This window comes from Streptomyces gobitricini (assembly GCF_039532985.1).
In the GTDB taxonomy this organism is placed as follows: Bacteria; Actinomycetota; Actinomycetes; order Streptomycetales; family Streptomycetaceae; genus Streptomyces; species Streptomyces gobitricini.
Window position 1 is genome coordinate 90,297 of record NZ_BAAASR010000014.1, and the last position, 56,098, is coordinate 146,394.

The following is a 56,098-nucleotide window of genomic DNA, read 5'->3' on the forward strand; positions in this document are numbered from 1 at the left end:
CCTCCTGGCCTCCTGCCCCCGGCGTACGGCTACCGCCGGGGCACCCGCTCGCCGCTCGCCGCGTCCACGACGCGCCGGTCGCCCAGCGGCTGGTCGAGCGTCACCGTCCCGGTCAGCTCCTTGGCGATCAGGATGCAGACCCGGCCCGGCTCGATCGGCGTCTCGACCACCTTCAGCCTCACCTGCGTACCGCTCTCCTCCGCCTCGACGGTGTACTTGCTGCACACCCCGCCCCAGAACCGGGCCGTGAGGATCTTGCCGTCCATGCTGTACGACTCGACCTGCCGCGGCGCCTTCCCGGTCCCCGGGGTGTCCGGGGCCTCCGATGCCGCCGGCGGCGGGGCGGGCGTCAGGTGCTCCGGCGCCACCGCCGGATAGGTGATCGTGAACGGCCGCGCGTCGCCCTGCGGGGCCACCTCGAACAGCCACGACGGTACGAGCGCGGGGCGCCCCGCGGTGTAGTGCGCCGCCAGCCCGAAGACCGCCTTGGAGATCGTCACCGTCTCCTTCGGGGCCGGGCTCCCACCCGGGCCCCCGCCCGGCTCGCACGGCGCGGCCGGCTTCGTCCCGGAGTCCTCCAGCGGTGCGGGCGTGGCGCACCCGCCGATGTTCCCGATGCCGGCCCCGCCGTCACCCGACCCGGCGTTCAGCAGCTTCAGCGCCTCCGCCGCGCCGATCACCGGGTACTCGTGGCTCTCCGCCGGCGCCTTCAGCCGTCCGCTGCCGCCGGTGAGCGAGCCGTCGGCGCCCACCTGGACGCCGGTCGACCACCCGTACGTCGGCAGCCCGCCCACGACCGGGTCCGCGTTCACCACCCGTACCGCGCCCATCACCTGCGTGGCGTCGAGTTCGGCCTTCTGCTGGCCCAGCGCCTCCAGGACCGGGGCCGCCGCCTTCTTCGCGGCGGCCTCGTCCACCGGCTGCCCGCTCATGCCGTCCGGGGGCGTCGCACTCGTGGAGGGGCACTCCTTGCCCTTCAGGCAGTTGTCACCGGCCGGCGCCGTCCCGAACGTCCACATGCCCGGCGCCTGCCGGTCCACCTGCAGCGTCGCACCCGAGCCGTCCTTGTCCGGCCCCACCTTCCACGCCGAACCCGCCGCCCTCGGCGTACCGTCGAGGCCCAGCGCCGCGGCCAGCCGCGCCACCTCGTCGGCGCCGACCGAGCCCTCCGGCCGGTACACGTGCGCCGAGCCGGGGCCCTCGGGCAACGGCCCGGCGGCCCGGTAGACCACCCCGTTCGGGTCCGGCTCGCCGGGGGCGACACCCGGGCCGCCCGGCCCCCGACCGCCCTCGGTGTGCCCGTCCAGCGCCAGCGGCGGCGGCGGCTGCGTACCGCCCGCGGCGGGGGCACCGCCCCGTCGGTCGCCACCGTCCGACGCGACCGTGGCGAAGTACGCACCGCCGCCCCCGGCGAGCAGCACCGCCACCGCCACCGAGGCGACGGCCAGCGGTGAACGCCTCCGGCGAGGGTTGTCCTGTGTCGGCTCCGTGGCCGGCTCCGGCTCCGTACTGCTCACCGCAATGCTCCTTCGTACGCAGTGGCCCCTTGACGGGAGACATCGGTGTGACGGAACGGGGGAGCGTGCGGTTCCCTCAGACGCCGTACTCCGGCGTGGCGTCGATCAGCCGGACGGAGGCGGGCGGGACGACCACCCCGTGGATCCGGGACGGTGACACGGGAGCGGGCGCGCTCTCGGCCGGGACCACCCAGTGCGGAACCATGCGCGCGCTGTCCCCGCGCAGTTCGGCCAGGCCCGGATCGGACTCGTGATGCTCACGCGTGACGATGAACTTCGGCATAAGCGCACCGTACGCACGTCGGTGCCGACCGAAAAAGACCTACTAATGGGTAGTTTCCGCATATGGGGGGCGCCGCCGACCCGGTAGCGTGAACTGTCAACTCCCCCTCCCCGCAGGAGCGCCCAGCCGTGCGTATCGCAGTCACCGGCTCCATCGCCACCGACCACCTCATGACCTTCCCCGGCCGATTCGCCGACCAGCTGGTCGCCGATCAGCTGCACACGGTCTCCCTCTCCTTCCTGGTCGACAACCTCGACGTCCGCAGGGGAGGGGTGGCGGCCAACATCTGCTTCGGAATGGGCCAGCTCGGCACCCGTCCCATCCTGGTCGGTGCGGCGGGCTCGGACTTCGACGAGTACCGGGCGTGGCTGGACCGGCACGGGGTGGACACCGGCTCCGTGAGGATCTCCGAGGTCCTGCACACCGCGCGCTTCGTCTGCACCACCGACGCCGACCACAACCAGATCGGCTCCTTCTACACCGGCGCGATGAGCGAGGCCCGCCTGATCGAGCTCAAGGCCGTCGCCGACCGGGTCGGCGGCCTCGACCTGGTGTCCATCGGCGCCGACGACCCGGAGGCGATGCTCCGCCACACCGAGGAGTGCCGGACCCGGGGCATCCCGTTCGCCGCCGACTTCTCGCAGCAGATCGCCCGCATGGACGGCGACGAGATCCGTACGCTCCTCGAAGGCGCGACGTACCTGTTCTCCAACGAGTACGAGAAGGGGCTCATCGAGTCGAAGACCGGCTGGACCGACGAGGAGATCCTCGCCAGGGTCGGCCACCGCGTGACCACCCTCGGCTCGCGGGGTGTCCGGATCGAGAAGGCCGGCGAGCCGGTGATCGAGGTGGGCTGCCCGGAGGAGCAGGCGAAGGTCGACCCGACCGGTGTCGGCGACGCCTTCCGGGCCGGTTTCCTCTCCGGCCTGTCCTGGGGCGTCGGCCTGGAGCGCGCCGCCCAGGTCGGCTGCATGCTGGCCACGCTGGTCATCGAGACGCTCGGCACCCAGGAGTACACCCTGAGCCGCGCCCACTTCATGGACCGCTTCACCAAGGCGTACGGGCACGAGGCCGCCGCCGAGGTCCGGACGCACCTGCCGTAACCGGGCCCCGCCCGGAAGGGCTCCGTCCCGGCCCCCGTTGTGAGCAGTCGTCCCGCGGGGCGATGGGGGTCCCCCCTGCTCGAGCGAAGCCGAGGGGCTGGGGGAGGGCGGGCACAACGGGACTGGGCGGTGCCCTCTCCCGGTGCCCCCAGGGCGGTGCCCCTCCGGGCTCACCTCCTCGAGGCCGACGGCCCTGAGCACCGGAAAGGGAGCCCACCCCTTGCCGCCGGCCTCTGCGGGGCGACCCTGCACGGCCCCACCCCGGCCGGACGCCGGCTGCGGGACAGCGGCCCGCCCGTCAGGACAGGCGGCGGACCGCGTACGCGGTGCCGTGCTCCGCCGGGCGCTCGCCCACGTACTCCTGGCCGCGCATCGCGCACCACGCCGGGATGTCCAGCCGGGCCGCCTCGTCGTCGGAGAGGACCGTCACGGTGCCGCCGACCGGGACCTCCCCGAACACCTTGGCCAGCTCGATCACCGGGATCGGGCACCGCCTGCCGAGCGCGTCCACCACCAGCGACTCACCGCCCCCGGTCACCGGCCCGGACACCGGCGCGCCGAACCGCTCCCGGATCCCCGCCACCACGCCCGGCAGCACCTCCAGGAACCGCTCCACGTCCGCCTCCTCCGTACCGAACGGCAGCGACACGCGTACGTTCCCCTCCGACAGCACGCCCATCGCGCGGAGCACATGGCTGGGCGTCAGCGTCGAACTCGTGCAGGACGAACCGGAGGAAACGGAGAAACCGGCCCGGTCCAGCTCGTACAGCAGCGCCTCCCCGTCGACGTAGAGACACGAGAAGGTCACCAGGTGGGGGAGGCGCCGCACCGGGTCGCCGACCACCTCCACGTCCGGCACCAGCTCGGGAACCCGCGTCCGGATCCGCGCGACCAGCTCCCGCAGCCGCGCGGCCTCCGGGACCGCCTCCGCGCGCACCGCGCGCAGCGAGGCCGCCGCCGCCACGATCCCCGGGATGTTCTCGAACCCGGCCGAGCGCCCCGACTCCCGTTCGTCCGCGGGGCCCTGGGGCGCGAACCGCACGCCCTTGCGCACCACGAGCAGCCCGACACCGGCGGGACCACCCCACTTGTGGGCACTCGCCGTGAGAAGCGACCAGTCGCCCTCCACCGGGCCCCACGCCAGCGACTGCGCGGCGTCCACCAGCAGCGGCACCCCCGCCTCCCGGCACGCTTCCGTCACCTCGACCACCGGCTGCTCGGTGCCCACCTCGTGATTGGCCGACTGGAGGCAGGCGAGCGCCGTGCCGTCCCGCAGGGCGGCGGCGTACGCGTCCGGCGTCACCCGCCCGCCCCCGTCCACGGGCACCTCGGTCACCGTCCCGCCGTCCGCCTCGTGCGCGGCCGCCGACTGGAGCACGGAGGAGTGCTCCACCGCCGACACGACCAGGTGCCGCCCGGCCCGCCGGCGTCCGGCGAGCGCCCCGGCAATCCCCGCGTGCACCGCCCGCGTCCCCGAAGGAGTGAACACGAGCTCGTCGGGGCGGCACCCCACGGCCTCCGCGGCGGCCTCCCGCGCCGCGTCCAGCAGCAGCCGGGCGCGCCGTCCCTCCCGGTACGGACGGGCGGGATCGGCCCACCCCTCGTCCAGCGCGGCCTGCAGGGCCTGGCGGGCGACCGGGTGGAGCGGGGCGGCGGAAGCGGAATCGAAGTAGGGCACCCGGCCACGCTAACTCCGGGGGGCCCTCCCGCGGGTGCCGGCCGGGGCGGAGCCCGCTCCCAGCCCGCGAGGAACGGGCCCGGGCCACCCCTTCGGGGTGCCCTGCGGCGCGTTGGGCACCCTCCCCGCGCGACCCCAAATAGCGTCCAGTAGGGTTTGGTCCGCATAAACATCCAAACCCCTGCCCGCGTCAGGGCCGGCGACCGACCAGCGAGACGGCCGCAGCCGACCGCGCGGGCGAGACTCTCGGGAAGGCGCTACGTGAGTCCCAACGGCTCCGACCGCTCGTCGCGGCGCCCGATGCGGCGGAAGCTGCCGCAGGTGCTGACTGCGGGCCTGATCCTGGCTACCGCCACCGGTTGCTCGTACAACTGGGAGGATTTCCCCCGCCTTGGTATGCCCACCCCGGTGACGGAGGAGGCCCCGCGGATCCTCTCCCTCTGGCAGGGCTCGTGGGCGGCTGCGCTCGCCACGGGCGTGCTGGTCTGGGGCCTGATCCTGTGGAGCGTCATCTTCCACCGGCGTAGCCGCACCAAGGTCGAGGTTCCTCCGCAGACCCGGTACAACATGCCCATCGAGGCGCTGTACACGGTGACCCCGCTCATCATCGTCTCGGTGCTCTTCTACTTCACCGCGCGCGACGAGTCGAAGCTCCTCGCCCTCTCCGACAAGCCGACCCACACCATCGGTGTGGTCGGCTACCAGTGGAGCTGGGGCTTCAACTACATCGAGAACGTCGACGGCAAGGCCGACACGGGCGCCACGCCCGCCAAGGAACTGGCCGTCATCCCCGACAAGTACCAGAAGCAGTTCCCCCAGGGGGCCGAAGGCGTATACGACTACGGCATCCCGGGCACGCGGAACCCGCAGAACGGCAACCCGGGTCCGACCCTGTGGCTGCCGAAGGGAGAGAAGGTCCGGTTCATCCTGACCTCGCGTGACGTCATCCACTCGTTCTGGGTCGTCCCCTTCCTGTTCAAGCAGGACGTCTTCCCCGGTCACAACGTGAACGTCTTCGAGGTGACCGCGACGAAGGAGGGCACCTTCAAGGGCAAGTGCGCCGAGCTCTGCGGCGTCGATCACTCCCGGATGCTCTTCAACGTCAAGGTCGTCTCCCCGGAGCGCTACCAGCAGCACCTGAAGGAGCTGGCCGAGAAGGGGCAGACGGGCTACATCCCGGCGGGCATGGAGATCACCGACTCGGCCAGGAACTCGGAGAGCAACCAACTGTGAGCATCCTCAACGAACCTCAGGGTGCCGCCACGGCAGCCGACGGCTCGCGTGAGCCGTACGAGAACGAGCTGCCCGTCCGGCGCAGTCACCCCGGCGGTGTGGTCGTGAAGTGGCTGACCACCACCGACCACAAGACCATCGGCACGCTGTACCTGGTCACGTCGTTCGCCTTCTTCTGCATCGGCGGTCTGCTGGCGCTCTTCATGCGCGCCGAGCTGGCCCGCCCGGGTACGCAGATCATGTCGAACGAGCAGTTCAACCAGGCGTTCACGATGCACGGCACGATCATGCTGCTGATGTTCGCGACGCCGCTGTTCGCCGGATTCGCCAACTGGATCATGCCGCTGCAGATCGGTGCGCCCGACGTGGCGTTCCCGCGGCTGAACATGTTCGCGTACTGGCTGTACCTCTTCGGCTCGCTCATCGCGGTGGCCGGCTTCCTCACCCCGCAGGGCGCGGCCGACTTCGGCTGGTTCGCGTACACGCCGCTGTCGGACGCGGTCCGGTCACCGGGCGTCGGCGCCGACATGTGGATCATGGGTCTGGCCTTCTCCGGCTTCGGCACCATCCTCGGCTCGGTCAACTTCATCACCACGATCATCTGCATGCGCGCACCCGGCATGACGATGTTCCGTATGCCGATCTTCACCTGGAACGTGCTGCTGACCGGTGTGCTGGTCCTGCTCGCCTTCCCGGTGCTGGCGGCGGCGCTCTTCGCGCTGGAGGCCGACCGCAAGTTCGGCGCCCACATCTTCGACCCCGCCAACGGCGGCGCGTTGCTGTGGCAGCACCTCTTCTGGTTCTTCGGTCACCCCGAGGTGTACATCATCGCCCTGCCGTTCTTCGGCATCGTCTCGGAGATCATCCCGGTCTTCAGCCGCAAGCCGATGTTCGGTTACATCGGTCTGGTGGCCGCGACCATCGCGATCGCCGGTCTGTCCGTGACGGTGTGGGCGCACCACATGTACGTCACAGGCGGTGTGCTGCTGCCGTTCTTCTCCTTCATGACCTTCCTGATCGCGGTACCGACCGGTGTGAAGTTCTTCAACTGGATCGGCACCATGTGGAAGGGCTCGCTGTCCTTCGAGACCCCGATGCTCTGGACGATCGGCTTCCTGGTCACCTTCACCTTCGGTGGTCTGACCGGTGTCATCCTGGCCTCGCCCCCGATGGACTTCCACGTCTCCGACTCGTACTTCGTCGTCGCGCACTTCCACTACGTCGTCTTCGGCACCGTGGTCTTCGCGATGTTCGCCGGATTCCACTTCTGGTGGCCGAAGTTCACGGGCAAGATGCTGGACGAGCGCCTCGGCAAGATCACGTTCTGGACGCTGTTCATCGGCTTCCACGGCACGTTCCTGGTGCAGCACTGGCTCGGAGCCGAGGGCATGCCGCGCCGTTACGCGGACTACCTCGCCGCCGACGGCTTCACCCTGCTGAACACGATCTCCACGATCGCCTCGTTCCTGCTGGGCATGTCGATCCTGCCGTTCTTCTACAACGTCTGGAAGACCGCCAAGTACGGCAAGAAGGTCGCGGTCGACGACCCGTGGGGCTACGGCCGTTCGCTGGAGTGGGCGACCTCCTGCCCGCCGCCGCGGCACAACTTCCTCACGCTGCCGCGCATCCGCTCGGAATCCCCGGCCTTCGACCTGCATCACCCTGAGATCGCCGCTGTCGGCCAGCTCGAGAACCACGGGCAGAAGGACACCGCGCTGTTCGGTGGCAAGGAGGTCGGCAAGTGAAGATCCAGGGCAAGATGTTCATCTGGCTGAGCATCTTCATCCTCGCCATGGCGATCCTCTATGGCGTGTGGTCGAAGGAGCCGGCCGGTACGACGGCGCTCTTCCTGGCCTTCGGCCTGGCGATCATGATCGGCTACTACCTGGCCTTCACGGCCCGGCGAGTGGACGCCATGGCCCAGGACGACAAGGAGGCCGACGTCGCGGACGAAGCCGGTGAGGTCGGCTTCTTCTCCCCGCACAGCTGGCAGCCGCTCTCGCTGGCGATCGGTGGTGCCTTCGCCTTCCTGGCCGTCGCGCTGGGCTGGTGGCTCCTGTACTTCTCCCTCCCGCTGATCCTGATCGGCGTCTGGGGATGGGTCTTCGAGTACTACCGGGGCGAGAACCAGAACCAGTAGGTCCCAGGAGCGCGGGCAGCGCTCCGCCGAGGGGCCCGGCGACCTCCGTACGGAGGCCGCCGGGCCCCTCTTTTGGAGTCATCCCGCGTGCCGCTCCGGTCGCACCTTCCTACGGTGTGGTTATGAGCAACACGCCCCGCATGCGCATCGCCACAAGCTGCATCCTCTTGGCCGCCGTCACCGGCGCGAGCGCGACCGCGTGCGGTGGCCCGGACGGCCACCCCCTGTCCTCGGAGCCGTACGACGCGGCCCGCCAGGTCACCTTCAACGCCCCGTCCGGCACCGCCAAGGCGGCCCTCGACAAGCCGCTCGAAGTCACCGCCAAGGGCAAGGACGGCCGTATCACGGACGTCACGGCCGTCGACACGGCCGGGCACTACCTCGCGGGCGAGCTGGCCGCCGACGGCAGCCGCTGGCGCTCCACGGCCCCTCTGGTGGCCGGTGCGCGCTACACCGTCAGGGTGGCCACGGAGGACCGCAAGGGCGCTCCAGGCGCCCGTACGCTCACCTTCGAGACGGCGCCCGCCAAGAAGGTGCTGAACGTCGAGTTCGGCCCTGAGGCGGGCAAGTACGGCGTCGGACAGCCCATCACCGCGGAACTCAGCGCCCCGGTCACCACCAAGGAGGGCCGCGCCGCCGTCGAGCGGTCCCTGAAGGTGCGCTCCACGCCCGCGGTCACGGGCTCGTGGTACTGGGTCGACGACAAGAAGCTGCACTATCGCCCGAAGGAGTACTGGCCCGTCGGCGCGTCCGTCACCGTCACGGGTAACCTCGCGGGCGTCAAGCTCGCGGGCGACCTCTACGGCGGCTCCGCCGGATCCCTGAACCTGAGCATCGGCGACCGCGTGGAGGCGATCACCGACGCGGCCGGTCACCACATGACCGTCAAACGCAACGGAAAAGTGATCAACACCATTCCGGTGACCACCGGAAAACCGGGCTTCTCCACCCGTAACGGGATCAAGGTGGTGCTTGGCAAGGAGTACTTCGTCCGGATGCGCAGCACCACCGTCGGTATCGCGGCGGGCAGCAGCGAGTCCTACGACCTCCCGGTCTACTACGCCACCCGGGTGACCTGGAGCGGTGAGTACGTCCACGCCGCCCCCTGGTCCACCGGCTCACAGGGGTACGCCAACGTCAGCCACGGCTGCGTTGGCATGTCCACCAGCAACGCCGCCTGGTTCTACGAGAACGTCCGCCCCGGCGACCTCGTGCAGGTCATCAACAGCCAGGGCAAGGAGATGGACCACTTCGGCAACGGCTTCGGCGACTGGAACCTGTCCTGGGACAAGTGGCAGGCCGGCAGCGCCGCCCGCGCCGACGCCCCCCGCACCGAGCACGTCCGCCTCCGGCCCGGGCTCTAGGCCCCGGACGTCACGCCTCCACGGCGAGCCGGCTGCGCAGCAGGGCCGCCAGGGAGTCCGCGAGCTCCACCGGGTCGACCGGAAGGGTCACTGCGGCGTCCGCGCGGCTCCAGGTGGCCAGCCAGGCGTCCTGGGGGCGGCCGATGAGCACCAGCACGGGCGGGCAGCGGAAGACCTCGTCCTTGATCTGGCGGCACACCCCCATGCCGCCCGCCGGCGTCGCCTCGCCGTCCAGTACGCAGACGTCGACGCCGCCGCCGTCCAGATGGTCCAGTACGGCCGGGAGCGTCGCGCACTCGATGTACTCGACCGGCGGAACGTCGGCCGCGGGCCTGCGCCCGGCCGCCAGCCGCACCTGCTCGCGGGTGTTGGCGTTGTCGCTGTAGACCAGGACGGTGGCGCTCGACTGCATTGTTCCTCCGAGTACGTCGGCGGCAAGGGCAGGAAGGCAGGTACCGATGCGCCGGATGCTACCCCTCCCCACCACCCGTCGACACCGGTTCGGACACTCCTTCGACGCCCCTTCCGATGGGCCGTTCGGGCTGGACGGAGCGCACCAACACACCGAACGGCACCCCCCGGAGTGAGGGCGGGATAAGCGACCGACATAATGTCGGTCGTGGCGACAGCAACGACAGTAGAAACCGGGCACGCGCACCCGTCGGTCAATCGGCCGAACCTCACCAGCGTCGGAACCATCATCTGGTTGAGTTCCGAGCTGATGTTCTTCGCGGCCCTCTTCGCGATGTACTTCACCCTGCGATCGGTGACGGGTGCCGAGTTCTGGGCAGAGAAAGCCGACACGCTGAACTTCCCGTTCGCGGCGACGAACACCACGATCCTGGTGCTCTCCTCGCTCACCTGCCAGCTCGGCGTGTTCGCCGCCGAGCGGGGTGACGTGAAGAAGCTCCGCACGTGGTTCGTGATCACGTTCGTGATGGGTGCGATCTTCATCGGAGGCCAGGTCTTCGAGTACACCGAGCTGGTGAAGCACGAGGGCCTCTCGCTCTCGTCGGACCCGTACGGCTCCGTGTTCTACCTGACGACCGGCTTCCACGGCCTGCACGTGACGGGCGGTCTCATCGCCTTCCTGCTGGTCCTCGGCCGTACCTACGCGGCCAAGAGATTCACCCACGAGCAGGCAACCGCCGCCATCGTCGTGTCCTACTACTGGCACTTCGTCGATGTCGTCTGGATCGGCCTCTTCGCCACGATCTACATGATCAAGTAGTCGGGCCCGTACCTCAGGTACGCCCGGCACATCCAGCAAGCACCGACGCAGAAGATCCTGACACCGGGGTAATCCGTGAAAAAGCTCTCCGCACGACGACGCCATCCGCTGGCGGCGGTCGTCGTCCTACTCTTCGCGCTGGCGGCCACTGGGGGGCTGTACGCCGCGTTCGCGCCCGCGGGCAAGGCGCAGGCAGACGAAACCGCCCAGTCCCTCGCCATCGAGGAGGGCAAGAAGCTCTACACCGTCGGCTGCGCCAGCTGCCACGGAACCGGCGGTCAGGGAACCACTGACGGCCCGAGCCTGGTCGGCGTCGGCTCCGCCGCCGTGGACTTCCAGGTCGGCACCGGCCGCATGCCGGCGCAGCAGCCCGGCGCCCAGGTGCCCGAGAAGCCGGTCGTCTACTCGCAGGCCGAGATCGACCAGCTGGCCGCGTACATCGCGTCCCTCGGCGCCGGTCCGATCACGCCGACCGAGAAGCAGTACAGCCCGGAAGGCGCGAACATCGCCCGTGGTGGCGACCTGTTCCGCAACAACTGCGCCCAGTGCCACAACTTCACCGGCGAGGGCGGTGCCCTGACGCACGGCAAGTTCGCCCCCAGCCTCGAAGGCGTGAGCGAGAAGCACATCTACGAGGCCATGCAGACCGGCCCGCAGAACATGCCGTCCTTCCCCGACACCACGATGCCGGAGAAGGAGAAGAAGGACATCATCGCGTACATCAAGACCGTGAACGGTGAGGAGACGCCGAGCCCCGGCGGCTTCGCGCTGGGCGGTCTGGGCCCGGTCAGCGAGGGCCTGTTCGGATGGATCTTCGGTCTGGGTTCCCTGATCGCTGTCGCCGTCTGGGTCGCGGCCCACACCGCTAAGGCCAAGAAGTCATGAGTAGCCAAGAGATTTCAGAAGCAGAGGGCCTGCCGAACGAGCAGGACGCCAAGCACGGCACGGCGATCGAGGAGAACCCGTTCGCCGACCCGGGGCTGCCGCCCCACAGGCCGCGCATCCAGGACATCGACGAGCGGGCCGCCAAGCGCTCCGAGCGCACGGTCGCCCTGTTGTTCACCCTGTCGATGCTGGCCACGATCGGCTTCATCGCCTCCTTCGTGATCTTCCCGGTCGACAAGATCGTCTACGTCTGGCCGCTGGGCCACGTCAGCGCGACCAACCTGTCGCTGGGTCTGACGCTGGGCATCGCGCTCTTCTGCATCGGCGCGGGCGCGGTCCACTGGGCCCGCACCCTGATGTCCGACGAGGAGATGGCCGACGACCGGCACGCCATCGAGGCGACGCCCGACGTCAAGGCCAAGGTCATGGCGGACTTCGGTGACGGTGCGCGGGAGTCCGCGATCGGTCGCCGCCCGCTGATCCGCAACACCATGTTCGGCGCGCTGGCCATGGTGCCGCTCTCCGGCGTGGTGCTGCTGCGCGAGCTGGGTCCGCTGCCCGAGAAGAAGCTCTTCCACACCGGATGGAGCAGGGGCAAGCAGCTCATCAACATGAACACCAACGAGCCGCTGCGTCCCGAGGACGTCGCGGTGGGCTCGCTCACCTTCGCCAAGCCCGAGGGCCTGGAGGAGAGCGACCACGACTTCAACAACAAGATCGCCAAGGATGCCCTGATGATCGTCCGGATCCAGCCGGAGGACATCAAGGACAAGCGCGAGTTGGAGTGGTCGCACGAGGGGATCGTCGCCTTCTCGAAGATCTGCACCCACGTGGGCTGCCCGATCTCCCTGTACGAGCAGCAGACCCACCACGTCCTCTGCCCGTGCCACCAGTCCACCTTCGACCTCTCCGACGGCGCCCGCGTCATCTTCGGCCCGGCCGGCCACGCCCTCCCGCAGCTGCGGATCGGCGTGAACGACGAGGGCTTCCTCGAAGCGCTCGGTGACTTCGCCGAGCCCGTCGGCCCTGCATTCTGGGAGCGCGGATGAGTACCACGACCGCAAGCGACGCCAAGCGCAAGGCGCCCGCCGGCGAGCGGGTCGCCGACTGGGCCGACGGCCGGCTGGGGATCTACGGCCTCGCCAAGGCCAACATGCGCAAGATCTTCCCGGACCACTGGTCCTTCATGCTGGGTGAGATCTGCCTCTACACCTTCCTGATCATCATCCTCACGGGTGTGTATCTGACGCTGTTCTTCCACCCGAGCATGAACGAGATCGAGTACCACGGCTCGTACGTGCCGATGCAGGGCATCCGGATGACCGAGGCGTACGCCTCGACCCTGGACATCAGCTTCGACGTCCGCGGTGGTCTGCTCATCCGGCAGATCCACCACTGGGCGGCGCTGATCTTCATCGCCGGCATGTTCGTGCACATGATGCGCGTCTTCTTCACCGGCGCGTTCCGCAAGCCGCGTGAGGTCAACTGGCTGTTCGGCTTCCTGCTGTTCGTCCTCGGCATGTTCACCGGCTTCACCGGTTACTCGCTCCCCGACGACCTGCTCTCCGGCACCGGTGTCCGCTTCACCCAGGGCGCGATCCTGGCCACGCCGATCGTCGGCACGTACATCTCGATGTTCCTGTTCGGCGGCGAGTTCCCCGGCCACGACATGGTCGCCCGGTTCTACTCGATCCACATCCTGCTGCTGCCGGGCATCATGCTCGGCCTCGTGGTGGCGCACCTGATCCTGGTCTTCTACCACAAGCACACGCAGTTCCCCGGCCCCGGCCGGACGAACAAGAACGTCGTCGGCATGCCGCTGCTGCCGGTCTACATGGCCAAGGCCGGAGGCTTCTTCTTCCTGGTCTTCGGTGTCATCGCGATCATCGCGGCCCTGTTCACCATCAACCCGGTGTGGGCCCTCGGCCCGTACCGTCCGGACCAGGTGTCCACCGGCGCCCAGCCCGACTGGTACATGGGCTTCGCCGAGGGCCTGATCCGTGTGATGCCGGGCTGGGAGATCACCCTGTGGGGCCACACGCTGGTCCTGGGCGTGTTCATCCCGCTGGTCGTCTTCGGCCTGATGCTCGGCGCGATCGCGGTCTACCCGTTCATCGAGTCGTGGATCACCGGCGACAAGCGCGAACACCACCTGCTGGACCGGCCGCGCAACGCGCCGACCCGTACGGCTCTGGGTGTCGCCTGGGTCACCGCCTACATGATCATGCTGGTCGGTGGTGGCAACGACATCTTCGCCACCCACTTCCACCTGTCGATCAACGCGATCACGTGGTTCGTCCGGATCTTCTTCTTCCTCGGCCCGGTCATCGCGTTCATCGTCACCAAGCGGATCTGCCTCGGCCTCCAGCGCCGGGACAAGGACAAGGTGCTGCACGGACGTGAGTCCGGCATCATCAAGCGCCTGCCGCACGGCGAGTTCGTCGAGATCCACGAGCCGCTCAGCCAGGCCCAGCTGCACGCGCTCACCGCGCACGAGCAGTACCAGCCGGCCGAGATCGGCCCGACGGTCGACGAGAACGGTGTCGAGCGCAAGCCGTCGCGCGGTCAGAAGCTCCGCGCGAAGCTCAGCAAGGGCTACTTCGGGGAGGGGAACCAGGTTCCCAAGGCCTCCGTCGACGAGTACAAGGAGATCACCAGCGGCCACGGCCACCACTGATCGCCTGACACTCACCGCCTGACCCGAGGGTCGCCACGGCATCGAGCCCCGTCCATTCGCTGGACGGGGCTCTTTGCCGTGCCCGGGGATGGATAGGGTGGTGGTCATCCCTGTACGCCCCGTACGCCCCGCGCGCAGACACCAGGAGCGACCATGAGCGCAGTGAGCCCCGCTGGGGGAGGTGCCCCCAGCGAAGCGAGGGGGAGCGACACCGCGGCGGGCCGCTCGTGGCCCGGCGTCCTGAACGCCCTGCTGGAAGGGCGCGACCAGAGTGCCGACGACACGGCGTGGGCGATGGACCGCATCATGCGGGGAGCGGCCACCGACGCCCAGATCGCCGGCTTCGCGGTCGCCCTTCGCGCCAAGGGCGAGACGGTCGAGGAGATCACCGGCCTGGTCCGCGCCATGTACGCGCACGCCAACCTCATCGACGTGCCCGGCCCGTCCGTCGACCTCGTCGGCACCGGCGGTGACGGCGCCAAGACCGTCAACATCTCCACCATGGCCGCGATCGTGGTCGCCGGTACCGGCGCCAAGGTCGTCAAGCACGGCAACCGCGCCGCCTCCTCCGCCTCCGGTTCCTCGGACGTGCTGGAGAAGCTGGGCGTCAATCTGGACCTGACGCCCCGGCGGGTCGCCGAGGTCGCCGAGGAGGCCGGTATCACGTTCTGCTTCGCCGTGAAGTTCCACCCGGCGCTGCGGCACGTGGCGGCGGCCCGCAAGGAACTCGGCATCCGCACGACGTTCAACTTCCTCGGCCCGCTCACCAACCCGGCGCGGGTCAATGCCCAGGCGACCGGCGTCGCCGACGCCCGGATGGCCCCCATCATGGCCGGGGTGCTCGCCGAGCGAGGCTCCTCCGCGCTGGTGTTCCGCGGCGACGACGGGCTGGACGAGCTGACCACCACGGCGACCTCGAAGGTGTGGGTCGTCCGGGACGGCGCGGTGCGCGAGGAGACGTTCGACCCGAGGGACGTGGGCATCGACCTCGTACCCGTCGAGGCCCTGCGCGGCGCGGACGCCTCGTACAACGCGGACGTGGCCAGGCGGCTGCTGGCCGGCGAGACCGGTCCCGTACGGGACGCGGTGCTGCTCAACGCGGCGGCGGCGCTGGTCGCGCTGGAGCCGTCGGACGCCCCGCTGGCCGAGCGGATCCGGGCGGGCATCGCCCGGGCGGCCGAATCGGTCGACTCCGGTGCGGCGCGCGCGACGCTGGACCGCTGGGTGGCGGCGAGCAACGCGTAACGCCTCTCCGGCGCCTGATCACCCGTACGACGGCGCCCGTCGCGAGGCGGGCCGCCGCCGGGACCGGCCGGCCGGTGCGGGCCGCGACGCGGCGCCGGCCGTGCGCCCCTGGGCGGGGGTGCGGGCGGCGACCCGGCGCCCGGCGTGGGTGGCACCGGCGCGGTTGGCTCCGGCGCGGGTGGCACCGGGCGGACCGGCCGTCCTCCGGGGTGTCCCGTCATCCGGACACGGGTTGCGCGCGGGCGATCACGTGGCTTAACTTCTCGGCAGGTCATGAGTGACAGCGACTACGGCCCCGGCCCGCTGTCCGGCAACCCTCCGTCCGTGGCGGGGTGCCCCGGGTGAAGACCAGGCCGCGGGCGGCGAAGTCCGCGGCAAGCGCGGACCCCTGCACACCCTGGGGTCCTGGTCCTCAAGGGAGCGGTCTCGTGAGCAAGCGAATGCGATAGGGCGTATCCGCCCCTTCCTCGGTACCCCCTTTCCCCTCCGCCGCGCCGCACCCCTGTGCGCCGACGCGGTGAGTTCGCCTGCCCTGTACGGGAGTTCGCCATGTCTGTCATCACCGTTGCCGCCGGCCAGTCCGTTTGTTCCCCGCTGCCCGTTCTGGGGCGGGATGTCACCGTGCCGCTCGTCACCGGCGGCGAGGTCACCTACGCGGCGCTCGACTACGCCGCGAGCGCGCCGGCCCTCCAGCGGGTGTGGGACGACGTGGCCGCGTACGCGCCGTACTACGGCAGCGTGCACCGGGGCGCCGGGTATCTGTCACAGCTCTCCACCGACCTGTTCGAGAACAGCCGCGCCGCGGTGGCCGAGTTCCTCGACTGCCGGGAGGGTGACCAGGTCGTCTTCACCCGGTCGACCACCGACTCGCTGAACCTGCTGGCGACCGCGCTGCCCGCCGGCTGCCAGGTCTTCGTCTTCGAGACCGAGCACCACGCGTCGCTGCTGCCCTGGCAGGACGCCCGGGTCACCTACCTCGACGCGCCCCGCACACCCGGGCAGGCGGTCGAGGCCCTGGAGCGGGCCCTCGCGGACCGCGACCCCTATGGCCCCGCGCTGGTGTGCGTCACCGGCGCCTCCAACGTGACCGGCGAACTGTGGCCGGTGCGGGAACTGGCCGCCGCCGCGCACGCCCACGGCGCCCGCATCGTCCTGGACGCCGCGCAACTGGCGCCACACCACCCGGTCTCCGTACGCGACCTGGACGTCGACTGGGTGGCGTTCTCCGGGCACAAGCTGTACGCCCCGTTCGGCTCCGGCGTCCTCGCCGGGCGGGCCGACTGGCTGCGTGACGCCGCGCCGTACCTGGCCGGCGGCGGCGCGTCCCGTAAGGTCGCGCGGCGCGCCGACGGCGGGGTGGACGTCGAGTGGCACACCACCGCCGCCCGCCACGAGGCCGGTTCGCCGAACGTCATCGGCGCGTACGCCATCGCCTCCGCCTGCAAGGCGCTCACCGAAGCCGGGTTCGACGGCCTGGTCGCCCGCGAGCGGCACCTCATCGGCACCGTGCGCGCGGGACTCGCCGAGGTGCCCGAGGTCCGGGTGCTGTCGCTCTTCGGCGACGAGGCCCCGCGCGTCGGCGTCATCTCCTTCGTCGTCCGCGGCTGGAACAGCTCGCACTTCGCGGCGGCCCTTTCGGCCGAGTACGGCATCGGCGTCCGCGACGGGCTGTTCTGCGCCCACCCGCTGGTGCGCACCCTGCTGGGCGGCGACCCGCAGGACGCCGGCGAGTGCGGCGCGCCGGACGGCGGCACTACGTCCCTCAACGCCATCCGGGTCAGCTTCGGGGCGGGGACGCCGGACGAGCACGTCGACCGGTTCGTCCGGGCCGTGAAGGAGCTCGTACGGGACGGGGCGCGCTGGAACTACCGTACGGAGGACGGGCGTTGTGTGCCCGACCGCGGCTAGCACCCGTCCGCGGCGCACGGCCGGGTCGGCCAACGGCCCGCCGCGGCGCGGCTGATGTCACTCCGGGGCGTGTGAGCGCACGGCGGAGGAGGGAGCCATGGCGGAGCCGTGCCGGCCGACGACGACGCCACCGGGGGCGGCCCCTCTGGGGGAGCGCGTACCGGGGCACGCCGGCCCGGCCGGGCCCCGCGGGCGGGCCCTGAGCCGGGTGCCCACCAGGACGGTGCGCAGCGCCCGCTCCGCGGCGTCCGCCAGCAGCCCGGCGGCACGGTCCAGCGCCTCCGGCAGCGGCAGGGGGCCGGGCGCGATCGACTCGTAGGCGTCGAGCCCCGCCTCCCCGGCGCCCTCGCCCAGGGTGCCCGCCAGCGCCAGCACCGGCACGCCCGCCTCCCGGGCACGCCGCGCCACCTCACCCGGCACCTTGCCCCGCACGGTCTGGGCGTCCAGGGCGCCCTCGCCGGTGATCACCAGGTCGGCGCGGCCCAGCCGGGCGCCCAGGTCCAGCCCGTCGAGGAGCACCTCGAAGCGCGGGAGCAGCCGGCCCCCCACCGCGGCGAGCCCCGCGCCCAGCCCGCCCGACGCCCCGGTGCCCGGCGCCGTCCGCAGGTCGACGCCCGGGGCGAACGCCCCCGTCAGCGCGTCCGCCCAGTGCTCCAGGGCCGCCGACAGCTCCTCGCACTGCGCCGGTGCCGCCCCCTTCTGCGGGCCGAACACCCGGGCCACGCCCCGTTCCCCGCACAGCACGTTGTACGGGTTGCACGCCACCAGCAGCTCGGCGTCCGCCAGCCGCGGGTCGATCCCCCGCGTATCGACGGCCGCGAGCCGGGTCAGCGACGAGCCGCCGTGGGGGAGTTCGGCCCCCGAGGCGTCGAGGAGCCGGACGCCCAGCGCCTGGAGGGCGCCCGCGCCGCCGTCCGAGGTGCCCGAGTCGCCGCACCCGACCAGGACGCGCCGGGCGCCCGCGTCGAGGGCCGCGCGGATCAGCTCGCCGACGCCGTAGGTGGTCGTGGCGCCGGGATCGCGGCGGCCCGGCGGTACCAGGGCGAGCCCGGCGACGGCGGCCATCTCCACGACCGCCGAACCGTCCCCGAGGAGCGCGAAACGACTCTCCACCGGATCGCCCAGCGGGCCGGTCGCGGTGTACGGGACGAGCCGGCCGCCCGTCGCGGCGGCCAGCGCCTCCGCCGTGCCCTCACCTCCGTCGACCAGCGGGATCAGGTCCAGCTCGGCGTCCGGCAGGACCCGCAGCACTCCCTCGGCGATGGCCTCGGCGGCCTCCCGCGCCGACAGGGACTCCTTGAAGCCGCTCGGGGCGACGGCGACGCGATAGCTCATCGGGGGGACTCCAGGAGGACGGGCACGCCGAACAGCGGCCAGACGGTCAGGGCGAAGAGCAGGACCAGGCCCGCCGTGAGCGGGGCGAGCACCGCCGAAAGCCGCAACAGGTCGCGCGGGGTGTAGGTGGGCACCCCGTCGGGGACGTCGGAGAAGAGCGCGACGGGCTTCGCCGACGCGGGCAGTGTGTGGCAGAACCCGGCCGCGGCGGTCGAGGCGAGCGCGGCGGCGACCGGGTTGACCCCCGCCGCGGACGCCGCCACGACCACCAGCGGGACGAGTACCGAGGAGCGGGCCGAGCGGGACTGGAGGACCAGGTGCGCCGCCGTGCTGACGACCACGACGACGGTGAGGAACAGCCACGGCGGCGCGTCCACCGGCAGGCCCGCCACCAGCCACCCCGCCGCGCCCGAGTCGGCGAGCGCCACGCCCATCGCCATCGTCGCCGCCATGAACAGCAGCAGCGGCCACGGCACGGTCCGCAGACCGTCCTTGAGCCGTACCGTCCCCAGCGCCGGTGACGCGGCCACCACCGCGCCGATCAGCGCCACCACGGCCGGGGACACCCGGTGCAGCGGCTCACTGCACCACAGCACCACCACCGTGGCCAGCAGCAGCGCACAGCGCGACTCGGCGAGGGAGAGCGGTCCCGTGACGGGGGTGGGGGAGTGCGCCGCGATGGCGGCCGGGGTGACGCGCACCGGGGTACGCCGGTCCTCGCGCGAGGTGGTGGTGAGCAGGACGGCCTCGGCGGCCAGGTGGGACGACACGACCGCGAGCGGCATGCCGAGCAGCAGCCACTCCACGAACCCCAGCCGCTGCCCGGTGTGTTCCCACAGCACGCCGACGGTGATCAGATGGGCCCCGGCGCCGATCAGCGTGGCGACGGCGGACAGCAGCACCACCGTGGGGAACAGCAGCGCCAGCATGACCACCAGCCGCCTCCGGTCCACCAGCACCTTGGCCAGGGTGAGGAACACGGGCAGCGCGAGCGCGGCCCGCCCCGAGGTCGCCGGGACGGCGAACGAGGTGACGACGAGCGCGGTCGTGGACAGGTGGACCAGCTGGCGGACCGTACGGGCGCCGCTGACCAGGAAGGCCGCCGCCCGCCCCGCCAGGCCCGTCCGGGTGACCGCGGCGGCCAGGACGAAGGCGCAGATCAGCAGCCAGATGGTCTCGTCGCCGAGGGTGGCGAAGAGGGTCTCGCTGCTGATCACGCCCGTCGCGGTGAGCGCGAGCCCGGCGCCCAGCGCGATGTACGTGTCGTCGGCGGGGGTCGCGATCCAGGCGACGGTGGCGAGCACGAAGACGGCGAGGGTGAGACGCGCGTCGGCGCCGAGACCGGGGAACAGGGCCGGCATGGCCAGCAGCGTGCACAGTCCGAGCCCGCCGCCGACCCATGCCGCCCGGCTGGGGGTGAGGGTCACGATGATCAGTCTCGGTACGCGCCGTGAGCCCTCAATGAGCGCTTTGTTAAGGGAATTTCATGAAACGGGGCGCTTTACGGCATCCGGTAGCCCATTCCGCGCACCGTCTCCAGCCGCCGCGCGCCCAGCTTCTTCCGCAGCGCCCGGACGTACACGTCCACGATGTTCGAGCCGGGATCGAAGTCGTACCCCCATACGTGGGACAGGATCTGCTCCCGTGACAGGACCTGGCCCGGGTGGCGCAGGAACAGCTCCAGCAGCACGAACTCACGGGCCGTCAGGTCTACGGTCCGGCTCTCCGCGCGGGCGCGGCGGGTGCGCAGGTCCAGGCTGAGGTCACCGCTGCGCAGCACCGTCACCTCGGGCGCGCGTGCCGCGGTGCGCAGCCGGAGCCGTACCCGCGCCAGCAGTTCCTCGAAGCGGAACGGCTTGGTCATCCAGTCGTCGGCGCCGCCCTCCAGGCCGGCCACCGTGTCCCGTACCGAGTCGCGCGCGGTCAGCACGATCACCGGCAGCGTCACGCGCGCCTCGCGCAGCTCCCGCAGCACGGTGAACCCGTCCCTGCCGGGCAGCCCGATGTCGAGCACCATCAGGTCGAAGCTCCCGGTGACGGCGTAACCGAGGGCGGCGTCCCCGTCCGCGGCCACCGTGGTGGTGAAGGCGTTGGCGCGCAGGCCCTTCTCGACGAAGGAGGCGATCCGCTCCTCGTCCTCGGCGATCAGGATCCGGTTCACTCGTCCTCCCCCGGTACCGTTGCGTCCTCCGGCACAAGCACTTCCTCCAGTACGAGTACGAAGGTGGCGCCGCCCCCTTCGGTCGGCCGCAGCTCCACCCGGCCGCGGTGACCCTCGGCGATGGCCTTGACGATGGAGAGCCCGAGCCCGGCGCCGCCGCCCGCGCGGGTGCCCCGGCGGGCCGTGCCGCGGTGGAACCGTTCGAAGATCACGGCGGCGTCCTCCGCCCGCACGCCGGGGCCGGTGTCGGCGACGTACAGCTCGATCCGGCCGTCCACCTCGCGCGAGCCGATCCCTATCCGCTGGCCCGGGACGGTGTGCTGGACGGCGTTCTGCGCCAGCTGGACCATCGCCTGGGTGATGCGCTGCGGGTCCAGCTCGGCCTCCCGGTCGGCGACGCCGTCCAGGACCCACTCGCGCGCCCCCAGCGCCCGGGCCTTCACGAACACGTCGGCGGTCAGCTCGCCCAACTGGACCGGCTCGGGTGTGACGAAGTCGGGGCGCTCGGCCTTGGCGAGCAGGAGCAGGTCCTCCACGATCCGGCTCATCCGGTCCAGTTCGTCGGTGACCAGCCGGACCGTCTCCGCCTGCTCGGCCGGGTCGTCGCCCATCAGCTCCAGATGGCCGCGCACGATCGTGATGGGCGTCCGCAGCTCGTGGCCGGCGTCGTCGACGAACTGGCGCTGGGCGGCGAACGCCCGCTCCAGCCGGTCCAGCATCGCGTTGAACGTCTCGGCGAGCAGGGCGATGTCGTCGCGGCCCCGCACCGGGATGCGGCGGGTCAGGTCCTGCTCGGTGAGCTGGGCGGCGGCCCGGCGGACCAGGCGCACGGGGGCGAGGATGCGGCCGGCGACGGCCCAGCCGATGCCGGTGGTCAGCAGCAGCGCCACCCCCGAGATGGCGAGCTGGGTACGGAACGCCTCGGCGGCGATGGCCTGTTCGTCGGCGGCGTGGAACGCGACCACGAACGCCCCGGGCGGGGCGTGCCCCGCCGGGTTGATGGGCACCTTGGCCCACCGCACCTCGCCCTGCGGGCGGTCCAGGGTGCCCGAGCGGGCGGGGGAGCCGAAAATCCGGGCGAGCGCGTCCCGGTCGCGGTGGAGGGCGGCTCCGGTGGTGTCGCGGGGCTGGCGGAGTACGGAGGGGACGCCGCCCGCGCCGCGGGTGAGGCCGAGCAGTTCCTCGTCGGGGTCGGAGTACTGGCGCTGGAGGAACACCTCCAGCAGGCGGCGCGGTTCGGTGAACCCGGCGCCGGTGCCGGGGTCCACGCCCTGGTCGACGAAGTTGGCGAACTCGCGGGTCTCCTGGGTGAGCAACTGGCTGATCCGGTGGTCGACGTCACGCAGGAGGATGGAGCGGGTCGTCATGGCGACCGCGACCAGCGCCACGGCCATCACCAGCAGCAGCCACAGCAGGATCCGTACACGGGCGGAGACGCGGCGGTCAGTTGTCGTCACCGAAGTCGTCACCGCTGTCGTCATCGTCGTCGTCCCCCACGGTGGCCGGCGGTCCCGGCACCACGGTGTCGGTGGGCGTGGTCCGGGTGGGCGGGGCGCCGCCACCGGGCGGGCGGCCCGGCGTGCCGGTGGGGGGCACGACCGGTACGGGAACGCCGGTGGGGGTCGAGGCCGGTACGGGAACGCCGGTGGGCGTACTCCTCGGGCCGGGGCCCGGCGTCCCGCCCGGCTGCGTGCCCGGCCCCCGGGGCGGCTCCGTACCCGGTCCGGTGCCCGTGGCCGCGCTCGCCCCGGTCCCGGCCGGCCGGGGCGGGGTGCCCAGCTCCACCTCGGGCGGCACCCTGGGCGCCTCGGGCGTATCGGTCAGCATGTGGCTGGTCGCGGCGATGCCGAGCGGGACGGCGACGACCGCGGCGAGCGTCGCCATGCGATGGGTGAAGGCCATGCCCCCATCCTGGGCGTGGGCCGGGCGCGCCCGAATGAGCGCCGGATGAAGGCTTCTTCATGAAGGGCGGGAGCACCCTCGCGGGCGCCGGACGCGCAAGGGCGGGCGTGACGCCCGGAAGCGGCCTGCGCGGCACGGGTCCGTCGCCCCGGGCACCGCGTGCGTTTCCGCGCCGAGACGTCATCCGTCCGGGTGGTGCCCGGTCCGGTGCCGGAGGCCACGGTCGCGTGGCCCCGCCCTGGGGCCCTACGCGTCGAGGCCGATCGCGAACGCGGCTTCCAGGTCGTGCTGGGAGTAGGTACGGAACGCCACGTGGGTGTCCGTCGCCTCGACGCCCGGGATCTTGCTGATCCGGCCGGGGATGACGTCCGCCAGGTCGTCGTGCCGGGCCACCCGGACCATCGCGACGAGGTCGTACGTACCCGTGACGGAGAAGACCTCGCTGACGCTGTCCAGCGCGGCGATCGACTCGGCGATCTCGGGGATGCGGTCCACGCTGGTCTTGATGAGCACGATCGCGGTGATCACGGCTGTCCTTCTCCCTCGGTGGCCGCTGGGTGGGCCTTCACTCTAGCCCCCCGGCCGAACCGCACCCACGCGTAGAGGAAGCCCAGGCAGAAGCCGATCACGTGCGCCAGGTACGCCACCCCCGGGCCGCTGTCCGCGCCGCGCGCGGCCAGCCACTGCAGGACGAACCAGAAGATCAGCACGATCCAGGCCGGGAACCGCAGCGGCAGGAAGAAGAGGAACGGGAAGAGGCTGGTGACCCGCGTGGTGGGGAAGAGGTGGAGGAAGGCGCCGAGCACCCCCGAGATCGCCCCCGACGCCCCCACCAGGGTCTGGTCGGAGTCGGCGTGCGCCACCGCGTATCCGAACAGGGCGAGGCAGCCGCAGCCCGCGTAGAAGAGGGCGAACTCCAGGTGGCCCATCCGTTCCTCGGTCATCGCCCCGAACACGTACAGGAAGAGCATGTTGCCCAGCAGGTGCAGCCAACTGCCGCTGACGAACAGGGCGGTCAGCGGGGTGAGCAGGACGTCCGCGGAGCCGCTCAGCAACTCGGCGGGGACGATGCCCCAGCGGCGGAAGTACGAGCTCTGCGCGGCCAGCAGCGCGTCGCCCGTGCCGTAGGACGGGTTCAGCCCGGACACCGGGCTGATCAGGAAGATCAGGAAACAGGCGCCGATCACGGCGTACGTCACGGTGGGCCCGCGCCAAGCGATCATGGACAGATCATGACGTAAACGGAGGGAGCGGGACAGGGTGCCTCGCCGCGCCACGGGGTACCCGCGAGGCCGTAGGGTTACGGGACGCACACCCGCAGTCCGACGGCGCACCGCGGCTCCCGCACCCGGCACGATGGAAGAGGACGGAACGATGACGACGGTTCCCCTGCCGACCGCGACGACCCGCTGGCGCTGCGCACTCTGCGGCAATCTGACGCGTTTCGACGTCACCCGGTCGTCCAAGGTCGTGGAGTACGTCCATCTGGACCTCGCGGGCGAGCCCACGGTGGAGGAGCGCGAGGTGGTCAGTGAGACCATCGAGTCGATCCGCTGCCGTTGGTGCAACGCGGTGGACCGAATCGAGCTGGTGGACAGGCCGGGCACCGCTTCCTGAGGGACCGGGAGCGGCCGGCAGGCCAAGACGTACGGGTAGTGGGGTGACGAATCGTGGAGCAGCCCGACAGCGGTGCCGAGCCGGCCGGTGCGGCCGGTGAAGCCGCCGAGGCGCTCGACCGCCCGCTGCCCGACGGGGTGCGGCGCCGGGTCGTCGCCCTTGTCTCGGACGCATTCGGCGGCCTGACGGTCGCGGAGCTGCCCGCTCAGCTGCGCCAGTACGCCCGCTTCACCCCGTCACGGCGGGCCAAGTTCGCGGGCAACGCGATGGCGGCCGCCCTGGAGGGCGACCCGGTGTTCCGCCAGCGCATCGGCGAGCGCCTCAAGGAGGGGCAGCCGGAGCTGGCCCGCGCGGTCGAGTCCGGCGCGCCCCCGGCCGCCGCCGACCCCGTGGACGTCGCCGCGACGGCGTACGTGCTGCGCCCCACCGGCTGGGTCAAGCTGGTCGCCGCCGCCGGCGAGGAGGCCCAGCGGGCCGACGCCGAGCGGGCCGACGAGGCCGGCCGGCGGGAACTGGAGCGGCTCCGCGCCGAACTCGCCGAGGCCCGCGCGCAGACCAAGGCCGAGACCGAGCGTCTGCGCACCGAGCTGGACGCGGCGCGCAGGGAAGCGGAATCGCTTCAGCGCAAGCTGCGCAGCGCCCAGAGCGACGTGAAGCGCGGCGAGGCGGCCCTGCGCCGCAGCCAGGCCGACATCGACGTCGTCCGTGCCGAGGCGGCCGCCCAGGTCTCCGCGGCGGAGAGCGAGACGCGGCGCCTCAAGGCCCGCCTCGGGGAGGCGGAGGCCGCTCTGGAGGCCAGCCGCCGAGCCACTCGCGAGGGCCGCTCCGTGGAGGACATGCGGCTGCGGCTGCTGCTGGACACCGTCCTGGAGTCGGCCCAGGGGCTCCGCCGCGAGCTGGCCCTGCCGCCCGTGTCCGTCCATCCCGCCGACACCGTCGACGCGGTGGAGCCGGGCCGGATGTCGCCCAAGGACATCGCGGCCCGGGCCCTGTCCGAGACCGACCCGGCGCTCCTGGACCAACTGCTGGCGCTGCCGCAGGCGCATCTGGTGGTGGACGGCTACAACGTGACCAAGACCGGCTACCCGACCATGCCGCTGGAGAAGCAGCGGCTGCGGCTGCTCGGCGGCCTGTCGGCGCTGGCCGCCCGGACGGGCGCCGAGGTCACCTGTGTCTTCGACGGCGCCGACCTGGCCGCTCCCGTGCTGCTCGCGCCGCCGCGCGGGGTACGGGTGCTGTTCTCCAAGCCGGGGGTCACGGCCGACGAGCTGATCCGCCAGCTGGTGCGGGCGGAGCCCCCGGGGCGGCCGGTCGTGGTGGTCTCCACCGACCGCGAGGTCGCCGACGGCGTCGCCAAGTCCGGCGCCCGGCCCGTCGCGTCCGCCTTGTTGCTCAAGCGGCTTTCGCGCGTCTCTTAGCGCCGGCAACTCCTGGGCGGTATGCCCGATTTCGGGAAACGTACCGTCAAGACCCCATGACGCACCGTGGGTCCACGGTAAAGAAAGTGTCGCCTGAGCGAGATTTTTCGCATGAGGATTTGAACTGATCACAAGATGGTCACTAGGGTCTGGCCACGAACCTCCGCGCAGTTGATCACTCATCGGGAGTGACAGCGGAGGAACCGCCTAATTCCGTGCTGTTCGGCCTGTTTCGCGGGGGAGCCGGATCACGTACGGAGCCGGGGCCCGACCCACAGCCCGGCAGGCGGCGCAGAGGAAGAAGGAGCTCGCCTCCGTGGCGTCCCACCGTCGTCCCAAGCAGCCGAGCCGCGCCCGCGTGACCGTGCTCACCGCAACCGCCGCCGCTGCCGTCGCCCTGTCCTCCCAGGCAGCTCAGGCAGACCCCCGGCCGAGCAAGAACGAGGTCAAGGCCAAGGTCGACAAGCTCCACCACGAGGCCGAGGTCGCCACCGAGCAGTTCAACCTCGCCGACGAGCAGCGCGGCAAGCTCCAGAAGGAGGTCGACGCTCTCCAGGACAAGGTCGCGCGCGGCCAGCAGGAGCTCAACGAACTGCGCAACGGCCTCGGTTCGGTCGCCACCGCCCAGTACCGCTCCGGTGGCATGGACCCCTCCCTCCAGCTCCTGCTCTCCTCCGACCCGGACAGCTACCTCGACAAGGCGTCCGCCGTCGACGCCATCAGCGCCAAGCAGGCCGACGCCCTGGAGACCATCCAGGCCAAGCAGCGCACCCTGGCGCAGCAGCGGGCCGAGGCGACCTCGAAGCTCGCCGGCCTCGAGGACGTGCGCAAGACCCTCGCCGAGAAGAAGAAGTCCTACCAGGCCAAACTGGCCGAGGCGCAGAAGCTCCTGAACACCATGACCGCCGAGGAGCGGGCGAAGATCCAGGAGGAGGAGCGGCGCGCCAGCCGCGCCGCCACCGAGCGCGTCGAACTCGGCAACGAGACCCCCGCCTCCAACCGCGGCGCCGCCGCACTCGCCGCCGCCGGCACCCAGGTCGGCAAGCCGTACGTCTCCGGCGCCGAGGGCCCCAACGCCTACGACTGCTCGGGCCTGACCCAGTGGGCCTACCGCCAGGCCGGCGTGAGCATCTCCCGCACCACGTACACCCAGCACAACGACGGTGTGAAGATCGGCCGCAGTCAGCTCAAGCCGGGTGACCTCGTCTTCTTCAGCAACCTGTCGCACGTGGGCCTGTACGCGGGCAACGGCCAGGTGCTGCACGCCCCCTACCCCGGCACCGTCGTGCGGTACGAGGCGATGGAGTACCTCGGCGACTTCCAGTTCGGCGTGCGCATCTGACGCCCGGACACGACTGACGCCCGGCACGTCTGACGCGCCCGGACCCCGCGCCCGATCGGGTGGTTTACCGCCCTCCAAGCTGACGCTCCGCCCCGCCGGTGACCTTGTGGTCTCGGGCGGGGCGCCGTTGTTCGACGCCCGTACGGTCGCTGGCCGCGGTGTGATCGCCCGGCTACTGTCTGGCGCGCAACAGCCCGCACAGCCGGTACGGCATCGGCCGAGCGGCCCCACGTCAGCGGAAGGGAGCGCGCTTCGTGGCGTCCCATCGCCGGTCCCCGTCGTCCTCGTCATCGGTGCTCTCCCGGAGCGCGAAGGTCACCGTCCTCTCCGCGGCGGCGGTCACCGCCGCCGCCTTCGGCGCCACCCCGGCGAGCGCCGACCCCGACACCTCGGAGCGGCTTACCGCCCGCGCCGAGGTCGACCGGCTCTACGAGCAGGCGGAGAAGGCGACCGAGAGCTTCAACGAGGCGGACGAGCGCGCCGGCCTGCTCCGCGAGCAGGTCTCCCGGGTACAGGACGGCGTGGCGCGGGGACAGGAGCGGATCAACCGGATGCGCGGCGCGCTCGGTGCCGTGGCGGGGGCCCAGTACCGGTCGGGCGGCATGGACCCCGCGCTCGCGTTGCTGCTCTCCGACGACCCGGACAGCTACCTCGACAAGGCCGCCACCCTCGACCGGATCAGCGAGCGGCAGGCGACCGCGCTCGCCGAACTCCGGCGCGCCCAGCGGGACCTGGCCCAGCAGCGCGCCGAGGCCGGCCGGCTCCTCACCGAACTGGAGCGCAGCCGCGCCGCCGTGGTCCTCCACAAGCGCACGGTCGAGCGGAAGCTCGCCGAGGCGCGCGCGCTGCTCAACTCCCTCCCCACCGAGGAGCGCGACGCCTTCGACCGCGCCTCCCGCTCCGGCCGCGACGACCTCCCGCTGCCAGGCGGCGAAGCCGTGTCGGGCCGGGCCGCCGCCGCGGTGGCCGCCGCCCGCTCCGCCATCGGCAAGCCGTACGTGTGGGGCGCCAACGGCCCCTCCGGCTTCGACTGCTCGGGCCTGATGCAGTGGTCCTACGCCCAGGCGGGCGTCGGCATCCCCCGCACCTCGCAGGCCCAGCGCGACGCGGGGCGGCACGTCCCGCTCGCCGAGGCACGCCCCGGCGACCTGGTGACCTACCGGGACGACGCCAGCCACGTCGCGATGTACATGGGCAACGGCCAGGTGGTGCACGCCCCCTACCCGGGCGCGCCGGTGCGCTACGACCCTGTGGGCATGATGCCCGTCTCGGCCGTCACCCGGGTCTGACGGCGGGCACGGCCGTAGGATCGGGAGGATGTGGGTCCGGAGACGTACGGCGGGGGCGGTGCTCGGCCTCTGCCTGCTCGTGGGCGGCTGTACGGCCCGGGCGCCGGAGCCTCCGCCCGACACGGCCCCCTTCCAGTCGGCGGCGGACCGGCGGGCGGCCGCGGTGCGGGCCGGGGAGCTGGCCGGCGTACCGCTCGGCTCCTGGTCGTACCGGGTGACGGAGGTCCGGTGGGACGGCGACGACCGGGCGACCGCACGGGCCGAGCTGAGCTACCGCGTCGCCGGGTACGACGACGGCGCGGTGACCGGTGAGCGGGCGCTCGTGCTCACACGGCGGGACGGGCGCTGGCACGTGACGTCCGACCGGGCCGCGCCGGGCGACGCCCCGCAGCTGTGGGAGCAGGGCGACGTCGACGTCGTACGGGGGAAGCGGAGCCTCGTCCTGGGCGTCGGGCAGGACGCCGCGCGGCTGCGGTCCGTCGCCGCGGCCGCCGACCGGGCGGTGCCCGCCGTGTCGGACGCCTGGCCCGAGGGCGGTGCGCGGCGCGTCGTGGTCCTCGTACCGGGCTCGGTCACGGCGATGGGCGCGCTGCTGGGGGAACCGGCGGCGGGGTACCGGGGGATCGCCGCGGTCACCACGGGCCGGGCCGGCGGCGGGCCCGACGCCCCGGCGGACCGGGTGATCGTCAACCCGGAGGCGTACGCGGAGCTCGGCGGGTTCGGACAGCGCTTCGTGCTCGCCCACGAGACGACCCACGTGGCCACCCGCGCGCACACCTCCGCGGCCACGCCGCTGTGGCTGTCGGAGGGCTTCGCCGACTGGGTCGCCCACCGCGGTACGCCCCACGCCCCCGCGCAGGCCGTGCCCGAGCTGCGTGACGCCGTCCGCGCGGGCGCCGTCCCGGCCGTCCTGCCGACGGACGGCGACTTCTCCTTCGCCTCCGACGCGGACGCCCTGGCCCGCGCGTACGGGGGCGGCTGGCTGGCCTGTGAGCTGATCGCCGACCGCTGGGGCGAGGCGAAGCTACGGGACTTCTACCGGGCGGCCGCCGCCGGCGGAGCGGAGCGCGCCCTGCGCGAGGTGCTCGCCACGACCCCTGAGGCGTTCACCGCGCAGTGGCGGCGTTATCTGCGGGAGCGGCTGGGGTGACGTCCTGCCGGCGCGGCCCGGCGGCCTGGACCGGTACCGTCGCGGGCTCACGCAGCCGCGGCTCGGTGACCGTCTGCCGCCACAGCTCACGGCACGCGATGAGCGTGGCGGCGACGAGCAGCCCGTTGCGTACGGTCAGCAGCACGATGCCCCACAGGTCGCTGTGCACGACGTGCGTGAACCAGATCGGGAACTCCAGCATCGTCACGCCCGTCGCCACCAGCACCATCTTCGCGGGACGGGCCATCCGGCTGGCACGGAACACCAGGCACACGGCCGCCAGCCCGACCAGCCAGATCATGTACTGGGGGCTGATCACCCTGCTCGTGGTGGTGAACAGCAGTACGGCCGCGAACGCCGCGTCGGCGAGTGTCGTCGTACCGAACTCGCGGGCCCGCAGCCGCCACACCAGGAGCCAGCCGAACGCGAGCACCGTCAGCGCGAGCGCGGCGGTGGAGACCACCGGCACGTACGGGCCGAGGAACTCCACCGACCCGTAGTTCAGCAGCACCCGCCCCTCCCAGCCGAAGTTCCGCGCCACGTGGAAGACGAGCGAGCCCAGCGACTCCACCTCGGTGCCCCGGTCCCGCTGGAACGTGAGGAACGCCAGCGCCCCGGGCATGGCCGCCGTGCAGGCCAGCAGCACCGCCGTCCCGGTGACCGCCGCGGCGGTCCAGGAGCGCCGGGTGACGCCGCCCCGCCGGGTGCCCGCCAGCAGCAGCGCCGGCCAGACCTTCAGCAGCGCGCCGAACCCGGCCAGCGCGCCCAGCACCCGGGGGTGGCGGACACCGGCCAGCAGTGCGGCGACCGCGACGGCGGTCACCATCAGGTCGTAACGGGCGTACGCCGTCGGGCCGAGCAGTGGAACACCCGCGACCCACACCCACGCGCCGGACAGGCACTTGCCGGGGCGCCGCCCCGCGTACAGCAGCAGGCCGAAGACGACCGCGTCACTGACGAACGCGAGGACGAAGAAGGCGGAGGCGTAGTCCAGGAAGGGCAGCAGTCCGGGGGAGAGGATGGCGAGCGCGGCGGCCGGCGGGTACTGCCAGGTGACGTCGTCCAGCGGGTACGTGCCGGTGCGCAGTACGTCGTACCAGCCCTGGTAGATCACCGAGACGTCGCTGGTGATGTCGGGCCCCGGCAGCACGAAGACCTTGAAGACGCAGAGCAACAGCAGCGCCCTGGTCAGAAGCCATATGCCGACGACTGGGAGGGGAAGCCGGTTGCCGCTGGGGCCCTTCATGCGAACCTCGTCCGGGTGGGTGGGCGGTCTGGGGGTCGTGGTGCCGGGCGGGACTGTGCGTGAGCGGTGGAGCGGCGCCGTTCGGTACTGTCGGCAGGCGATGCACAAGACCTTGATCGTAACCAACGACTTTCCGCCCAGACCCGGCGGGATCCAGGCGTTTCTGCACAACATGGCGCTCAGACTCGACCCCGGGCGGATCGTCGTCTACGCCTCCACGTGGAAGCGCGGCCGGGAGGGAACCGAGGCGACCGCCTTGTTCGACGCCGAACAGCCGTTCAAGGTTGTCCGGGACCCCACGACGATGTTGTTGCCCACACCACGGGTGACCACGCGGGCGGCCGGACTGCTGCGCGAGCACGGCTGCGAGTCGGTGTGGTTCGGCGCGGCGGCTCCGCTGGGGCTCATGGCGCCGGCGCTGCGCCGGGCCGGCGCCCGGCGGATCGTCGCCACGACCCACGGCCACGAGGCGGGATGGGCGCAGCTCCCGGGGTCGCGGCAGCTGCTGCGCCGCATCGGTGAGGGCACGGACACGATCACCTACCTCGGCGAGTACACGCGCTCGCGCATCGCGGCCGCGCTGACGCCCGGCGCGGCCGGACGGATGGTGCAGCTGCCTCCGGGGGTGGACGAGAAGACGTTCCACCCGGGGTCGGGCGGCGACGCCGTGCGGGAGCGGCTGGGCCTGGCAGGCCGGCCGGTCGTCGTGTGCGTCTCGCGGCTGGTCCCGCGCAAGGGGCAGGACACGCTGATCAGGGCCATGCCCGCGATCCTCGCGCGGGTGCCGGACGCGGTCCTGCTGATCGTCGGCGGCGGCCCGTACGAGAAGGACCTGCGCCGGCTCGCCGCGGAGACGGGCGTGGCGGAATCCGTACGGTTCACGGGCTCGGTGCCGTGGGAGGAGCTCCCGGCGCACTACGGGGCCGGTGACGTCTTCGCGATGCCGTGCCGCACCCGGCGGGGCGGGCTGGACGTCGAGGGTCTCGGCATCGTGTACCTGGAGGCCTCCGCGACGGGCCTCCCGGTCGTCGCGGGCGACTCCGGCGGCGCGCCGGACGCCGTGCTGGACGGGGAGACGGGCTGGGTGGTGCGGGGCGGGTCGCCGGCCGACTCCGCCGACCGGATCGTCACCCTGCTGGAGGACCCGGAGCTGCGGCGGCGGATGGGGGAGCGGGGCCGGGCGTGGGTCGAGGAGAAGTGGCGCTGGGACCTGTTGGCGGAGGAGCTGAAGCGGCTGCTGTGACGCCGGGCGGGGCGGCGGGCGGTGTGGCGGCCACCGCCGGCGGGCGTCCCGGCCCCCATCCGCGAAGCCGCCGTCGCCGCCGCTCGGCCACCGCCGGCACACCGATGACACCGGATCGCCGGGACGCGCGGGATGCCGGGGAGGCCCGGGCGGCCGCGAACCGCCGGTAGTGCCGGATCCCCGGGGACCTCCGGGGACGCCGGGCCCCCCGGGCGTCGCCGAACGGCACCGTCCACCGTTACCGCTTCTTCGCGGGGGCAGGACCTTCACCGGCGACTGGCGCGTACCACCCGCTGAGCGGCGGGCTCGGGCCCCGGTGGCCCCGGGGCGCTCCGGGCGTGGACGCGGCCGAGGGAGCCCTCGTCGCGGGCTCCCTCGGCCGAGTCCACCCGTTCGTGGCGGTCACGGCCCTGGCGAGCGGACCACCGCCCGGGCCGTCGCGGGACGCTCAGGCGCGGTAGATCGCCTCGATCTCGTCCGCGAAGTCCTTCGCCACCACGGTGCGCTTCAGCTTCAGCGACGGCGTGATGTGACCGGCCTCCTCCGTGAACTGGGAGGTCAGAACGCGGAACTTCCGCACCGACTCCGCCTTGGAGACCGCCGCGTTGCCGTCGTCCACGGCCCGCTGCACCTCCGCCAGCAGGTCCGGGTCCTCGCGCAGCGACGCCGCCGTCGAGCCGGCCGGCTTGCCGCGCTCGGCGGCCCAGCGGCCCAGGAACTCCTCGTCGATGGTGACGAGCGCGCCCACGAACGGGCGGCCGTCGCCGACCACCATGCACTCCGCGACCAGCGCGTGGCCGCGGATGCGGTCCTCGATCACCGCGGGGGCGACGTTCTTGCCGCCCGCGGTGACCAGGATCTCCTTCTTGCGGCCCGTGATGGCGAGGTAGCCGTCCTCGTCCAGCGTGCCGATGTCCCCGGTGTGGAACCAGCCGTCGGCCAGCGCCTCGGCGGTCGCCGTCTCGTTCTTCCAGTAGCCCGAGAAGACGTGCTCGCCGTGGATGAGCACCTCGCCGTCGTCCGCTATCCGCACCACGGAACCCGGCAGCGGCTGGCCCACAGTCCCGATCTTGGGGCGGTCGTACGGGTTGAACGCGGTCGCCGCGCACGTCTCCGTCAGGCCGTAGCCCTCCAGGACGGTGAGACCGATGCCCCGGTAGAAGTGGCCCAGCCGCTCGCCCAGCGGCGCCCCGCCGGAGACGGCCGCCTGGCAGCGCCCGCCCAGGACCGCGCGGAGCTTGCCGTAGACCAGCTTGTCGAAGACGAAGTGCTTCAGCTTCAGGCCCAGCGACGGGCCCTCGGGGCTGGACGTGGCGCGGCTGTACTCGATGGCCGTCTGCGCGGCCCTGTCGAAGATCTTGCCCTTGCCCTCCGCCTGCGCCTTGGCGCGCGCCGCGTTGTAGACCTTCTCGAAGACGCGCGGAACGCCCAGGATCAGCGTCGGCCTGAAGGCGGCCAGCTCGTCGGTGAGGTCCTTGATGTCCGGTACGCAGCCGAGGCGGATCGGCGCCAGGACGGAACCGACCTCGATGAGCCGCCCGAAGACGTGCGCGGCCGGGAGGAAGAGCAGCACCGAGCACTCGCCGGTGCGGAACAGCGGCTTGAGCCGCTCCACGACGTTGCCGCACTCGGCGAAGAAGTTGCGGTGGGTCAGGACGCAGCCCTTGGGGCGGCCCGTGGTGCCCGAGGTGTAGACGATCGTCGCGATGTCGTCCGCCTTGGCGGTCGACGTCGCCTCGTCGACGGTCTCGTCCGGAACGTCCGCCCCGGCGGCGGTCAGTTCCTCCACACCGCCCCGGTCCAGACGCCACACGTGCCGCAGCGCCGGGAGGTTCTCGCGCACGGACTCCACCGCGGCGGCGTGCGACCCGGTCTCCACGATCACCGCGACCGCGCCCGAGTCCCCCAGGATCCACTGCACCTGCTCGGCGGAGCTGGTCTCGTACACCGGCACCGTCACCGCGCCGACGCTCCAGATCGCGAAGTCCAGCTGCACCCACTCGTACCGGGTGCGGGAGATCAGGCCGACCCGGTCCCCCGGACGCACCCCCTTGGCGATGAGCCCCTTGGCGGCGGCACGGACCTCGGCGAGGAACCGGGTGGCGGTGACGTCCGTCCACGCGCCGTCCACCTTGCGGCCCATGACGGCGACGTCTGGGTGCTGAGCGGCATTGCGGCGGATGAGATCCGTCAGGTTGCCGTCCGTGGGGACCTCGTACAGGGCCGGAAGGCTGAACTCGCGCAAAACTGCTGCTCCTCATCGGGCGCCGGCGCCACGGCTCTGTGTGATGCACCGGTTGCGGTCCAAGATCGGGCAGGTGCTCGGTGGGGGCGAGCACGACTGGACTGCCCGGACGTTACCCACCAGTACGCGGTTCCCGATAGGGGCGTCGGCCAGATGTTCGCTGCGTCACACGTAAATGGCTGTACTTGACGCACAGTAGTCCACACCCGTCATGACTTGGAAGTAACCGCAGGTCCGACCCCCTATGGTGGGTTGCCATGCGAGGCATGAGGGTCAACGTGATCAGCGATGTGCACGGGAACGCCGAGGACCTGGCCAGGGCGGGAGACGGTGCCGACGCGCTGATATGTCTCGGTGACCTGGTGCTCTTCCTCGACTACCACGACCACTCACGCGGCATCTTCCCCGAGCTCTTCGGCATCGAGAACGCCGACCTGATCGTCGAACTGCGCACCGCCCGCCGCTTCGACGAGGCACGGCAGCTGGCCCGCCGCCTCTGGGCCGAGCTGGACATGGACCGCGAGACGGCCATCGAGGCCGCCGTGCGCCGGCAGTACGCCGCGTTGTTCGCGGCCTTCCCGACGCCGACCTACGCCACGTACGGCAACGTCGACATCCCCGGCCTCTGGCACGAGTACGCCGCCCCCGGCACCACCGTCCTGGACGGGCAGCGCATCGAGCTCGGCGGCCGGGTGTTCGGCTTCGTGGGCGGCGGGCTGCGCACCCCGATGCGTACGCCGTACGAGATCTCCGACGAGGAGTACGCGGCCAAGGTCGAGGCCCTGGGCGAGGTCGACGTGCTGTGCTCGCACATCCCGCCGGAGGTGCCGGACCTCACGTACGACACGGTGGCGCGCCGCTTCGAGCGCGGCAGCCGCGCCCTGCTCGACGCCATCCACCGCACCCGGCCCCGGTACGCGCTCTTCGGCCACGTCCACCAGCCGCTGACGCGGCGGATGCGGATCGGGCGGACCGAGTGCGTGAACGTGGGGCATTTCGCGTCGACGGGGCGGCCGTGGGCCCTGGAATGGTGAGGCCCGCCCACGCGATAGCCTTCACCCACAGGAACCCGGTACCGCACTGGAGGAGCCACGGCGATGGCGGAACACACCAGCTCGACCATTGACATCGAGGCGGCACCGGCCGACGTCATGGGAGTGATCGCCGACTTCGCCCGCTACCCGGAGTGGACCGGTGAGGTGAAGGAGGCGGAGGTCCTGGAGAAGGACGCCGCCGGCCGCGCCGAGAAGGTCCGTCTGCTGCTGGACGCCGGCGCCATCAAGGACGACCACACCCTGGCGTACACCTGGACCGGCGACCACGAGGTCGGCTGGACGCTGGTCAAGTCCCAGATGCTCCGTGCCCTGGACGGCTCCTACCGCCTCAGGCCGCTGGACGGCGGCACCCGCACCGAGGTGACGTACCAGCTGACGGTGGACGTCAAGATCCCCATGCTGGGCATGATCAAGCGCAAGGCCGAGAAGGTCATCATCGACCGCGCCCTGGCGGGACTGAAGAAGCGCGTCGAGTCCGCCCCCGCCTCCTCCTGACTCCGGCACGCCCCGCCCCGGGCCCGGGGCGGCCGCTCCCGGGGCCGGGAAGTAGCGTGTCCCAGCATGCGAACCATCCTGGTCACCGGCCCCGGCGGCGCCGGGTGCACGACCGTCGCGGCCGCGACCGCCCTCGGTGGGGCCCGCCGGGGACAGCGGGTCCTGTTCCTGACCGGCGAGCGCGCGGTGCCCGACGGCTGGTTCGACGGTGGTGACCGTCCGGTCGTGCGCCGTATCGACTCCGGCGCCCGCTTCCGCGACGAGTTCCTGGCCGTCCAGGAGCGCGCCACCACCGCCCTCGGGCTGCTCGGCGCCACCCCGCTCGCCGGCGAGGAGCTCACCGAGCTGCCCGGCAGCGACCGGTTCGCGCTGCTGAGCGCCCTGCGGGAGGCCGCCGCCGAGGACTGGGACCTGGTCGTCGCCGACATGCCGCCCGTCCTCGACGCCGTCGCCGTACTGGCCCTGCCCGAGCAACTCCGCCGCTACCTGCGCCGCCTCCTGCCGCCCGAACGGCAGGCCGCCCGCGCGCTGCGGCCGATGCTCGCCCAGCTCGCCGGCGTACCGATGCCCGCCGAGTGGCTGTACGGGGCGGTCGCCCGCAAGGACGCCGAACTCGCCGCCGTCCAGGCCGTGATCGAGGACCCGGCGACCACCGTCCGGCTGGTCGCCGAACCGGGCCCGGCCGCCGCCCGCACCCTGCGCACCGCCCGCGCCGGACTGGCCCTGTACCGCCTCGCCACCGAGCCGGCCGTCGCCAACCGGATGCTGCCCACCGAGTCCCCCGACCCCTGGCTGGCCGGTCTCGCCGCGCAGCAGCAGACGCACGTCAAGGCCATGGGCGAGGCGCACGAGCTGCCTCACCTCGGCCACGAGCCCCGGACCGCCGAGGACCTCACGCGGCTCGAACCCCCCGCCGCCCCGCCGGCCCCCGCGCCGGACTGGACCGTGGAGGACCGGCGGGAACCCGACGGCGTCCTGGTCTGGCGCATCGCCCTGCCCGGCGCGGCCAAGCCGGACCTCGGCCTCGTCCGCCGCGGCGACGAACTGGTGCTGACGACCGGTCCCTTCCGCCGCGTCGTCCCGCTGCCGTCCGCCCTCCGCCGCTGCACCGTCTCCGGGGCGGCACTCGACGACGGAGCGCTGAGCGTCCGCTTCGTACCCGACCCGGATTTGTGGCCCCGCACGCGGTAACGTCGGGGGTATCACCCACGCTGCCGCAGGAGTACGCCATGAGCGATGGCACCCAGCATCCCGACGCCGACGCCTGGGCGAAGGCCTGCGCCGAGGACCTGGCCGCGGAGAAGGCCCGCCGCCGCGGCACCGAGGGCCCGCCGCCGGGCAACGCCGCCGAGGAGCTGCGCAAGCTCGTCGACGCGGTCGCCGACAAGGTCTCCTCACTGCGCACCCCGCTGCTCGGCATGGGCGCCCAGGACGCCGTACAACAGCTCGTCAGCCAGGCGAAGGCCGCCGTCGAGCCGGTCATCGAGCGGAACCCGCAGGTCTTCGACCACCTCGCGGCCGCCGGCAACGAACTGCTCGCCGCCTACCGCTCCGCCGTCGAGGGCCAGGAGCGCCGATGGACCCGCGGCCCCGACGCCCCTCCGCCCACGCGCGCGAAGCGGGAGGACGACGGTCCTGACCCGACCGAGCACATCGACCTGGACTGACACCGGGTACGGTGGCCCGTAGCGGGGCTCGACCGAAAACTGAGGGACACATGGGACTCACCATCGGCGTCGACATCGGCGGCACGAAGATCGCGGCCGGAGTGGTCGACGAAGAGGGCACGATCCTCGACACCCACAAGGTGCCCACCCCGCCGACCGCCGAAGGCATCGTCGACGCGATCTGCGCGGCCGTCTCCGAGGCCGGCAAGGGTCATGACATCGAGGCGGTCGGCATCGGTGCCGCGGGGTACGTGGACGACAAGCGCGCCACGGTCCTCTTCGCCCCGAACATCCAGTGGCGGCACGAGCCGCTCAAGGACAAGGTCGAACAGCGCGTCGGCCTGCCGGTGGTCGTGGAGAACGACGCGAACGCCGCGGCCTGGGGCGAGTACAAGTTCGGTGCGGGCAAGGGCCACGAGGACGTCATCTGCATCACGCTCGGCACCGGCCTCGGCGGCGGCATCATCATCGGCAACAAGCTGCGCCGCGGCCGCTTCGGCGTGGCCGCCGAGTTCGGTCACATCCGGGTCGTCCCGGACGGCCTGCTGTGCGGGTGCGGCAGCCAGGGCTGCTGGGAGCAGTACGCGTCGGGCCGCGCCCTCGTGCGGTACGCCAAGCAGCGCGCCCACGCCACCCCGGAGAACGCCACGATCCTGCTCGGGCTCGGTGACGGCACCCCCGCGGGCATCGAGGGCAAGCACATCTCGGAGGCCGCCCGCCAGGGCTGCCCCGTCGCCGTCGACTCGTTCCGCGAGCTGGCCCGCTGGGCCGGCGCGGGCCTGGCCGACCTGGCCTCGCTGTTCGACCCGTCGGCGTTCATCGTGGGCGGCGGCGTCTCGGACGAGGGCGAGCTGGTCCTCGGCCCGATCCGCAAGTCGTTCCGGCGCTGGCTGATCGGCGGCCAGTGGCGGCCGCACGCCCAGGTGCTCGCCGCCCAGCTGGGCGGCGAGGCCGGTCTGGTCGGCGCCGCCGACCTGGCCCGCCAGGGCTGACCCACCCCGCTCGTACGACGGTGCCCGCCGCGTCCTCGCCCGGATGCGGCGGGCACCGTCATATCGTGCTCGTATGCCGCTCACCGAACTGCCCGACTCGTGCACCGAGGCGGACGGTTCCGCCGTGGTCCGGGTGCTCAGCTACAACATCCGCTCGATGCGGGACGACGAGGACGCGCTGGCGCGCGTGATCCGGGCCTGCGCGCCGGACCTCGTCCTCGTCCAGGAGGCGCCCCGCTTCTTCCGCTGGCGCAAGCACGCCGCCCGGCTCGCCGCCAGGAGCGAGCTGCTGGTGCTGGGCGGAGGCGCGACCGCGTCCGGACCGCTGCTGCTGTGCTCACCGCGGGTGACCGTCGAGCGCGCCGAGGACATTCTGCTGCCGCTCACCCCCGGTCTGCACCGGCGGGGCTTCGCGACCGCGGTCGTACGGATCGGGGGTGCCCGGCTCGGGCTGCTCAGCTGCCATCTGAGCCTCCAGGCGCGGGAGCGGTACGACCAGGCCGGGATGCTCCTGGAACGGCTGGCCGCCCTCGACGTACCGCACGCGGTCGCGGCCGGCGACATCAACGAGGGGCCCGGGGGGCGCTCGTTCCGGCGGTTGGCCGCCGAACTCCAGGACTGCCGGGCCGTACGGCCCTGGGGCGGCGAGCACACCTCGACCCCCGGCGACCCGCACCAGCGCATCGACGCGGTCTTCGCCACCAAGGGCATCGAGGTGCTGGGCTGCGGTGTCCCGCGCCCCCAGGACCTGCCGGGCGTCACGGACGCCGATCTACGGGCCGCCACGGACCACCTCCCGGTGCTCGCGGCGCTCCGCGTACCGGCCGGGGCCTAGTGCCGGGCCCCGGCCGGATCAGACGACCGCTCCCCGGCCCGGGTCGTCGCCGTCCTCCTCGTCACCGCTCCGCATCCGCGCCACCAGGGTGGCGAAGCCGCCCAGGAAGCCGCCGATGCACAGCGTGGTGAGCCACCAGGTCATGTCCCACCGCAGTATCACGGCGAGCAGCATCAGCACCGGGCCGCCGATGACCCCGAGCCAGGCGAACTTGGCGGTCGTGTCGGCCTCCGGCAGCGGCGGCGGCTCCGGCGGCACGAAGTGGCCCTCGTCGGTGTCGTCGAGGTCGTCGTCCTTCGCCTCGGCCACCTCGTAGTCGCGCGGGCCGCCCGTGCTCACTCCCGGGGCGAACACCACCGAGCCGCCCAGCGGCTTTTCCGGCTTCCCCGGCTCCGCCGACGTGCCCTCGGGTACGTCGTTGACGTCGTCCTCCAGCAAGGCAAGGTCCTCGATCGGCTTGAACGGCTTGGCGCCGGGCGGGTCCGCCGGTTCCTCACCGTACCCGGCGACGATCGCGGCCCAGGCCGCCTCCTCGTCGAACGGCTGCTCGTCCCGCTTGTCCGAGTCGTGCTGTTCAGCCACCGGTCGTGCTCCCTCCCCGGGCCTCCGGCATGGGGGACCCCAACGTGCCGGTACTCGGAGCGAGCCGGCCGACGAACGCGTAGCTCTCCTCGAAGATCCGCTCCGCGTCGTGGTCCAACGTCGCCACGTGGTAGCTCTGTTCCAACAGGATCTCCCGGACGTCCGTGGAGGAGATCCGGCTGAGGATCCGCGCCGAGTCGGCGGGCGGCACGACATGGTCCTGCGGGCTGTGCAGCAGCAGCACCGGCTGGGTGACCTGCGGGAGCTCCGCGTCCACCATCCGGAAGAAGCGCCGCACCGAGTGGGCCGCGTGCAGCGGCACCCGGTCGTAGGCGAGCTCCTTCACGCCCTCTTTGGCGATGTCGCTCGCGATACCGGGCTGCGACGGCACGAGGTGGCGCACGACGGGCAGCGCGTGGGCCGCGAGCCCGTGGACCTTGTTGGCCGGGTTCACCAGCACGAGGCCCGCCACCCCGTCCCCGTGCTTGGCGGCGAGCCGCAGCGACAGCGCCCCGCCCATGGACAGGCCGAAGACGAAGACCGGCCGGCACCGCTCCCGCAGCGCCCGCAGCTCGCGGTCGACCTCGGCGTACCAGTCCTGCCAGCCGGTGACCTGCATGTCCTGCCAGCGCGTGCCGTGCCCGGGAAGCAGCGGCAGGGACACGGTGAGGCCACGCTCGGCCAGATGTTCGGCCCAGGGGCGCAGCGACTGCGGCGAACCGGTGAAGCCGTGACAGAGCAGCACGCCGACCTCTCCGCCCTCATGGCGGTACGGCTCGGCTCCAGGGAGGACCGGCACCGGGGTCTCCTGTTCGGGGGTTCGATGGGTCTCGGGAAGGTGTACTTCACCGTACGCGACCGGGCTGACACCGACCAGATCCGTCGCCGCCCGCGCCCGGCCGCGCGAGGATCCCCGCGCGGGCCCTCGCGCGGCCGGGCGCGGAAGCGGGGGCGCCACACGGGTTAAGGTCTGATCGACGGAACACAGGAGGCATTCGAGTTGATCTACGGCGCAATGAAGTTCTCCATCGGAGGGTCGCTGAAGCTGGCCTTCAGGCCCTGGGTGGAGGGCCTCGAGAACATTCCCGCCGAGGGGCCGGCGATCCTCGCGAGCAACCACCTCTCGTTCTCGGACTCCTTCTTCCTGCCGGCGGTCCTGGACCGCAAGGTGACCTTCATCGCGAAGGCCGAGTACTTCACCTCGCCCGGAGTGAAGGGGAAGCTCACCGCCGCGTTCTTCAAGGGCGTCGGCCAGCTGCCGGTGGACCGCTCGGGCGCGCGTGGCGCGGGTGAGGCCGCGATCAGGAGCGGTATCGAGGTCATCGAGCGCGGTGAGCTCTTCGGCATCTACCCGGAGGGCACCCGGTCGCCCGACGGCCGGCTCTACCGCGGCAAGCCCGGCGGCCTCGCGCGCGTGGCGCTGGCCACCGGCGCGCCGGTGATCCCGGTCGCCATGATCGACACCGAGAAGATCCAGCCGCCCGGCAAGGTCGTCCCCAAGCTGATGCGCCCGGGGATCCGGATCGGCAAGCCCCTGGACTTCAGCCGGTACCAGGGCATGGAGGGCGACCGCTTCATCCTGCGCTCGGTCACCGACGAGGTGATGTACGAGATCATGAAGCTCTCCGGTCAGGAGTACGTCGACATCTACGCCACGGCCGCCAAGCGACAGATCGCCGACGCGGAGAAGGCCGCCAAGGAGGCGGCCAAGGAAGCCGCCAAGGAGACGGCGAAGGCCGGGCGCGAGCGGTCCGGCGCGTAACCGCGTCGTCCGACCAGGGGTGGGGTTGGGGAAGTTGGCCAAGCGCGAGCGCGTCGTCCGCATGTCCGTCGAACAGCCGCTGTGGCGGGCGCTGACCGCGTACCGCGTCCTCACCATGGGGTACGCGGTGCTGCTCTTCGTCTTCACCCGGGAGCAGTTCGAGCGGCCCTGGGTCGCCGTGGGGTTCCTCGCCGTCATGTCCGTCTGGACGCTGGTCACGCTGCCCAAGGTGGCCGGTGCCGCCGGCTGCACCAAACGCTTCCTGGTCGCCGACCTGACCGTCGCCCTCACCGGCATCCTGCTGACGCCCCTCGCCGACGTGCACGCCCGGACGTTCGACGGGCCGACGCTGCCGGGCATCTGGACGGCCGGTTCGGTCCTCGCGTACGCCATCAAGGGCGGCTGGCGCTGGGCCGCCTTCGCCTCGTCCCTGGTCGCCGTCGCCAACATCGTCGAGCGCGGCCACCCCAGCCGGGACACCCTGCACAACGTGCTGCTGGTGTGGGTCGCCTCCATAGCGATCGGTTACGTCGTCGAGGTCGCCCGCGCCTCCGAACGGACCCTCGCGCGCGCCCTGGAGATCGAGGCGGCCACCCGCGAGCGGGAGCGGCTGGCCCGCGACATCCACGACTCGGTCCTCCAGGTGCTGGCCATGGTCCAGCGCCGGGGCACGGCCCTGGGCGGCGAGGCCGCCGAGCTCGGCCGGATGGCGGGGGAGCAGGAGATCGCGCTGCGCACCCTGGTCGCGGGAGGCCTGACCCGTGCCTCGCACGTGTCGGAGGACGTGTCGCTGGGCGCCGTCGTCCGCGAGGTCGAGGAGCCCGACGACGAGGGCCCCGCCGACCTGCGCTCCCTGCTCGCCCGGCACGCGGGGGCCAGGGTCACCTTCTCGGAGCCCGGCGCCCCGGTGCTGCTGGCGCCCGCCGCGGCGCGCGAGCTGGCGGCCGCTGTCGGTGCCGCCCTGGACAATGTCCGCAGCCACGCGGGCGAGGCCGCCCGGGCGTGGATCCTGCTGGAGGACTGGCCGGACGAGGTGATCGTGACGGTACGGGACGACGGGCCGGGCATCCCGGAGGGGCGGCTCGCACAGGCCGAGGGCGAGGGACGGCTCGGCGTCGCGCAGTCCATCCGGGGCAGGCTCCGCGACCTGGGGGGCAGCGCCGAGCTGATATCGGTGCCCGGGCAGGGCACAGAAGTCGAACTGAAGGTTCCACGGGGGAAGGCAGGGAAATGAGCGAGCAGCGGATCAAGGTGATGGTGGTCGACGACCACCCGATGTGGCGGGACGCGGTCGCCCGCGACCTGGCGGAGGCCGGGTTCGACGTGGTCGCCACGGCCGGGGACGGCGAGCAGGCCGTGCGCCGCGCCCTGGCCGCCGGCCCCGACGTGCTGGTCCTCGACCTGAACCTGCCCGCCAAACCGGGCGTCCAGGTCTGCAAGGAACTCGTCGGTGCCAACCCCTCCCTGCGGGTGCTGGTGCTGTCCGCGAGCGGCGAGCACGCCGACGTACTGGAAGCGGTGAAGTCCGGCGCGACCGGGTACCTGCTGAAATCGGCCAGCACCGACGAGTTGCTCGACGCCGTGCGGCGGACGGCCGCCGGTGACCCGGTCTTCACACCGGGCCTCGCCGGTCTCGTCCTCGGCGAGTACCGCCGCCTGGCTTCGGAGCCGCTGCCGGCCGCCGACCGGGACGAGCCGAAGGCCCCGCAGCTCACCGAGCGCGAGACCGAGGTGCTGCGGCTGGTCGCCAAGGGCCTCAGCTACAAGCAGATCGCCGAGCGTCTGGTCATCTCGCACCGCACCGTGCAGAACCACGTGCAGAACACCCTCGGCAAGCTGCAGCTCCACAACCGGGTCGAGCTGGTGCGGTACGCGATAGAGCGCGGCCTCGACGACGCCTGACGCGTACCCCCGCCGCGCGCCCGGCCAGGGGCCGTCGAGGCGACCGCGCGGCCCCGGGCCGGTGGGCCCGGAGCCCTGCGCGGAGGCGGGCGTCTGCTCCGGCCGAGCCGTGTCCGCCGCCCCCCGCCGCGCCGGGCGCGCAGCCGCACGCGTACGGCTGCGCGCCCCGCAAGGGCGACTCACAAGCGCGACCAACAAGGGGCGACCCATGGCGAGGCGCCCCAGAGGGTGACCCATGGCGAGGCGCCCCACAGGGCTACCCACGGCGCGGCGGGCTCACCGGCGGGTGACGTCCAGCGCCCGCACCAGTTCACGCACGATCGACGCGCCCCGCAGCGTCAGCACCGACTCCGGGTGGAACTGCACACCGGCGAACCCCGGTCCGCGCAGCGCGTGCACCTCACCGGTCACCGGGTCGCGGCTCACCTCGACCCCCCGCGCCGCCAGCCCGGCGGCGGCTCCGTCGTCGCACCGGGCGGTGAAGCTGTTGTAGAAGCCGACCGTCTCCTCCGTGCCGAAGAGACCGATCCGCACCTGCGCGCCCTGGAAGGGCACCGCCTTGCGCACGATCGGCAGCCCCAGCTCGGCGGCGATCAGCTCATGGCCCAGGCACACGCCCAGCACCCCGTGACGGTGGCCGCGCACGAGTTCGGCGGCCAGCGCCCGCAGCGAACGCATCCTCGGCTCGGCCGCGTCGCCGGGGTCGCCGGGGCCGGGCCCCAGCACCACCGGCCCCTCGTGCGCGAGGGCCGCCTCCCGCAGCCCCGGCTCGTCGAACCGGCGGACCGTGACCCGCAGGCCCGAGGCGCGGAGCAGGTGCGCCAGCATCGCGGTGAACGTGTCCTCGGCGTCGACCACCAGCGCGTGGCCGGTCAGCCGGGCCACCGGCTCCCGCATCTTCAGCCAGAACGGCGCCAGGTCCGCCCGGCGCGCGTCCAGAGCGGCCCGTACCCGCGGGTCGTCGGCCAGCCGGGGCCGTACGGCTTCCTCACGCGACCGCTCGGGACGCACCCCCAGCGCCGCCAGGACCCCCGCCGCCTTGGCGTGCGTCTCGGCGACCTCGCCCTCCGGGTCGGAGTGCCGCACGAGTGTGGCGCCGACCGGGACGCGCAGGTCACCGGTGGCGGAGATGTCGGCGGTACGGATGAGGATCGGCGAGTCGAGGGTCTGCGACCCGCCCGCGTCCTTGCCGAGCAGCGCCAGTGCCCCCGCGTAGTAGCCCCGGCCCCCGCGCTCGTGCCGCTCGATGACCCGGCAGGCGTTCTGGACGGGCGAGCCGGTCACCGTCGCCGCGAACATCGTCTCGCGCAGCACCTCGCGCACGTCGAGCGACGTCCGGCCCCGCAGCTCGTACTCGGTGTGCGCGAGGTGCGCCATCTCCCTGAGCCGGGGACCGATCACCACCCCGCCCATGTCGCCGACCGTGCACATCATCTTGAGCTCCTCGTCCACCACCATGGAGAGCTCGTCGGTCTCCTTGCGGTCGGCGAGGAAGCCCAGCAGGCCGTCGGCGGTGGGGCCGCCCGCCGGATAGCGGTAGGTGCCGCTGATCGGGTTCATCACGACGGTCCCGCCCGCCGGTCGCCCACCGCCGTCCTCGAGCGGGAGCGCGTCGCGCTCGCCCCTCCCGCCGCCCGACATCCGGACGTGCACCTCCGGGCTCGCCCCCACCAGGGTGCGCTCCCCGGTGTGCACGGCGAACGTCCAGTACGCGCCCCGTTCCCCGGCCAGCAGCCGCCGGAACAGCGCCAGCGCGTCCCGCCGGCCGAACCCGGGGATCCGCCCCGTGTACGTGCGGCGGATGACGAAGTTCGCCCCCTCGCCGCGCCCGATCTCGTCCTCGATGACACGGCGCACGGTCCGGGCGTACTCCTCGTCGGACACGTCGAAGGCGCCGCCCTCGACCGTCACGTCGTGCGCCGGGAGCTGCTCCAGCGCCGCCGCGAGGGGCATCTCGTACGCCTCGTCGGCGACCAGCACCGACAGCGGCGTGCCGTCGTCGCGTACGTCGAAGCCCCGTTCCCGCAGCTGGCGAAAGGGCACCAGGGCGAGGGCCGGCCGGTCCCCGACGGGGATGTCGGCCAGGCGTTCCGCCTCGTGCACGGCGCCGATCAGCACCTCGACGGTGTCGTGGTCGCGGCCGGGGGTGCGGCGGCGCAGCAGTGCGAAGGGCGGGCAGGAATCGTCGTCGAGCAGGCGGCTCAGGTCGAGGTCCATGTGAAGCGTTCCTTCCGGGTGGAGAACCAGGTGGAGAGGAACGGCCCCGCGCAAACGGAAGAAGGCCGCCCTCCGGGCGGCCTTCGCGTGTGTCGGTGTACGCGCAGTCAGTGGGCCGCCGGATGAGCGGTCCACCACCAGTTCTGGGTCGAGTGCGCGAACATGGCCGCACCCTACCGCACGGGATCCCGGGAAGTTCAAGATTCTCGTCTCATCAGGTGAGCGGCCAGATGGACGAATGGGAACAGGCCGTAAGGTTGTCCACGTGACCGTGAACGCTAAGCCCACCGTGACAGGTGGCAACACCTGGCGAGACCTTCCCGCGGCGCAGCAGCCCGAGTACCCCGATGCCGAGGCTCTGCGCGATGTGATCGCGGACCTCGAGTCGTATCCGCCGCTCGTCTTCGCGGGCGAGTGCGACCAGCTGCGCGCCCGGATGGGAGCCGTCGCCAGGGGCGAGGCGTTCCTGCTCCAGGGCGGCGACTGCGCCGAGGCCTTCGACGCCGTGTCGGCCGACCACATCCGTAACAAGCTCAAGACCCTGCTCCAGATGGGCGCCGTGCTGACGTACGCCGCGTCCGTTCCCGTCGTGAAGGTGGGGCGGATCGCGGGCCAGTACTCCAAGCCGCGCTCCAAGCCGGTCGAGACCCGTGACGGGGTGACGCTGCCGACGTACCGCGGCGACTCCGTCAACGGCTTCGCCTTCACCGAAGAGGCGCGGATCCCGGATCCGGAGCGGCTCAAGCGCATGTACCAGGCGTCCGCCTCGACGCTGAACCTGGTGCGCGCCTTCACCACCGGCGGCTACGCCGACCTGCGCCAGGTCCACGCCTGGAACCAGGACTTCGTGAAGTCGTCGCCGTCGGGCCAGCGCTACGAGCAGCTGGCGCGGGAGATCGACAACGCGCTGAACTTCATGAAGGCCTGTGGCACCGACCCGGCCGAGTTCCGCACGGTCGAGTTCTTCGCCTCGCACGAGGCGCTGCTGCTGGACTACGAGTCGGCGCTGACCCGCGTGGACTCCCGGACCGGGCAGTTGTACGACACCTCGGGCCACATGGTCTGGATCGGTGAGCGCACGCGTCAGCTCGACGGGGCGCACATCGAGTTCGCGTCGCGGATCCGCAACCCGATCGGCATCAAGCTCGGCCCGACGACCACGGTCGACGAGGCGCTGACGTACGTCGACCGCCTCGACCCCGAGCGGGAGCCGGGCCGGCTGACCTTCATCGTCCGGATGGGTGCCGACAAGGTCCGCGACAAACTGCCGGAGCTGGTCGAGAAGGTCACCGCGTCCGGTGCCACCGTGGCCTGGGTGACCGACCCGATGCACGGCAACACCTTCGAGGCCGCCTCCGGCCACAAGACGCGCCGCTTCGACGACGTGCTCGACGAGGTCAAGGGCTTCTTCGAGGTCCACAAGGAGCTGGGCACTCACCCCGGCGGCATCCATGTGGAGCTGACCGGTGACGATGTCACCGAGTGCGTGGGCGGCGGCGACGAGATCTTCGTCGACGACCTGCACCAGCGCTACGAGACGGCCTGCGACCCCCGGCTCAACCGCAGCCAGTCCCTGGACCTGGCGTTCCTGGTGGCGGAGATGTACCGCGACCAGTGACCGGTGACCGGGTGGCTTCTGGCCGGTGATCCTGGCTGAAAAAGCCCTTGACGCACCGATGGGGCGTGGATCCATGTGATCCACGCCCCATCGGCGTTTACCGGGCTTTTGCGCGTCGCGGGCACCGGGTAAGGTTAGGTTAACCTCACCGATCAAGGCGGGGTTCCCAGTCCGACCCCGTCGATCCCGCAGGGAGGTGAACCGCGTGTACGTCTGCTCGTGCTTCGGTGTCACCGAGAAGCAGGTCAAGGCACACGCGGACGCCGGTGCCTGCACGCCCCGCCAGATAGCGTCGGCCTGCAAGGCGGGCACGGACTGCGGGTCCTGCGTACGCCGCATCCAGGCGATCCTCGGCCGGGGCAATTGCCCCCGGCGGGAGCTGGTGGACCAGGGCGCGCCGGCGCTCGCGTCCGCCGGGCCCGTGGATGCCGGGGACGCGGGGCTGACCGAAGCCGCCTGAGCCCCTGGGCGGCGGACGCGAACCGCTCAGGTCCCTCGGGTCCGGAGGGGCGGTGCCGCGTCCGGAGGGACGGAATCGGTGCGCGCGGGGCCCGGACGGGCGGGTCAGCTGTCCGGCTGCTCGACCAGCTGGGCGATGTAGAGCGCCTCGCCGAGCTTCTCGACCAGCTCCAGCTGGGTGTCGAGATAGTCGATGTGGTGCTCCTCGTCCGCCAGGATGGACTCGAAGATGTTCGCGGACGTGATGTCGCCCTTGTTGCGCATGACCTCGATGCCGCGCTTGAGCCGGTCGATCGCCTCCACCTCGACCTGCCGGTCCGCCTGGAACATCTCCGTGACCGTCTGGCCGACGCGGACGTGGAACAGCCGCTGGTAGTTCGGCAGGCCGTCGAGGAAGAGGATCCGGTCGGTCAGCACCTCGGCGTGCTTCATCTCGTCGAACGATTCCGCCCGGGTGTACTTCGCGAGCTTCGTCCACCCGAAGTTCTCCTGCATCTTGGCGTGCAGGAAGTACTGGTTGATCGCCGTCAGCTCGGCGGTGAGCTGCTCGTTGAGGAACTCGATGACCTCGGGGTCGCCCTGCATCGCAGAGGCTCCTTCCGCGCTGGTGAAAGGGGCAGATGTGGCGCAGTCTCGCACCGCCGGGCAGGAGCGTCCAGTAAGTGCATGCTTAGTAGGAGTTGCCCGAATGGCCCTCCTGCCTGGTCGTAATCACCCTTCCCGGTCTGTCACCATTGAGGCATGGGTCAGCCAGGGAGCGGGGAACACCGGGCAGCAGGGGAGTTCGAGCTTCCGCCGGGACAGCGACTCCAGCGCGGCTGGCCGGTCACCCACTACGGGCCGGTCCCCAAGTTCAAGCCCGACCGCTGGGAGTTCCGGGTCTTCGGCGCCACGGCGGGCGGCGACAAGCACTGCTGGAACCACGAGGAGTTCTCGGCGCTGCCGTTCTCGACGGTCCTGGCCGATCTGCACTGCGTGACGAAGTACAGCATGCTGGGGGCCGAATGGGGCGGGGTACCCGCCCGTACGGTCCTGGAACTGGCACCGCCGGCCGCCGACGTCACGCATGTGATGGTGTGGGCGGAGTACGGTTTCAGCGCGAACATGCGGCTGTCCGACTTCGCCTCGGACCGAACGATTTTCGCCACGCACAAGGACGGTGAGCTGCTCACCGCCGAGCACGGGTTCCCGCTGCGGCTCGTCGTGCCGCACCTGTACGCCTGGAAGGGGCCCAAGTGGGTCCGGGGCGTCGAGTACATGACCGCCGACCGCCGGGGCTTCTGGGAGGAGCGCGGCTATCACAACATCGGCGACCCGTGGAGGGAGCAGCGGTACTCCTACCAGGAGGAACCGGGGGACGGCCCCGAGCTCTGATACCCCTCAGTGGTATTGGTGCACCACCGCGTGCCCCTTGCCGCGGCCGATCATCCACTTGTTGACCGGTGTGGTGATCACGAAGGCGGCGAAGAGCGCGAAGGCGAGGACGCCCCAGAAGAACCCGTCGGTGAGATGCGCGTCCATGGCTCCCGGCCAGAGGGCGAGTACGCCGTTGTCGATCAGTTCCATGACGGTGATGGACAGCGTGTCGGCGGCGAGGGCCACGCGGAAGGCGGTCCGGAAGCCGACGCCGGCCTTGAGGACGCCGCGCAGGGTGAGCGCGTAGCCGAAGAAGAACGCCAGGGTGATGGCGAGCGCCATGGTCGGGACGGTGCTCCATCCCAGGGCCGTGCCGATGACCAGGCCGAGGACCTCGCCGATGGCGCAGCCGGTGAGGCAGTGCAGGGTGGCCTGGGCGGCCATCGACCAGCTGACCTTGCCGCCGGCGTGCTGGTGCTCATGTTGGTGATCTTGCTGCTGCTGGTGCTGCTGGTGCTCGACGTGTTCACCGTGCTGGGCGTGGTCGCCGTGCTTGGTGTGGTCGCCGTGCCCCGTGCGGCTTTCGTGCTCCATGAGAGCCCCCAAGGTCAAATGGCGGGAACGGTTCTTGCCGACAGCAAGAACCGTATACCCCCTAGGGGTATTCCTCAACTCTGTCGGAGTTTCTTGAGCCGTTCGATGTCGGCCGCGTGCCCTTCCTTCCCGCCGGGGGTCTCGATCACCAGGGGGACGCCGTCCGTCGCCGGGTGGCGCATCAGCTCGCGGAACGGATCCTCGCCGATGTGGCCCGCGCCGATGTTGGCGTGGCGGTCCTTGTGAGCGCCCACGACGTCCTTGGAGTCGTTGGCGTGGATGAGTTTCAGCCTGCCCTCGCCGACCGTCCCGACGAGCAGGTCGAGGGTCTGCCGTACGCCGTGCTCCCCGGTCAGGTCGTGCCCGGCCGCGAAGATGTGGCACGTGTCGAGGCAGACGCCCAGCCTGGGATGGGCGTCGAGGGCCTCGAAGTACGGGCCGAAGTCCCAGGTGCGGGAGCAGAGGGAGGCGCCCTGCCCGGCTGTCGACTCCAGCAGCAGGAACGGGTCGTCGTCGTGGTCGAGCTCGTCCAGCAGCGGCAGCAGGTGCGCGCGCACCTGGGCGAGGGCCTCCTGCCGGGGCCGGCCCCCGGTCGCCGAACCGGTGTGGACGACCACGCCCAGCGCGCCGATGTCCCGGGCGCGGCGCAACGAGTGCCGCAGGGACGCCACCGAGAACTCGACGGTCGCCTCCGTGTGCGAGCCGAAGTTGATCAGGTACGGCGCGTGGACGTACGCCGGTATGCCCTCGACGGCGCACTCCTCGCGGAACAGCTCGTCCTGGGCGGGGTTTCCGGCGGGGGTCGCCCAGCCGCGCGGATTGGCGACGAAGACCTGGACGGCTTCGGCGCCGATCTCCCGGGCGTAGGTGAGGCCGGTCTTGGCGAGGCCGCCGGCCACGGCGACATGGCCGCCGACCGCGTTGCGGGTACCCCCTGGACGAACGGAGCCGAGTCCTTGGGAGAACATGTGCTTCTAGAGTCCCTTGGTCTTGATGGTGATGGTGCTGCCCTCCGGGGCGCGGTCGCCGCCGTTGACGGACTGGCTCTCCACGGTGTCGCCGAGGAAGGGGAAGTTCTTCTCCACCTTCACCTCGAAACCGGCGTCCTGCAGCTCCCGCTCCGCGTCGTCGGCGTTCTTGCCGGTGACGTCGGGAACGCCGACCATACGGGGCCCCTTGGAGAGGGTCAGTGTGACCGTGTCGCCCTTGGCGGCCCGGCTGCCCTTGGCGAGGGACTGGCCGGCCACGCTGCCCGCCTCCTGCGCGGAGTGCATCCGCGCGGCGGCGATTTTCACGGTGAGCCCGGACTCCTCCAGCGTACGGGTCGCGTCCTCGACGCTGTCGCCGGTGACGTCCGGTACGTCGACGGGGGCGCCCTTGCTGAGGACGAGGGCGACCGCGGAGTCAGGGTTGCGCTCGGTGCCCGCGCCGGGGTCGGTGCTGATCACGGTCCCCTGCTGGAACTCCCGGCTGAACGCCTTGGTGACCTTGCCCTGGGCGAGTCCGGCCTCGGTGAGCTCGCGCCTGGCGTCGGCGAGGGGCAGACCCTTCAGGTTCGGGACCTTCACCGTCTCGGGGCCGCGGGAGATGGTGAGGGTCACCGAGCCGTTGCCGCGGATGCGCTCGCCGGGAGCGGGGTCGGCGGCCATCACCGTGCCCCGTTCGTACGCGGTGCTGTAGTCGCGCTCGACGGCCTTGACGGCCAGCCCGGCGTCGGTGAGCCGCTTCTCGGCCTCCGCCTGGGTCTGTCCGAGCACGGTGGGGACCCGGGTGAACTGCCCCGAGTTGATGTACCAGACACCCGCGCCGACGCCCAGGACCAGCAGCACGGCGACGAGGGCGGCGATCCCGCCGCGGCGGGCGTTGCCGAGACGGGGACGAGCCGGGCGACCCGTCTGCGGCACCGCCGCGGGACCGGGCCGCGGGGGCATGGTGAGCCGGCTGGTGCGCTGGACGCCGTCGCCCTCACCCGGCAGGGGGCGCGCGATCACCCTGGTGGGGTCCTCGGAGCCGCCGTCGGCCCCGCCGTCGGGCTCCGCACGGACCTGCGGCGGGACCAGGTCGAGCTGCTCGTCGCCGAGCGTCGCGCGTGCCTCGCGGGCCTGGGCGAGGAGCGCCACCGCGTCCTGCGGGCGGATCTCGGGGTTGCGCGCGGTGGCGCTCGCCACCAGCTCGTCCAGCTCGACCGCGAGGCCGGGGACGGCGGCGGAGGGCGCCGGGACGTCGGTGTTCAGGTGCCGGTGGAGGACCTGGGCGGGCGTGTCGCCCGCGTGCGGCTTGGCGCCGGTCAGCATCTCGTACAGGACGACACCGCAGGCGTACACGTCCGCGCGGGTGTCGGCGGTGCCGTGCTCGATCTGCTCGGGCGCCAGGTACGACACGGTGCCGAGGACGGAGCCGGTGGTGTGGGTGACCGCGCCGACGGCCCGGACGAGCCCGAAGTCGGCGACCTTGACCCGGCCGTCGTCCCCTATGAGGACGTTCTCGGGCTTCATGTCGCGGTGGATGAACCCGGCCCGGTGCGCGGCCCCCAGCGCGGCGAGCACCGGCTCCAGGATGTCCAGCGCGGCCCGGGGCTGGAGGGCGCCGCGCTCGCGCAGCACGTCGCGGAGGGTGCACCCGGCGACGTACTCCATCGCCAGGTACACGTACGCCCCGTCGGCGCCCTGGTCGAACACGCCCACCACATTGGGGTGCGACAGGCGTGCCACGGACTTGGCCTCGCGGATGAACCGCTCCACGAACGTCGCGTCGGTGGCCAGGGCGGGGTGCATCACCTTCAGGGCGAGCTCCCGGTCGAGCCGGGTGTCGAGGGCCCGGTAGACCGTGGCCATGCCACCGACGGCGATGCGCGTGTCGACCCGGTAGCGGCCGTCGAGCAGCTGGCCGACGAGGGGGTCGTGCAGGGTCGTATCCACCTGCCCGAGTCTACGAGCCCCTACCGACACCCCCGCCGCCCCGTCCCCGCCCCGGTGCCGTCCCGGGGCCGTCCTGTGACATGGCGCGGCGCCCGGCCCCGCGGAGCGGGCGCCCGAGCCGCGGAGCGGCGGCTTCCCGGGCGCCGTGCGGCCGCGCCGGTGTCAGAACGCCGGCCGCTCCGGGTCCAGCTCCGCCCGGCCCTCCACGGGCGAGGAGGCCTCCGCGAAGTGCCGGCGCGGAATCCGCCCCGCCCGGTACGCCAGGCGGCCCGCCTCCACCGCGTGCCGCATCGCCTCGGCCATCAGCACGGGCTCCTGGGCCCGCGTCACCGCCGACGCCAGCATCACGGCCGCGCACCCCAGCTCCATCGCCAGGGCCGCGTCGGACGCCGTGCCGGCACCCGCGTCCAGGATCACCGGCACGCGCGCGTGCTCCACGATCAGCTGGAAGTTGTGCGGGTTGCGGATGCCGAGGCCCGAGCCGATGGGCGACCCCAGCGGCATGACCGCCGCACACCCGACGTCCTCCAGCCTGCGGGCCAGCACCGGGTCGTCGTTCGTGTACGGCAGCACCGTGAAACCGTCGTCGACCAGCGTCTCGGCGGCGTCGAGCAGCTCGATCGGGTCGGGCAGCAGGGTCCGCTCGTCCGCGACGACCTCCAGCTTGATCCACTCCGTCCCGAGTGCCTCCCGCGCGAGCCTGGCCGTGAGAACGGCCTCGCCCGCCGTGAAGCAGCCCGCCGTGTTCGGCAGCACCCGGATGCCGAGCCTGTCCAGGACGGACAGGACGGAGCCCTGCACGGTCGGGTCGAGGCGGCGCATCGCCACGGTCGTCAGCTCGGTGCCGCTGGCGGTCAGGGAGCGTTCCAGCACGTCGAGGCTGGGCGCCCCGCCCGTACCCATGATCAGCCGGGAGTCGAACGTGGTCCCGGCGATGGTGAGACGGTCGTCGGCCATCGTTCAGCCCCCCTGGACCGCGGTGAGGACCTCGACCCGGTCGCCCTCGCCGAGGACGGTCGCCGACCACCGGCCGCGCGGGACGACGGTCTCGTTGACGGCGGCGGCGACCCCGGAGGGCGCCGTGGTGAGCGTCGCGACCAGGGCGTCGAGGGTGGTCGGGCCGGCGAGCCGCCGGGCCTCGCCGTTGACGGAGACGTTCATGACACTCCTGCCGGAGAGAGGGACGGGGTGGTGGACGGGGACCGGAAGCGGGCCGGGGTGAAGGCGCGGGCCTCCTGCGGCAGCTCCCCGGTGGTCAGCACGGTGGCCATGGCGTCCCCGGTGACGGGGGTCAGCAGGACCCCGTTGCGGTAGTGGCCGGTCGCCAGGTGCAGGCCGGGCAGCGCCGTGGGGCCGAGCATGGGGGCGTTGTCGGGGGAGCCGGGCCGCAGTCCCGCGCGGGTCTCGGTCAGGGGGAGCTCGGTGATCCCGGGGACCAGCTCGTGCGCGTCCCGCAACAGCTCGTACACCCCGCCCGCGGTGACCGTGGTGTCCCAGCCGAGCTCCTCGCTCGTCGCCCCTACGACCAGCTCGCCGTTCTCGCGCGGCACCAGGTACACGTGGCTGCCGCGCACGACGGCCCGGACCGTGCGGCTCAGGAAGGGCGCGTAGGCGCGGGGCACCGACAGCCGCAACACCTGCCCCTTGACCGGTCGTACCGGCGGCAGCGCCTCCTCCGGTACGCCGCCGAGCCGGCCACTCATGCTGCCGGCCGCCAGCACCACCTGGCCCGCGGCCAGTTCCGCGCCGTCGTCCAGCAGCACTCCCGCCGCTCGCTCCCCGGCCACGAGCAGCCGCTCCGCCCGGGCACGGTGGACCACCACTCCGGACCGCTCGCACGCGGCCACCAGGGCGGCCGCCAGCCGTCGCGGATCGACCTGGTGGTCGCCGTCCACCCGCAGGCCGCCGCGCACGCCGGGTGCCAGCATGGGCTCCAGGCGGCGGCATTCGCGGCCGGTCAGCCACTCCGAGGCGAGGCCCGAGCGGTCCTGCAGGGCGTGGAGCTCCCGCAGGTGGGCGCGGTCGTCGGCGTCCAGGGCGACGGCAAGGGTGCCGCACGCGCGGTAGCCGACGTCCATGCCGCCGGCCGCCTCCTGGAGTTCGGCGACGAAGTCCGGGTAGCGGCGCGCCGACTCCAGGTTGAGACCCAGGAGCGTCTCCTCGCCGTAGTGGAGTTCGGTGACCGCGGCGAGCATGCCCGCCGCGACCCGCGCGGCCCCGCCGCCCGGCTCGGGGTCGACGACGGTGACCCGCAGACCGCGCTGCGTGGCCCGCCAGGCCGTGACCAGGCCGATGATCCCGCCCCCGACGACGAGGACGTCCGAGGTCGCGCGTGGACCTGTCGTACGTGGATGCATGGGCGTCCAGCCCCTCCCTTCGCCGGCATGACCCGGATCAGGTTCGTACGGTCGGAGGCCGTCCCAGCCTCCCTCTCAGCCCGGTACGCCCGGGCTCCCGCGAGTGCTCTACGGTGGCCAGACTAACCCCACCCCGCAACCCGCTGTAAGGGAGCTTCACCGTGGCGCGGTCGCTCGACGGACTCGTTCTCTCGCCCGTGGCGGACCAGGCGCCCGGCCAGGTCGGTACGGCGACCCGGTTCAGGTACCACGAGGAGGACGGCCGCGTATGGGCCGAGTACGAGGGCGGCGACGTGGTGCGCGGACACCTCGTCGGGACGCGAGAGGGAGACCGTCTCGACTTCCGGTACGTCCAGCTGAGGCGTGACGGCCGTACGGCGTCGGGGCACTGCGTCTCCACGGTCGTGGAACTCGGGGACGGGCGCGTCCGGCTGGAGGAGACCTGGGTATGGGAGTCGCGGGAGGGCGGCGGTACCAGCGTGGTGGAGGAGCTCCCTTCCTGACATAGCGTCAACTGCGTAAGGTGGGCGAGTGAACGAGCGGATGCAAGCAGAGCGGCGCGTCGTCGTCGTCGGTGCCGGGATGGCGGGTGTGCAGACGGCCGTGGCGCTGCGCGAGCAGGGCTTCACCGGCCCCGTGCGGCTCATCGGGGCCGAGCCGCACCAGCCGTACGACCGGCCCCCGCTGTCCAAGGCGGTGCTCCTGGGCACGGCCGAGGGGTCGGCCTTCGACGTGGACTTCGAGGCACTCGGCATCGAGCTGCGCCTGGGCGTCGAGGTCACCGCCCTGCGCCCCGACGCGCACGAGGTGGACACCGAGGCCGGGCCGGTCCCCTACGACGTCCTGGTCGTGGCCACCGGCGCCCGCCCCGTCGCGCTGCCCGGCTCCGAAGGCGTGCGCGGGGTCCATCTGCTGCGCACCCTCGACGATGCCGAGCGGCTGCGCCCCGTCCTGGCGGACAAGCACGACGTGGTGGTCGTCGGCGCCGGGTGGATCGGCGCCGAGTTCACGACGGCCGCCCGGGAGGCCGGCTGCGCGGTCACCGTCCTCGAGGCCGCGGACCGGCCGCTCGCCGGT

55 protein-coding genes and 2 riboswitches (1 of these 57 running past the window's edge) are annotated in these 56,098 nt (G+C 72.3%); of the genes, 31 read left to right on the forward strand and 24 right to left on the reverse strand.

Annotated features, from left to right (window positions below):
* Window positions 1-29 precede the first annotated feature (29 nt).
* Window positions 30-1,517: a hypothetical protein gene (locus tag ABD347_RS11905; protein WP_344359993.1), complete on the reverse strand. Its 1,488-nt coding sequence runs from the start codon at window positions 1,515-1,517 to the stop codon at window positions 30-32.
* A gap of 76 nt (window positions 1,518-1,593) precedes the next feature.
* Window positions 1,594-1,800 (reverse strand): hypothetical protein, encoded by a 207-nt coding sequence (locus ABD347_RS11910; RefSeq protein ID WP_344359994.1) that lies wholly within the window; start codon window positions 1,798-1,800, stop codon window positions 1,594-1,596.
* A gap of 128 nt (window positions 1,801-1,928) precedes the next feature.
* Here ABD347_RS11910 and ABD347_RS11915 point away from each other — a divergent pair, with 128 nt between their 5' ends.
* Entirely contained in the window at window positions 1,929-2,903 is a 975-nt protein-coding gene (locus tag ABD347_RS11915; protein ID WP_344359996.1) for a carbohydrate kinase family protein, read from the forward strand.
* Window positions 2,904-3,201: 298 nt separating this feature from the next.
* Here ABD347_RS11915 and ABD347_RS11920 read toward each other — a convergent pair whose 3' ends face one another.
* Window positions 3,202-4,581 (reverse strand): cysteine desulfurase/sulfurtransferase TusA family protein, encoded by a 1,380-nt coding sequence (locus ABD347_RS11920; RefSeq protein WP_344359998.1) that lies wholly within the window; start codon window positions 4,579-4,581, stop codon window positions 3,202-3,204.
* A gap of 261 nt (window positions 4,582-4,842) precedes the next feature.
* Here ABD347_RS11920 and ctaC point away from each other — a divergent pair, with 261 nt between their 5' ends.
* The 4 genes from ctaC (at window position 4,843) to ABD347_RS11940 (ending at window position 9,318) form a co-directional block, all read left to right on the forward strand.
* Entirely contained in the window at window positions 4,843-5,814 is a 972-nt protein-coding gene (gene ctaC, locus ABD347_RS11925) for an aa3-type cytochrome oxidase subunit II (protein ID WP_344360000.1), read from the forward strand.
* On the forward strand, window positions 5,811-7,559 hold the full coding sequence (ctaD, locus tag ABD347_RS11930; RefSeq protein ID WP_344360002.1) for an aa3-type cytochrome oxidase subunit I: 1,749 nt from the start codon (window positions 5,811-5,813) through the stop codon (window positions 7,557-7,559). Before ctaC ends, ctaD begins: the two co-directional genes overlap by 4 nt.
* A complete protein-coding gene (locus ABD347_RS11935) occupies window positions 7,556-7,954 on the forward strand; it encodes a cytochrome c oxidase subunit 4 (RefSeq protein WP_344360004.1) in 399 nt (132 codons plus the stop codon). Before ctaD ends, ABD347_RS11935 begins: the two co-directional genes overlap by 4 nt.
* A gap of 122 nt (window positions 7,955-8,076) precedes the next feature.
* Entirely contained in the window at window positions 8,077-9,318 is a 1,242-nt protein-coding gene (locus tag ABD347_RS11940; RefSeq protein ID WP_344360006.1) for a L,D-transpeptidase, read from the forward strand.
* Window positions 9,319-9,328: 10 nt separating this feature from the next.
* On the opposite strand, the gene ABD347_RS11945 is transcribed toward ABD347_RS11940, so the two are convergent.
* The gene (locus tag ABD347_RS11945; RefSeq protein ID WP_344360008.1) at window positions 9,329-9,730 is read right to left on the reverse strand and encodes a DNA-binding transcriptional response regulator; all 402 of its coding nucleotides are present in this window, start codon (window positions 9,728-9,730) and stop codon (window positions 9,329-9,331) included.
* Between the two features lie 198 nt (window positions 9,731-9,928).
* Here ABD347_RS11945 and ctaE point away from each other — a divergent pair, with 198 nt between their 5' ends.
* The 6 genes from ctaE (at window position 9,929) to ABD347_RS11975 (ending at window position 17,264) form a co-directional block, all read left to right on the forward strand.
* On the forward strand, window positions 9,929-10,549 hold the full coding sequence (gene ctaE / locus ABD347_RS11950) for an aa3-type cytochrome oxidase subunit III (RefSeq protein ID WP_344360010.1): 621 nt from the start codon (window positions 9,929-9,931) through the stop codon (window positions 10,547-10,549).
* 75 nt (window positions 10,550-10,624) lie between these two features.
* Window positions 10,625-11,434, forward strand: a complete 810-nt coding sequence (gene qcrC, locus ABD347_RS11955; protein WP_344360012.1) for a cytochrome bc1 complex diheme cytochrome c subunit — start codon at window positions 10,625-10,627, stop codon at window positions 11,432-11,434.
* Window positions 11,431-12,483 carry a cytochrome bc1 complex Rieske iron-sulfur subunit gene (gene qcrA / locus ABD347_RS11960; RefSeq protein ID WP_344360014.1) on the forward strand — a complete coding sequence of 351 codons (1,053 nt, stop codon included), beginning with the start codon at window positions 11,431-11,433 and terminating at the stop codon, window positions 12,481-12,483. Before qcrC ends, qcrA begins: the two co-directional genes overlap by 4 nt.
* Window positions 12,480-14,111 (forward strand): cytochrome bc1 complex cytochrome b subunit, encoded by a 1,632-nt coding sequence (gene qcrB, locus ABD347_RS11965; RefSeq protein ID WP_344360016.1) that lies wholly within the window; start codon window positions 12,480-12,482, stop codon window positions 14,109-14,111. Before qcrA ends, qcrB begins: the two co-directional genes overlap by 4 nt.
* A gap of 153 nt (window positions 14,112-14,264) precedes the next feature.
* A complete protein-coding gene (gene trpD / locus ABD347_RS11970; RefSeq protein ID WP_344360018.1) occupies window positions 14,265-15,356 on the forward strand; it encodes an anthranilate phosphoribosyltransferase in 1,092 nt (363 codons plus the stop codon).
* 269 nt (window positions 15,357-15,625) lie between these two features.
* Window positions 15,626-15,743, forward strand: a riboswitch (SAM riboswitch).
* A gap of 162 nt (window positions 15,744-15,905) precedes the next feature.
* Window positions 15,906-17,264 (forward strand): aminotransferase class V-fold PLP-dependent enzyme, encoded by a 1,359-nt coding sequence (locus ABD347_RS11975; RefSeq protein ID WP_344360020.1) that lies wholly within the window; start codon window positions 15,906-15,908, stop codon window positions 17,262-17,264.
* Window positions 17,265-17,321: 57 nt separating this feature from the next.
* Here ABD347_RS11975 and ABD347_RS11980 read toward each other — a convergent pair whose 3' ends face one another.
* From ABD347_RS11980 to ABD347_RS12010, 7 genes are all read right to left on the reverse strand, one after another.
* Window positions 17,322-18,599: a glycerate kinase family protein gene (locus ABD347_RS11980; RefSeq protein WP_344360022.1), complete on the reverse strand. Its 1,278-nt coding sequence runs from the start codon at window positions 18,597-18,599 to the stop codon at window positions 17,322-17,324.
* The gene (locus ABD347_RS11985; RefSeq protein ID WP_344360024.1) at window positions 18,596-20,026 is read right to left on the reverse strand and encodes an SLC13 family permease; all 1,431 of its coding nucleotides are present in this window, start codon (window positions 20,024-20,026) and stop codon (window positions 18,596-18,598) included. Before ABD347_RS11985 ends, ABD347_RS11980 begins: the two co-directional genes overlap by 4 nt.
* A 74-nt stretch (window positions 20,027-20,100) precedes the next feature.
* Window positions 20,101-20,760, reverse strand: a complete 660-nt coding sequence (locus tag ABD347_RS11990; protein ID WP_344360026.1) for a response regulator transcription factor — start codon at window positions 20,758-20,760, stop codon at window positions 20,101-20,103.
* Window positions 20,757-22,241 carry a sensor histidine kinase gene (locus ABD347_RS11995; RefSeq protein ID WP_344360027.1) on the reverse strand — a complete coding sequence of 495 codons (1,485 nt, stop codon included), beginning with the start codon at window positions 22,239-22,241 and terminating at the stop codon, window positions 20,757-20,759. Before ABD347_RS11995 ends, ABD347_RS11990 begins: the two co-directional genes overlap by 4 nt.
* The gene (locus tag ABD347_RS12000; RefSeq protein ID WP_344360029.1) at window positions 22,204-22,662 is read right to left on the reverse strand and encodes a hypothetical protein; all 459 of its coding nucleotides are present in this window, start codon (window positions 22,660-22,662) and stop codon (window positions 22,204-22,206) included. The genes ABD347_RS11995 and ABD347_RS12000 overlap by 38 nt, the downstream gene beginning before the upstream one ends.
* 246 nt (window positions 22,663-22,908) lie before the next feature.
* A complete protein-coding gene (locus tag ABD347_RS12005) occupies window positions 22,909-23,190 on the reverse strand; it encodes an Lrp/AsnC family transcriptional regulator (protein ID WP_344360031.1) in 282 nt (93 codons plus the stop codon).
* Window positions 23,187-23,885, reverse strand: coding sequence for a rhomboid family intramembrane serine protease (locus ABD347_RS12010; RefSeq protein WP_344360033.1), 699 nt, complete (start codon window positions 23,883-23,885; stop codon window positions 23,187-23,189). Before ABD347_RS12010 ends, ABD347_RS12005 begins: the two co-directional genes overlap by 4 nt.
* Before the next feature lie 151 nt (window positions 23,886-24,036).
* On the opposite strand from ABD347_RS12010, the gene ABD347_RS12015 reads away from it, so the two are divergent.
* From ABD347_RS12015 to ABD347_RS12035, 5 genes are all read left to right on the forward strand, one after another.
* Window positions 24,037-24,279: a hypothetical protein gene (locus tag ABD347_RS12015; protein WP_344360034.1), complete on the forward strand. Its 243-nt coding sequence runs from the start codon at window positions 24,037-24,039 to the stop codon at window positions 24,277-24,279.
* A 53-nt stretch (window positions 24,280-24,332) separates the two neighbouring features.
* Window positions 24,333-25,697 carry an NYN domain-containing protein gene (locus ABD347_RS12020; RefSeq protein WP_344360036.1) on the forward strand — a complete coding sequence of 455 codons (1,365 nt, stop codon included), beginning with the start codon at window positions 24,333-24,335 and terminating at the stop codon, window positions 25,695-25,697.
* 316 nt (window positions 25,698-26,013) lie between these two features.
* The gene (locus tag ABD347_RS12025; protein WP_344360038.1) at window positions 26,014-27,039 is read left to right on the forward strand and encodes a C40 family peptidase; all 1,026 of its coding nucleotides are present in this window, start codon (window positions 26,014-26,016) and stop codon (window positions 27,037-27,039) included.
* Window positions 27,040-27,293: 254 nt separating this feature from the next.
* Window positions 27,294-28,328: a C40 family peptidase gene (locus tag ABD347_RS12030; RefSeq protein WP_344360040.1), complete on the forward strand. Its 1,035-nt coding sequence runs from the start codon at window positions 27,294-27,296 to the stop codon at window positions 28,326-28,328.
* Between the two features lie 28 nt (window positions 28,329-28,356).
* Entirely contained in the window at window positions 28,357-29,478 is a 1,122-nt protein-coding gene (locus ABD347_RS12035; protein ID WP_344360042.1) for a hypothetical protein, read from the forward strand.
* Here ABD347_RS12035 and ABD347_RS12040 read toward each other — a convergent pair.
* A complete protein-coding gene (locus ABD347_RS12040) occupies window positions 29,435-30,724 on the reverse strand; it encodes a glycosyltransferase 87 family protein (protein ID WP_344360043.1) in 1,290 nt (429 codons plus the stop codon). The two genes, ABD347_RS12035 and ABD347_RS12040, sit on opposite strands and share 44 nt — an antisense overlap.
* Window positions 30,725-30,824: 100 nt before the next feature.
* On the opposite strand from ABD347_RS12040, the gene ABD347_RS12045 reads away from it, so the two are divergent.
* Window positions 30,825-31,967, forward strand: a complete 1,143-nt coding sequence (locus ABD347_RS12045) for a glycosyltransferase family 4 protein (RefSeq protein ID WP_344360045.1) — start codon at window positions 30,825-30,827, stop codon at window positions 31,965-31,967.
* Window positions 31,968-32,415: 448 nt separating this feature from the next.
* On the opposite strand, the gene ABD347_RS12050 is transcribed toward ABD347_RS12045, so the two are convergent.
* Entirely contained in the window at window positions 32,416-34,212 is a 1,797-nt protein-coding gene (locus ABD347_RS12050; protein ID WP_344360047.1) for an AMP-dependent synthetase/ligase, read from the reverse strand.
* A 266-nt stretch (window positions 34,213-34,478) separates the two neighbouring features.
* Here ABD347_RS12050 and ABD347_RS12055 point away from each other — a divergent pair, with 266 nt between their 5' ends.
* The 6 genes from ABD347_RS12055 to ABD347_RS12080 all read left to right on the forward strand — a co-directional run bounded on the left by ABD347_RS12055 (window position 34,479) and on the right by ABD347_RS12080 (window position 39,256).
* Complete coding sequence (locus tag ABD347_RS12055) at window positions 34,479-35,246, forward strand: metallophosphoesterase family protein (protein ID WP_344360049.1); 768 nt, start codon at window positions 34,479-34,481, stop codon at window positions 35,244-35,246.
* 63 nt (window positions 35,247-35,309) lie between these two features.
* Window positions 35,310-35,762, forward strand: coding sequence for an SRPBCC family protein (locus ABD347_RS12060; RefSeq protein WP_344360051.1), 453 nt, complete (start codon window positions 35,310-35,312; stop codon window positions 35,760-35,762).
* Window positions 35,763-35,828: 66 nt separating this feature from the next.
* Window positions 35,829-36,953 carry an ArsA family ATPase gene (locus ABD347_RS12065; RefSeq protein WP_344360053.1) on the forward strand — a complete coding sequence of 375 codons (1,125 nt, stop codon included), beginning with the start codon at window positions 35,829-35,831 and terminating at the stop codon, window positions 36,951-36,953.
* A 38-nt stretch (window positions 36,954-36,991) separates the two neighbouring features.
* Entirely contained in the window at window positions 36,992-37,429 is a 438-nt protein-coding gene (locus ABD347_RS12070; RefSeq protein ID WP_344360055.1) for a DUF5304 domain-containing protein, read from the forward strand.
* Between the two features lie 50 nt (window positions 37,430-37,479).
* Window positions 37,480-38,421 (forward strand): ROK family glucokinase, encoded by a 942-nt coding sequence (locus ABD347_RS12075; protein ID WP_344360057.1) that lies wholly within the window; start codon window positions 37,480-37,482, stop codon window positions 38,419-38,421.
* 73 nt (window positions 38,422-38,494) lie between these two features.
* Window positions 38,495-39,256 (forward strand): endonuclease/exonuclease/phosphatase family protein, encoded by a 762-nt coding sequence (locus ABD347_RS12080; RefSeq protein WP_344360058.1) that lies wholly within the window; start codon window positions 38,495-38,497, stop codon window positions 39,254-39,256.
* A gap of 18 nt (window positions 39,257-39,274) precedes the next feature.
* On the opposite strand, the gene ABD347_RS12085 is transcribed toward ABD347_RS12080, so the two are convergent.
* Window positions 39,275-39,838 (reverse strand): hypothetical protein, encoded by a 564-nt coding sequence (locus ABD347_RS12085; protein ID WP_344360060.1) that lies wholly within the window; start codon window positions 39,836-39,838, stop codon window positions 39,275-39,277.
* Complete coding sequence (locus tag ABD347_RS12090) at window positions 39,831-40,637, reverse strand: alpha/beta hydrolase (RefSeq protein ID WP_344360061.1); 807 nt, start codon at window positions 40,635-40,637, stop codon at window positions 39,831-39,833. Before ABD347_RS12090 ends, ABD347_RS12085 begins: the two co-directional genes overlap by 8 nt.
* Before the next feature lie 216 nt (window positions 40,638-40,853).
* On the opposite strand from ABD347_RS12090, the gene ABD347_RS12095 reads away from it, so the two are divergent.
* The 3 genes from ABD347_RS12095 to ABD347_RS12105 are packed head-to-tail and all read left to right on the forward strand — an operon-like array spanning window position 40,854 to window position 43,502.
* Window positions 40,854-41,600, forward strand: coding sequence for a lysophospholipid acyltransferase family protein (locus ABD347_RS12095; protein ID WP_344360203.1), 747 nt, complete (start codon window positions 40,854-40,856; stop codon window positions 41,598-41,600).
* Between the two features lie 34 nt (window positions 41,601-41,634).
* Window positions 41,635-42,834, forward strand: a complete 1,200-nt coding sequence (gene macS / locus ABD347_RS12100) for a MacS family sensor histidine kinase (RefSeq protein WP_344360205.1) — start codon at window positions 41,635-41,637, stop codon at window positions 42,832-42,834.
* Window positions 42,831-43,502, forward strand: coding sequence for a response regulator (locus ABD347_RS12105; RefSeq protein WP_344360063.1), 672 nt, complete (start codon window positions 42,831-42,833; stop codon window positions 43,500-43,502). The genes macS and ABD347_RS12105 overlap by 4 nt, the downstream gene beginning before the upstream one ends.
* Before the next feature lie 276 nt (window positions 43,503-43,778).
* On the opposite strand, the gene ABD347_RS12110 is transcribed toward ABD347_RS12105, so the two are convergent.
* Together ABD347_RS12110 and ABD347_RS30655 are read right to left on the reverse strand one after the other, a co-directional pair.
* The gene (locus ABD347_RS12110; protein WP_344360065.1) at window positions 43,779-45,719 is read right to left on the reverse strand and encodes an anthranilate synthase family protein; all 1,941 of its coding nucleotides are present in this window, start codon (window positions 45,717-45,719) and stop codon (window positions 43,779-43,781) included.
* 107 nt (window positions 45,720-45,826) lie between these two features.
* A complete protein-coding gene (locus ABD347_RS30655; protein WP_071528813.1) occupies window positions 45,827-45,883 on the reverse strand; it encodes a trp operon leader peptide in 57 nt (18 codons plus the stop codon).
* Between the two features lie 74 nt (window positions 45,884-45,957).
* On the opposite strand from ABD347_RS30655, the gene ABD347_RS12115 reads away from it, so the two are divergent.
* A complete protein-coding gene (locus tag ABD347_RS12115) occupies window positions 45,958-47,337 on the forward strand; it encodes a class II 3-deoxy-7-phosphoheptulonate synthase (protein ID WP_425575631.1) in 1,380 nt (459 codons plus the stop codon).
* Window positions 47,338-47,533: 196 nt separating this feature from the next.
* Window positions 47,534-47,797, forward strand: a complete 264-nt coding sequence (locus ABD347_RS12120; protein ID WP_344360066.1) for a (2Fe-2S)-binding protein — start codon at window positions 47,534-47,536, stop codon at window positions 47,795-47,797.
* Between the two features lie 104 nt (window positions 47,798-47,901).
* Here ABD347_RS12120 and bfr read toward each other — a convergent pair whose 3' ends face one another.
* Entirely contained in the window at window positions 47,902-48,381 is a 480-nt protein-coding gene (gene bfr / locus ABD347_RS12125; protein WP_344360068.1) for a bacterioferritin, read from the reverse strand.
* 156 nt (window positions 48,382-48,537) lie between these two features.
* Here bfr and ABD347_RS12130 point away from each other — a divergent pair, with 156 nt between their 5' ends.
* A complete protein-coding gene (locus tag ABD347_RS12130; protein ID WP_344360070.1) occupies window positions 48,538-49,170 on the forward strand; it encodes a sulfite oxidase-like oxidoreductase in 633 nt (210 codons plus the stop codon).
* Window positions 49,171-49,176: 6 nt separating this feature from the next.
* Here ABD347_RS12130 and ABD347_RS12135 read toward each other — a convergent pair whose 3' ends face one another.
* The 6 genes from ABD347_RS12135 to thiO all read right to left on the reverse strand — a co-directional run bounded on the left by ABD347_RS12135 (window position 49,177) and on the right by thiO (window position 55,021).
* Window positions 49,177-49,746 carry a DUF4396 domain-containing protein gene (locus ABD347_RS12135; protein ID WP_344360072.1) on the reverse strand — a complete coding sequence of 190 codons (570 nt, stop codon included), beginning with the start codon at window positions 49,744-49,746 and terminating at the stop codon, window positions 49,177-49,179.
* A 74-nt stretch (window positions 49,747-49,820) separates the two neighbouring features.
* Window positions 49,821-50,714, reverse strand: a complete 894-nt coding sequence (locus ABD347_RS12140; protein ID WP_344360074.1) for a deoxyribonuclease IV — start codon at window positions 50,712-50,714, stop codon at window positions 49,821-49,823.
* Window positions 50,715-50,720: 6 nt separating this feature from the next.
* Window positions 50,721-52,664, reverse strand: a complete 1,944-nt coding sequence (gene pknB / locus ABD347_RS12145; RefSeq protein ID WP_344360075.1) for a Stk1 family PASTA domain-containing Ser/Thr kinase — start codon at window positions 52,662-52,664, stop codon at window positions 50,721-50,723.
* Window positions 52,665-52,826: 162 nt separating this feature from the next.
* A complete protein-coding gene (locus ABD347_RS12150; protein ID WP_344360077.1) occupies window positions 52,827-53,621 on the reverse strand; it encodes a thiazole synthase in 795 nt (264 codons plus the stop codon).
* 3 nt (window positions 53,622-53,624) lie between these two features.
* Window positions 53,625-53,825 (reverse strand): sulfur carrier protein ThiS, encoded by a 201-nt coding sequence (gene thiS / locus ABD347_RS12155; protein WP_344360079.1) that lies wholly within the window; start codon window positions 53,823-53,825, stop codon window positions 53,625-53,627.
* Window positions 53,822-55,021, reverse strand: a complete 1,200-nt coding sequence (thiO, locus tag ABD347_RS12160; RefSeq protein WP_344360081.1) for a glycine oxidase ThiO — start codon at window positions 55,019-55,021, stop codon at window positions 53,822-53,824. The genes thiS and thiO overlap by 4 nt, the downstream gene beginning before the upstream one ends.
* Window positions 55,019-55,132, reverse strand: a riboswitch (TPP riboswitch). It overlaps the preceding gene by 3 nt.
* Before the next feature lie 50 nt (window positions 55,133-55,182).
* Here thiO and ABD347_RS12165 point away from each other — a divergent pair.
* Both ABD347_RS12165 and ABD347_RS12170 read left to right on the forward strand, forming a co-directional pair.
* Window positions 55,183-55,524 (forward strand): avidin-fold protein, encoded by a 342-nt coding sequence (locus tag ABD347_RS12165; protein ID WP_344360083.1) that lies wholly within the window; start codon window positions 55,183-55,185, stop codon window positions 55,522-55,524.
* Window positions 55,525-55,564: 40 nt separating this feature from the next.
* Window positions 55,565-56,098: the 5' portion of an NAD(P)/FAD-dependent oxidoreductase gene (locus ABD347_RS12170; RefSeq protein WP_344360208.1), read on the forward strand. The gene runs 672 nt beyond the window's last position; 534 of the gene's 1,206 nt are visible here — the first part of the coding sequence; the start codon lies at window positions 55,565-55,567; its stop codon lies beyond the right edge, outside the window.

What these genes read in the sequence shown, in the direction of transcription:
- ctaE (WP_344360010.1), top strand. Translation starts at nt 9,929, where the DNA reads ATGTCGGTCGTGGCGACAGCAACGACAGTAGAAACCGGGCACGCGCAC.
- ABD347_RS12040 (WP_344360043.1), bottom strand. Translation starts at nt 30,724, where the DNA reads ATGAAGGGCCCCAGCGGCAACCGGCTTCCCCTCCCAGTCGTCGGCATA.
- bfr (WP_344360068.1), bottom strand. Translation starts at nt 48,381, where the DNA reads ATGCAGGGCGACCCCGAGGTCATCGAGTTCCTCAACGAGCAGCTCACC.
- trpD (WP_344360018.1), top strand. Translation starts at nt 14,265, where the DNA reads ATGAGCGCAGTGAGCCCCGCTGGGGGAGGTGCCCCCAGCGAAGCGAGG.
- thiS (WP_344360079.1), bottom strand. Translation starts at nt 53,825, where the DNA reads ATGAACGTCTCCGTCAACGGCGAGGCCCGGCGGCTCGCCGGCCCGACC.
- ABD347_RS12010 (WP_344360033.1), bottom strand. Translation starts at nt 23,885, where the DNA reads ATGATCGCTTGGCGCGGGCCCACCGTGACGTACGCCGTGATCGGCGCC.
- ABD347_RS12035 (WP_344360042.1), top strand. Translation starts at nt 28,357, where the DNA reads ATGTGGGTCCGGAGACGTACGGCGGGGGCGGTGCTCGGCCTCTGCCTG.
- ABD347_RS11940 (WP_344360006.1), top strand. Translation starts at nt 8,077, where the DNA reads ATGAGCAACACGCCCCGCATGCGCATCGCCACAAGCTGCATCCTCTTG.
- ABD347_RS11980 (WP_344360022.1), bottom strand. Translation starts at nt 18,599, where the DNA reads ATGAGCTATCGCGTCGCCGTCGCCCCGAGCGGCTTCAAGGAGTCCCTG.
- ABD347_RS12135 (WP_344360072.1), bottom strand. Translation starts at nt 49,746, where the DNA reads ATGGAGCACGAAAGCCGCACGGGGCACGGCGACCACACCAAGCACGGC.
- ABD347_RS12060 (WP_344360051.1), top strand. Translation starts at nt 35,310, where the DNA reads ATGGCGGAACACACCAGCTCGACCATTGACATCGAGGCGGCACCGGCC.
- ABD347_RS11945 (WP_344360008.1), bottom strand. Translation starts at nt 9,730, where the DNA reads ATGCAGTCGAGCGCCACCGTCCTGGTCTACAGCGACAACGCCAACACC.
- qcrB (WP_344360016.1), top strand. Translation starts at nt 12,480, where the DNA reads ATGAGTACCACGACCGCAAGCGACGCCAAGCGCAAGGCGCCCGCCGGC.
- ABD347_RS12045 (WP_344360045.1), top strand. Translation starts at nt 30,825, where the DNA reads ATGCACAAGACCTTGATCGTAACCAACGACTTTCCGCCCAGACCCGGC.
- ABD347_RS11975 (WP_344360020.1), top strand. Translation starts at nt 15,906, where the DNA reads ATGTCTGTCATCACCGTTGCCGCCGGCCAGTCCGTTTGTTCCCCGCTG.
- ABD347_RS12075 (WP_344360057.1), top strand. Translation starts at nt 37,480, where the DNA reads ATGGGACTCACCATCGGCGTCGACATCGGCGGCACGAAGATCGCGGCC.
- ABD347_RS12150 (WP_344360077.1), bottom strand. Translation starts at nt 53,621, where the DNA reads ATGGCCGACGACCGTCTCACCATCGCCGGGACCACGTTCGACTCCCGG.
- ABD347_RS12055 (WP_344360049.1), top strand. Translation starts at nt 34,479, where the DNA reads ATGAGGGTCAACGTGATCAGCGATGTGCACGGGAACGCCGAGGACCTG.
- ABD347_RS12080 (WP_344360058.1), top strand. Translation starts at nt 38,495, where the DNA reads ATGCCGCTCACCGAACTGCCCGACTCGTGCACCGAGGCGGACGGTTCC.
- ABD347_RS12065 (WP_344360053.1), top strand. Translation starts at nt 35,829, where the DNA reads ATGCGAACCATCCTGGTCACCGGCCCCGGCGGCGCCGGGTGCACGACC.
- ABD347_RS12095 (WP_344360203.1), top strand. Translation starts at nt 40,854, where the DNA reads ATGAAGTTCTCCATCGGAGGGTCGCTGAAGCTGGCCTTCAGGCCCTGG.
- ABD347_RS12105 (WP_344360063.1), top strand. Translation starts at nt 42,831, where the DNA reads ATGAGCGAGCAGCGGATCAAGGTGATGGTGGTCGACGACCACCCGATG.
- ABD347_RS12015 (WP_344360034.1), top strand. Translation starts at nt 24,037, where the DNA reads ATGACGACGGTTCCCCTGCCGACCGCGACGACCCGCTGGCGCTGCGCA.
- ABD347_RS12070 (WP_344360055.1), top strand. Translation starts at nt 36,992, where the DNA reads ATGAGCGATGGCACCCAGCATCCCGACGCCGACGCCTGGGCGAAGGCC.
- qcrA (WP_344360014.1), top strand. Translation starts at nt 11,431, where the DNA reads ATGAGTAGCCAAGAGATTTCAGAAGCAGAGGGCCTGCCGAACGAGCAG.
- ABD347_RS12110 (WP_344360065.1), bottom strand. Translation starts at nt 45,719, where the DNA reads ATGGACCTCGACCTGAGCCGCCTGCTCGACGACGATTCCTGCCCGCCC.
- ABD347_RS12140 (WP_344360074.1), bottom strand. Translation starts at nt 50,714, where the DNA reads ATGTTCTCCCAAGGACTCGGCTCCGTTCGTCCAGGGGGTACCCGCAAC.
- ABD347_RS12115 (WP_425575631.1), top strand. Translation starts at nt 45,958, where the DNA reads ATGGGAACAGGCCGTAAGGTTGTCCACGTGACCGTGAACGCTAAGCCC.
- ABD347_RS12000 (WP_344360029.1), bottom strand. Translation starts at nt 22,662, where the DNA reads ATGGCCTTCACCCATCGCATGGCGACGCTCGCCGCGGTCGTCGCCGTC.
- ABD347_RS12130 (WP_344360070.1), top strand. Translation starts at nt 48,538, where the DNA reads ATGGGTCAGCCAGGGAGCGGGGAACACCGGGCAGCAGGGGAGTTCGAG.
- thiO (WP_344360081.1), bottom strand. Translation starts at nt 55,021, where the DNA reads ATGCATCCACGTACGACAGGTCCACGCGCGACCTCGGACGTCCTCGTC.
- ABD347_RS11995 (WP_344360027.1), bottom strand. Translation starts at nt 22,241, where the DNA reads ATGACGACAGCGGTGACGACTTCGGTGACGACAACTGACCGCCGCGTC.
- ABD347_RS11910 (WP_344359994.1), bottom strand. Translation starts at nt 1,800, where the DNA reads ATGCCGAAGTTCATCGTCACGCGTGAGCATCACGAGTCCGATCCGGGC.